The following is a 56,962-nucleotide window of genomic DNA, read 5'->3' as shown; positions in this document are numbered from 1 at the left end:
AACTCGACAACGTGCCGAACCTGAAGGACGTGCGCACCACGCTGAAGGTGCTGAACCAGATGGGCGTGAAGAGCGAGACCGACGGCGCCCGCGTGCAGCTCGACGCGTCGCGCGTCGACAACCTCGTCGCGCCGTACGAGCTCGTGAAGACGATGCGCGCGTCGATCCTCGTGCTCGGCCCGCTGCTCGCGCGCTTCGGCGAGGCGAAGGTGTCGCTGCCGGGCGGCTGCGCGATCGGCGCGCGGCCGGTCGACCAGCACATCAAGGGCCTGCAGGCGATGGGCGCCGAGATCAGCATCGAGCACGGCTTCATCGAAGCGCGCGCGAAGCGCCTGAAGGGCGCGCGCATCGTGACCGACATGATCACGGTGACGGGGACGGAAAACCTGCTGATGGCCGCGACGCTCGCCGACGGCGAGACGGTGATCGAAAACGCCGCGCGCGAGCCGGAAGTGAGCGATCTCGCACACTTGCTGGTCGCGATGGGCGCGAAAATCGACGGCATCGGCACCGATCGCCTCGTGATCCAGGGCGTCGAGCGGCTGCACGGCGCGCGCCATTCGGTGATCCCCGACCGTATCGAGGCCGGCACGTTCCTGTGCGCGGTCGCGGCGGCCGGCGGCGACGTGATGCTGACGGGCGTGCGCCCGCACATCCTCGACGCGGTGATCGACAAGCTGCGCGAAGCCGGCGTGTCGATCGAGGAAGGCGACAGCTGGCTGCGCGTGAAGATGGACCGCCGCCCGTCGGCGGTGACGATCCGCACGTCGGAATACCCGGCGTTTCCGACCGACATGCAGGCGCAGTTCATGGCCCTCAATACGGTCGCGATGGGCACCGCGCAGGTCGTCGAAACCATTTTCGAGAACCGCTTCATGCATGTGCAGGAGCTGAACCGGCTCGGCGCGAACATCACGATCGATGGCAACACGGCGCTCGTGACCGGCGTCGACAAGCTGTCCGGCGCGAACGTGATGGCGACCGACCTGCGTGCGTCGGCGAGCCTCGTGATCGCCGGGCTGCGTGCGGACGGCGAAACGCTCGTCGACCGCATCTATCACCTGGACCGCGGTTACGACCGCATGGAAACCAAACTGACCGCCGTTGGCGCGAACGTGCGCCGCCTCTCCGGGAGCCAAGCATGACCGCGCCGCTGACCCTCGCCCTGTCGAAGGGCCGGATTTTCGAGGAAACCCTGCCGCTGCTGGCGGCGGCCGGCGTGCAGGTGGCCGAGGATCCGGAAACGTCGCGCAAGCTGATCCTGCCGACGACCGACCCGAACCTGCGCGTGATCATCGTGCGCGCGAGCGACGTGCCGACCTACGTCGAATACGGCGCGGCCGATTTCGGCGTGGCCGGCAAGGACGTGCTGGTCGAGCACGGCGGCTCCGGCCTGTACCAGCCGATCGATCTGAACATTGCGCGCTGCCGGATGTCGGTGGCCGTGTCCGCCGGTTTCGACTACGCGAACGCGGTACGTCAGGGCGCGCGCCTGCGGGTCGCGACGAAATACGTCGAAACGGCGCGCGAACACTTCGCCGCGAAGGGCGTGCACGTCGACCTGATCAAGCTGTACGGGTCGATGGAGCTGGCGCCGCTGGTCGGGCTGGCCGACGCGATCGTCGACCTCGTCAGCTCGGGCGGCACGCTGAAGGCGAACAATCTGGTCGAGGTCGAGGAGATCATGGCGATCTCGTCGCGCCTCGTCGTGAACCAGGCCGCGCTCAAGCTGAAGCGCGCGGCGCTCAAGCCGATCCTCGACGCGTTCGAACGCGCGTCGCAGAATGGCGGTTGAGCGCATCACCGTAACGGAACTCCCATGGCCATCACCATCCGCAAGCTCGATTCGACGAACGAAGGCTTCGGCGCCGCGCTGCGCGCCGTGCTCGCATTCGAGGCGAGCGAAGACGAAGCGATCGAGCAGTCGGTCGCGCAGATCCTCGCCGACGTGAAGTCGCGCGGCGACGCCGCGGTGCTCGAGTACACGAACCGCTTCGACCGGCTGAGCGCGAACAGCGTCGCCGCGCTCGAACTGCCGCAGGACGCGCTGCAGACGGCGCTCGACGGCCTCGCGCCGAAGGCGCGCGCGGCGCTGGAAGCGGCGGCGGCGCGGGTGCGCGCGTACCACGAGAAGCAGAAGATCGAGTGCGGCACGCATAGCTGGCAGTACACGGAAAGCGACGGCACGGTGCTCGGCCAGAAGGTCACGCCGCTCGACCGCGTCGGCCTGTACGTGCCGGGTGGCAAGGCCGCGTATCCGTCGTCGGTGCTGATGAACGCGATTCCCGCGCGCGTCGCGGGGGTCGGCGAGATCGTGATGGTCGTGCCGACGCCGGACGGCGTGAAGAACGACCTCGTGCTTGCCGCGGCGCTGCTCGGCGGCGTCGATCGCGTGTTCACGATCGGCGGCGCGCAGGCGGTCGGCGCGCTCGCGTACGGCACGGCGACGGTGCCGGCCGTCGACAAGATCTGCGGCCCCGGCAACGCGTACGTCGCGTCGGCGAAGCGCCGCGTGTTCGGCACGGTCGGTATCGACATGATCGCCGGGCCGTCGGAAATCCTCGTGCTGTGCGACGGCACGACCGATCCGAACTGGGTCGCGATGGACCTGTTCTCGCAGGCCGAGCACGACGAACTCGCGCAGTCGATCCTGCTGTGCCCGGACGGTGCGTTCCTCGATCGCGTCGAGAAGGCGATCGACGAGCTGCTGCCGACGATGCCGCGCCAGGACGTGATCCGCGCGTCGCTCGAAGGCCGCGGCGCGCTGATCAAGGTGCGCGACATGGCCGAGGCGTGCCGGATCGCGAACGACATCGCGCCGGAACACCTCGAAATTTCGGCGCTGGAGCCGCAGCAATGGGGCCAGCAGATCCGCCACGCGGGCGCGATCTTCCTCGGCCGCTACACGAGCGAGAGCCTCGGCGACTACTGCGCGGGCCCGAACCACGTGCTGCCGACGTCGCGCACCGCGCGCTTCTCGTCGCCGCTTGGCGTGTACGACTTCATCAAGCGCTCGAGCCTGATCGAGGTCAGCGCGGAAGGCGCGCAGACGCTTGGCGAGATCGCGTCCGAGCTCGCCTACGGCGAAGGGCTGCAGGCGCACGCAAGGAGCGCCGAGTTCCGGATGAAGGGCTGACCGCGCAGGGTGCGCGGGCCGGGCGGGCGCCGCGGCGCCGGCGCCGGTCGCCCCGGATCGGGGCAGGGGACGAGCGCAGGGCGGCAGCCGCCGCCTTGCCGACCATTTGATGCCGGCGCGATGCACGCCGGCTTGAGACCATGACGACGCCACAAGACATCATCCGCCGCGACGTGCTCGCGATGACGAGCTATCCGGTTCCCGACGCGAGCGGGTTCGTGAAGCTCGACGCGATGGAGAACCCGTATTCGCTGCCGGCGCCGCTCGCCGCGGCGCTCGGCGAGCGGCTCGCGCAGGTCGCGCTGAACCGCTACCCGGCGCCGCGTCCGGCCGCGCTGCTCGACAAGCTGCGCCATGCGATGCGCGTGCCGGCCGGCTGCGACGTGCTGCTCGGCAACGGCTCCGACGAAATCATCAGCATGATCTCGGTCGCGTGCGCGAAGCCGGGCGCCAAGGTGCTCGCACCGGTGCCGGGCTTCGTGATGTACGAGCTGTCGGCGAAGTTCGCGCAGCTCGAATTCGTCGGCGTACCGCTGAAGGCGGACCTGACGCTCGACGCCGACGCGCTGCTTGCGGCGATCGCCGAGCACCGGCCGGCGATCGTCTATCTCGCGTATCCGAACAACCCGACCGGCACGCTGTACGACGACGCCGACGTCGAGCGGATCGTCGCGGCCGCGCGGCACAGCCTGATCGTGATCGACGAGGCGTACCAGCCGTTCGCCGAGCGTTCGTGGCTGCCGCGCGTCGGCGAGTTCGACAACGTCGTCGTGATGCGCACGGTGTCGAAGCTCGGCCTCGCGGGCATCCGGCTCGGCTATCTGGTCGGCTCGCCCGCATGGCTGAACGAGTTCGACAAGGTGCGTCCGCCGTACAACATCAACGTGCTGACCCAGGCGACCGCCGATTTCCTGCTCGACCACCTCGACGTGCTCGACGCGCAGGCGGCCGAATTGCGCGCGGAACGCGCGCGCCTCGCGCAGGCGGTGGCCGCGCTGCCGGGCGCGACGGTGTTCCCGAGCGCCGGCAATTTCCTGCTGGTGCGCGTGCCGGACGCCGCGGCCGTGTTCGATGCGCTGCTCACCGAGCGGGTGCTGGTCAAAAACGTGAGTAAAATGCATCCGTTGCTGGCCGAATGCGTGCGGCTGACCGTCGGTTCTCCCGACGAAAACGCCCGCCTGCTGGCCGCCTTGAAACTCGCGCTGCCCGGTTGAGCCCAGGGCGCGGCGGCGCGCGACGATCAATCCCCATTTACATAGACTCAATCAAGGAATTGCCATGCGTGTGGCGGAAGTCGTTCGCAATACCAGCGAAACGCAGATCCGTGTGAAGCTCGATCTCGACGGCACCGGCCGGCAGAAGCTGGCCACCGGCGTGCCGTTTCTCGACCATATGCTCGACCAGATCGCGCGACACGGTCTGGTCGATCTCGAGGTCGAAGCGCACGGCGACACGCATATCGACGATCACCACACGGTCGAGGATGTCGGCATCACGCTCGGTCAGGCCGTCGCGAAGGCGATCGGCGACCGCAAGGGCATCCGCCGCTACGGCCATTCGTACGTGCCGCTCGACGAGGCGCTGTCGCGCGTCGTGATCGACTTCTCCGGCCGGCCGGGCCTCGAATTCCACGTGCCGTTCACGCGCGCGCGGATCGGCACGTTCGACGTCGACCTGTCGATCGAATTCTTCCGCGGGTTCGTGAACCACGCGGGCGTCACGCTGCATATCGACAACCTGCGCGGGATCAACGCGCACCATCAGCTCGAGACCGTGTTCAAGGCCTTCGGCCGCGCGCTGCGCGCGGCGGTGGAGCTCGACGAGCGCGCGGCGGGGCAGATTCCGTCGACGAAAGGCAGCCTCTAACTTCCGAACGGACGACGCCAAGGACAACCTCACGGCTTCGGCGCGGCGCGCCGGCTTGCGATGGATCTGCTCAAATCGTTCATTTCGCTGCTCGCGCTGATCAATCCGGTCGGCGCGGTGCCGTTCTTCCTGAGCCTGACGGCGCAGCAGACGGACGACGAGCGGCGGCGCACGATCCGGATCGCATCGGTGTCGGTGTTCTGCGTGATGACGGTGACCGCGCTGCTCGGGCAGCAGATCATCAACTTCTTCGGCATTTCGGTCGGGTCGCTCGAAGTGGGCGGCGGGATCATCATGCTGCTGATGGCGATCAACATGCTGAACGCGCAGATCGGCAACACGCGGTCGACGCCGGAGGAGCGCCACGAAGCCGAGCTGAAGGACAACATCGCGGTCGTGCCGCTCGCGATTCCGCTGCTCACGGGCCCCGGCTCGATCAGCACGGTGATCATCTATGCGGCGAACGCGCATCACTGGTATGAGCGGGCCGGGCTGGTCGCGATCGGCGCGGTCCTGGCTTTTCTGTGTTTCGTCGCGATGCGGCTCGCCGAGCCGATCGCGACCTGGATCGGCCGCACCGGCATCAACATCGCCACGCGGCTGATGGGTCTGATGCTGTCGGCGCTGGCGGTGGAATTCATCGTCAATGGACTGAGGGCGCTACTGCCTGCACTGAGATGAAAACTTCGATTGCGATTGTGGATTATGGGATGGGTAACCTGCGCTCGGTCGCGCAGGCGCTCAAGAAGGCCGAACCGGCCGCCGACGTGGCGATCGTCGACACGCCGGCCGCGATTCGCGCGGCCGACCGCGTCGTGCTGCCCGGCCAGGGCGCGATGCCCGACTGCATGCGCTGCCTCGGCGAGTCGGGCCTCCAGGAGGCCGTGATCGACGCGTCGCGCACGAAGCCGTTGCTCGGCGTGTGCGTCGGCGAGCAGATGCTGTTCGACTGGAGCGCGGAAGGCGACACGAAGGGCCTGGGCCTGCTGCCCGGCAAGGTCGTGCGCTTCGATCTCGACGGCCAATTGCAGGACGACGGCTCGCGCTTCAAGGTGCCGCAGATGGGCTGGAACCGCGTGCGCCAGGCGCAGCCGCACCCGCTGTGGGACGGCGTGCCCGACGACGCGTATTTCTACTTCGTGCACAGCTATTACGTGAGCCCGGACAACCCGGCGCACACGGTTGGCGAAACGGCCTACGGCGCGCCGTTTACGTCCGCGGTCGCGCGGGACAACATCTTCGCGACCCAATTCCACCCGGAGAAAAGCGCGGAGGTCGGATTGCGTCTGTATCGCAACTTCGTCCACTGGAAGCGGTAAAACGTGGCGCGCGAGCCACAGTCGACCTGGCCGAACGGCCTGTCGCGCGGGGCGCTCGCGCGTAAGCGCCGAAAGAGTTGTACTAAACTAGCGAGACGGCGCGGCACCGGTTTGGCCGGTACGCGCCTGATTCTTTTCATTTTCCACGACGACACCCGATTGCTATGTTGCTGATTCCGGCCATCGACCTCAAAGACGGTCAGTGTGTGCGCCTCAAACAGGGCGATATGGACCAGGCCACGATTTTCTCCGAGGACCCGGCGGCGATGGCCCGCAAATGGGTCGATCTCGGCGCCCGGCGGCTCCATCTCGTCGACCTGAACGGCGCATTCGCCGGCAAGCCGAAGAACCTCGAGGCGATCGAAGCGATCCTCGACGAAGTCGGCGACGAAATCCCGGTCCAGCTCGGCGGCGGCATCCGCAGCCTCGAGACGATCGAGAAGTATCTCGACGCCGGCCTGTCCTACGTGATCATCGGCACCGCGGCCGTGAAGAACCCGGGCTTCCTGCAGGACGCGTGCACCGCGTTCTCCGGCAGCATCATCGTCGGGCTGGACGCGAAGGACGGCAAGGTCGCGACCGACGGCTGGAGCAAGCTGACCGGCCACGAGGTGATCGACCTCGCGAAGAAGTTCGAGGACTACGGCGTCGAATCGATCGTCTACACGGACATCGGCCGCGACGGGATGCTGCAGGGCATCAACATCGACGCGACCGTCAAGCTCGCGCAGGCGGTCGGCATCCCGGTGATCGCATCGGGCGGCCTGTCGAACCTCACGGACATCGAGAGCCTGTGCGAGGTGGAAGAGCACGGCGTCGAAGGCGTGATCTGCGGCCGGGCGATCTACTCCGGCGATCTCGATTTCGCGGCCGCGCAAAAGCGCGCGGACGAACTGAACGGCGAACTCGACAACGCGTAACCGCGTCCGTCCCGTTCGCCGGGGCCGCCCGCGGGCGGCCCCGACCGGAAGCCTCGCGCGAGGCTTCCGCAACCGGCCGTCCCAGCGCGGCATTTGGCGCAACATCATGGCTCTAGCTAAACGCATCATCCCCTGCCTGGACGTGACCGCCGGGCGTGTCGTCAAGGGCGTCAATTTCGTCGAGCTGCGCGACGCCGGCGACCCCGTCGAAATCGCCCGCCGCTACGACGACCAGGGTGCCGACGAATTGACCTTTCTCGACATCACCGCGACGTCCGACCAGCGCGACCTGATCCTGCCGATCATCGAAGCCGTCGCATCGCAGGTCTTCATTCCGCTGACCGTCGGCGGCGGCGTGCGCGCCGTCGAGGACGTGCGGCGCCTGCTGAACGCGGGCGCGGACAAGGTCAGCATGAATTCGTCGGCGGTCGCGAATCCGCAACTCGTGCGCGACGCGGCCGACAAGTACGGCTCGCAGTGCATCGTCGTCGCGATCGACGCGAAGCGCGTGTCGGCCGACGGCGAGACGCCGCGCTGGGAAGTGTTTACGCACGGCGGCCGCAAGAACACGGGCCTCGACGCGATCGAATGGGCGCGCAAGATGGCCGAGCTCGGCGCGGGCGAGATCCTGCTCACGAGCATGGACCGCGACGGCACGAAATCGGGCTTCGACCTCGCGCTCACGCGCGGCGTGTCGGACGCGGTGCCGGTGCCGGTGATCGCATCGGGCGGCGTCGGCTGCCTGCAGGATCTCGCGGACGGCATCAAGGACGGCCGCGCCGACGCGGTGCTGGCCGCGAGCATCTTCCACTACGGCGAGCACACGGTCGGCGAGGCGAAGCGCTTCATGTCCGACCAGGGCATCGCGGTGAGGCTGTGATGAATACCGAAACGAAATCCTTGCCCGCGTGGCTCGACAAGGTCCGTTGGGACGACAACGGCCTCGTGCCGGTGATCGCGCAGGAAGCGTCGACGAACGACGTGCTGATGTTCGCGTGGATGAACCGCGAGGCGCTCGCGAAGACGATCGAGACGCAGCGCGCGGTCTACTATTCGCGTTCGCGCAAGCGCCTGTGGTTCAAGGGCGAGGAGTCGGGCCACGTGCAGCACGTGCACGAGGTGCGGCTCGACTGCGACGAGGACGTCGTGCTGCTGAAGGTCGAGCAGGTGTCGGGCATCGCGTGCCACACCGGCCGGCATTCGTGCTTCTTCCAGAAATTCGAAGGTACGGTGGACGGCGGCGACTGGGTCGCGGTCGAGCCGGTGCTGAAAGACCCCGAACACATCTACAAATGACGCAATCGACCGAAGACACGCTGCTGCGCCTCGCGGCCGTGATCGACAGCCGCAAGGGCGGCGATCCCGATCAATCGTACGTATCGCGCCTGTTCCACAAGGGCGACGACGCCGTGCTGAAGAAGATCGGCGAAGAGGCGACGGAAGTCGTGCTGGCCGCGAAGGACGTGCGCCAGGGCGGCGCGCCGAGCGCGCTCGTCGGCGAGGTGGCCGACCTGTGGTTCCACTGCCTCGTGATGCTGTCGCATTTCGACCTGAGCCCGGCCGACGTGATCGCCGAGCTCGAGCGCCGCGAAGGCTTGTCGGGCATCGAGGAAAAAGCGCTGCGCAAGCGCCGCGAGCGCGAGGAAAACGGCGGCTGACGAACAGGGCCCGCCGCGGTGGCAACAGTGCGGTAAGCTGTAAGAATTGTCATCTAACGGGGGTAGCATCATGAACGATACGTCGAACCAGTTTCCGACGCCGGCGGTGCCGGGCGCCGCGGATGCCGAGCGCCTGAACGGGCTGCGCACGCTGACCCACGTGCTGTACGGTCTTTATGCGTTTCACTGGCTGACGGGCGGCGTCACGGGCATCATCGCGATCATCATCAACTACGTGAAGCGCGGCGACGTGGCCGGCACGCCGTACGCCGATCACTTCGAGTGGCAGATCCGCACGTTCTGGCGCGCGCTGATCGCCTACGTGATCGGGTTCGCGCTGATGTTCGTCGTGGTCGGATTCGTCGTGATGTTTGTCACGTGGATTTGGACGCTGTACCGTATCATCAAGGGTTGGCTGTACCTGAACGACAACAAGACGCTCGATCCGCAGGCGTGGTTCTGACCGGCCGCACGCGGGCGTTTGCAGGAGCAACATGAGTCACGATCCGAATTGCCTGTTCTGCAAGATCGCGGCAGGCGAGATCCCGAGCACGAAGGTGCACGAGGACGACGAATTCGTCGCGTTCCGCGACATCCGCCCGGCGGCCGACACGCACGTGCTCGTGATTCCGCGCCGGCACCTGCCGACGCTGTCGGCGGCGGTCGACGCCGATGCGCCGATGCTCGGCCGGCTGATGCTGCTCGTCGCGCGTCTGGCCGACCAGCTCGGCGTCGCGTATACGGGCGGCGAAACCGGTTTTCGCACGGTGATCAACACGGGCCCGGGCGGCGGGCAGGAGGTCTACCACCTGCACGCGCATATCCTGGCCGGCCCGCGCCCGTGGCAACGGATGGGTTGACGACGCGGGGCGTTTCCCCGCATCCGATAGTCGAAGCCGGCGCGTCGCCGGCGATTTACGCCGCACCGCGGCGTGGTTGAGGAGAGGTTTCATCATGGGTGGATTGAGCATTTGGCACTGGCTGATCGTGCTGCTGATCGTCGCGCTGGTTTTCGGTACGAAGAAGCTGCGCAACATCGGCAACGATCTGGGCAGCGCCGTGAAGGGTTTCAAGGACGGCATGAAGGAAGGCGAAACGCCGGCCGACGCGCAGCAACTGCCGCGTTCGGGCGCGGTCGACGTCAACGCGAAGGAAACGACGCGTTCCGATTCGAACAAGGCGTAACGCCGGCACGCTGAGGCATTCGCGATGCTGGATCTCGGTCTTTCAAAGATGGCGCTGATCGGCGTCGTCGCGCTCGTCGTGCTCGGCCCCGAGCGCCTGCCGCGCGTCGCGCGTACGGCAGGCGCGCTGTTCGGCCGCGCGCAGCGGTACATCAACGACGTGAAGGCCGAGGTCTCGCGCGAAATCGAACTCGACGCGCTGCGGACGATGAAGACCGATTTCGAATCGGCCGCGCGCAATGTCGAGACGACGATTCACGATAACCTGCGCGAGCACGAGAAGGAACTGAACGATACGTGGCATTCCGCGGTCGGCGGTCTCAACGAAGGCTCGGTCGATGCCGGCCTGCACGGTAGCGACACGCCCGCGGCGCCGTCGTGGCGTGGCGGCAGCACGGCCGCGCTTGCGCCGAAGCGTCGCAACTGGCGCATCAAGCAGGCGGCGACGCCTGTCTGGTACAAGCGCGCGACGACCCGCCGCACGCACGTGCAGTCGGGCGCCGCGCGTGTCGCGCGCCACCAGCCGGCCAGCCTGCGCCGGCCGACGCGCTTCTTCTGAGTCGAGCGCATGCTCGCTCGTCAATCCTACCGAGGGCCGGTGTGAGCGACCCCCAGCAGAACCCGGGCGACGCCCCGGAAGAAACCTTCATTTCCCATCTCGTCGAGCTTCGCGATCGCATCATTCGCGCGGGGCTGGCCGTGATCGTCGTGTTCGTCGGGCTCGTGTACTGGGCGCCGGACATCTTCAAGCTGCTCGCGCGGCCGTTGATGGAGAACCTGCCGAAAGACGGCAAGATGATCGTCACCGACGTCACCGGCTCGTTCTTCGTGCCGATGAAGGTCACGATGCTCGTCGCGCTCGTGATCGCGCTGCCGATCGTGCTGTACCAGATCTGGGCGTTCGTCGCGCCGGGGCTGTACCAGCACGAGAAGAAGCTCGTCACGCCACTCGTCGGCAGCAGCTACGTGCTGTTCCTGTGCGGGATGGCGTTCGCGTACTTCCTCGTGTTCCCGACGATCTTCCGCGTGATGGCGCATTACAACGCGCCGCTCGGCGCCGAGATGACGACCGACATCGACAACTACCTGAGCTTCGTGCTCGGGATGTTCATCGCGTTCGGGGTCACGTTCGAGGTGCCGATCGTCGTCGTGCTGCTCGTCAGGATGGGCGTGCTGTCCCTGAAGAAGCTGAAGGAGATGCGGCCGTACGTGATCGTCGGCGCATTCGTGGTCGCGGCGGTCGTCACCCCGCCGGACGTGTTCTCGCAACTGATGCTCGCGCTGCCGCTGATCGTGCTGTTCGAGATCGGCCTGTTGGCCGCGCGGTTCTTCGTGCCGAAGAAGCCGGTAGAAGAGGGCGAGGCGGGGAACGGCGAAGCCGCGAGTTGACGGCGCGGCGCCGGGGCGGCTTTCCGGCCCGGCCGGAGGCGCCCGGTACCGCGGTGGGCCGCCAGCCAGCGCATCGCAAAGCTACCTTCCGGCACCGGACGTCGTTTGAAGCAAAGCAAAAGGGCAGCCAACCGGCTGCCCTTTTCCGTTTCCGCGTCGCATCATGACCGACAGGCGGCGTGCGGCCCGCCGACCGTCATTCGCTATCGCCGTCCTGCTCGTCGAGCGTCTGCTTCGGCGGCGGCGGGCGCTTGCCGATCACGACGTTCACGTCGAACTGCTTGCCCTTGCGTACGACGTGCACCTTGGTCGGCGTGCCCGGCTTGATCTGCGCGACGACGTTCAGCAGCTTCGTCGTGTCGGTGATGTCCTCGCTATTGACGCTCACCAGGATGTCGCCCGGCTTGATGCCGGCCTTGTCGGCCGGGCCGCCTTGCAGCACGCCCGCGACGATCGCGCCCGATTTCTGCTGGAGCCCGAACGACTCGGCGATTTCCGGCGTGACGTCCTGCGGCTCGACGCCGATCCAGCCGCGCGTGACCGAACCCGTCGTGATGATGCTTTCGAGCACCGTGCGGGCGGTCGAAACCGGAATCGCGAAACCGATGCCGAGCGAGCCGCCCGAGCGCGAGTAGATCGCCGTGTTGATGCCGAGCAGATTGCCGTTCACGTCGACCAGCGCGCCGCCGGAGTTGCCGGGGTTGATCGGTGCGTCGGTCTGGATGAAGTTCTCGAACGTATTGATGCCGAGGTGGTTGCGGCCGAGCGCGCTGATGATCCCCATCGTGACCGTCTGGCCGACGCCGAACGGGTTGCCGATCGCGAGCACGACGTCGCCGACGCGCGACTGGTCGGAGCGGCCGAGCGTGATCGTCGGCAGGTTCGTCATGTTGATCTTCAGCACCGCGAGATCCGTTTCGGGATCGCTGCCGATCACCTTCGCGGTGCCCGTTCGGCCGTCGGCGAGCGCGACTTCGATCTGGTCGGCGCCGTCGACGACGTGCTGGTTCGTTAGAATGTAACCTTCAGGGCTCACGATAACGCCCGAGCCGAGGTTGGCTGCCGGCTCGTCCTGCTGCTTGCGGGCGTTGCGGTCGCCGAAGAAGTAGCGGAACAGCGGATCCTTCGCGCGCGGGTCGGGCGGCAGCGAGCCGTCCTTGCTGGAGAACACGTTGACGACGGCCGGCATCGCCTTCTGCGCGGCTTCGGCATACGACGTGGTCGCCGGAGCGCCGCCGATGCCCGGCGCGACCTCGCGCAGCGCGACGATCGGCGTGGCGAGCTGCTTGCCGAGCTGTCCTTGCCGTTGCAGCCATTGCGGCTTGAGCGTCACGACGATGAACATCAGCGCGAGCAGTACGGTCACCGCCTGCGCGAAGAACAGCCAGAAGCGTCTAAGCATCTGAATGGATTAGAGGTTTATATGGATCGGATCGAACTTGAATTGTACTTGAACAATACCCTTGAAACCGCGCGCTTCAAGGACTATTGCCCGAACGGCCTGCAGGTCGAGGGGCGCCGCAAGATCGAGAAGATCGTCACCGGCGTGACGGCGTCGGTCGCGCTCCTCGAAGCGGCGCTCGAATGGGGGGCGGATGCCGTGCTCGTCCATCATGGCTATTTCTGGCGCAACGAGGCGCCGCAGATCACGGGCCGCAAGTATCAGCGCCTGAAGCTGCTGCTCGCGAACGACCTGAACCTGTTCGCGTTCCACCTGCCGCTCGACGCGCATCCCCAGTTCGGCAACAACGCGCAGCTCGGCGAAAAGCTCGGCCTGATCGGCGACCAGCGTTTCGGTGAAGGCGACCTCGGCTGGATGGCGACGCTGCCGATGCCCGTCACGCTCGAGCACTTCGTCGCGAAGGTCGAACACACGCTCGGCCGCACGCCGCTCGTGCTCGGCGATCCGGACACGCAGCTGCGCCGCATCGCGTGGTGCACGGGCGCCGCGCAAAGCTACTTCGACGCGGCGATCGACGCCGGCGCGGACGTGTTCCTGACCGGCGAAGTGTCCGAATCGATCACGCATGCGGCGGCGGAAAGCGGCGTCGCGTTCGTTGCGGCGGGGCACCATGCGACCGAGCGCTACGGAATCCAGGCACTTGGGCGCCACTTGTCCGAAGAATTCGATCTCGAACACCTTTTTATCGATATTCATAATCCGGTCTGAACGCCGGATTTGCGGCAGCGCATCGAAATTCCACAATGTAGCAATTGCTTAAAAGTGAAATGATTTAATTGCTCCGATAGTGGGGGATAACCCTTAACTATCAATCACTTCGAAGGGATTTTCATCTCCGGGCCTTGTAAATGGCGACTCCATTCGAGCAAACTAGCGGCGGAATGGAAAGTCGTGACGGAAAATCCAACTCAGAAGTGGGGCGTGTGATGCGAGACAAGGAAGAGAAACGCGTCGACAGCGGCCGCCGTACCTGGCTGATTGCGACATCCGTAGCAGGTGGCGTAGGAGGCGTAGCCACCGTCATACCTTTCGCGGCGTCGCTTGCGCCGTCCGCGAAAGCGAAAGCGGCCGGGGCCCCGGTCGAAATCGACATCAGCGGCCTGAAGCCCGGCGAGATGGTCACCGTGCCGTGGCGCGGCAAGCCCGTCTGGATCCTGAATCGCACCGATTCGATGCTGGCCGACGTGGTCAAGGCCGACAAGGAAGTGGCCGATCCGACCACGAAGTCGCCGTATTCGATGCCGTTGCCAGCCTATTGCGCGAACGAATATCGGGCACGGGCCGATCGCAAGAACATTCTCGTCGTGATGGCCGTGTGTACGCATCTCGGCTGCACGCCCAGCCAACGCTTCACGCCGGGTCCGCAGCCGAACCTGCCGGACGACTGGCCGGGTGGTTTCCTGTGCCCGTGTCACGGTTCGACCTACGACCTCGCCGGTCGCGTGTTCAAGAACAAGCCGGCGCCTCAGAATCTCGACATCCCGCCCTACATGTTCACGTCGGCGACGACCCTCGTGATCGGCAAGGACGAGAAAGGAGAAGCGTGATGGCCGCCGACAACAAGGAAGTCTCCACGACAGGTTTCACCGGCTGGATCGACCAGCGCTTCCCGCTCACGTCCACCTGGAAGAAGCACGTATCCGAGTACTACGCGCCGAAGAACTTCAACTTCTGGTACTTCTTCGGCTCCCTCGCGCTGCTGGTGCTCGTGAACCAGATCGTCACGGGCATCTTCCTGACGATGAACTACAAGCCCGACTCGACGCTCGCGTTCGCGTCGGTCGAGTACATCATGCGCGAGGTGCCGTGGGGCTGGCTGATCCGCTACATGCACTCGACCGGTGCGTCGATGTTCTTCGTGGTCGTCTACCTGCACATGTTCCGCGGGCTGCTGTACGGGTCGTACCGCAAGCCGCGCGAGCTCGTGTGGATCTTCGGCTGCGCGATCTTCCTGTGCCTGATGGCCGAGGCGTTCTTCGGCTACCTGCTGCCGTGGGGCCAGATGTCGTTCTGGGGCGCGCAGGTGATCGTGAACCTGTTCTCGGCGATCCCGTTCGTCGGCCCGGACCTGTCGCTGTGGATTCGCGGCGACTATGTCGTGTCCGACGTCACGCTGAACCGCTTCTTCGCGTTCCACGTGATCGCGATCCCGCTCGTGCTGGTCGGCCTCGTCGTCGCGCACCTGGTCGCGCTGCACGAAGTCGGGTCGAACAACCCGGACGGCATCGAGATCAAGGCGAAAAAGGACGAAAACGGCATTCCGCTCGACGGCATCCCGTTCCACCCGTACTACTCGGTGCACGATTTCCTCGGCGTGTGCGTGTTCCTGATGGTGTTCGCGCTGATCGTGTTCTTCTCGCCGGAGATGGGCGGCTACTTCCTCGAGGCGAACAACTTCGTCCCGGCGAACCCGCTGCAGACGCCGCCCGAGATCGCGCCGGTCTGGTACTTCACCGCGTTCTACGCGATGCTGCGCGCGACCACCGACCCGTTCAAGATCGTGCTGATGATCGTGATCGCGCTGCTCGGCGTGCTCGCGCTGATCCGCGCGCGCGGCAAGTGGAAGATCGGGCTGCCGGTGCTGGCCGCCGCGATCGTCGTGTTCATGTATCTGACCGAGTCGAAGTTCTGGGGCGTCGTCGTGATGGGCTCGGCGGTGATCTCGCTGTTCTTCCTGCCGTGGCTCGACCGCAGCCCGGTGAAGTCGATCCGCTACCGGCCGCTGTTCCACAAGGTGTTCCTCGGGATTTTCGTCGCGGCGTTCCTGACCCTCGCGTTCCTCGGCACGCGGCCGCCGTCGCCGGCGGCGACGCTGATCGCGCAGTTCTGCGCGTTGGTCTACTTCGCGTTCTTCCTCGGCATGCCCGTCTGGACGCCGCTTGGCACGTTCAAGCAGCCGCCGGAACGGGTGCGCTTCAAGCCCCATTAACGTGAGCGAGGAGAGAACGACATGAAGAAACTGCTTTCGACACTCGCGCTGATCGGGGCCACCGCCTGTGCGCTGCTGGCGGCGCCGGCCGTGCGGGCGGAAGGTAATTTTCCGCTCGACCGGGCGCCCGATAACACGGAAAATCTCGTTTCGCTTCAGCACGGCGCGCAATTGTTTGTAAACTATTGCCTGAACTGCCACAGCGCGAACCTGATGCGCTACAACCGTCTGACGGATCTGGGCATATCCCAGAAGGAGATCGAAACGAATCTCCTGTTCACGACCGACAAGGTCGGGAACACGATGTCCGTGGCGATGCGGTCCGACGACGCGAAGAACTGGCTCGGCACCACGCCGCCCGACCTGTCGGTCGAGGAGCGTGCGCGCGGCCGCGACTGGCTGTACACGTATCTGCGGAGCTTCTACCGCGACGATACGCGGCCGACCGGCTGGAACAACGCGGTGTTCGAGAACGTCGGCATGCCCCATGTGTTGTGGCAGCTGCAGGGGCAGCGCGTTGCCAAATTCGAAGACAAGACGGACGAGGAGACGGGCGAGAAGGCCCACGTGCTCGTCGGCTTCCAGCAGGTCACGCCGGGCACGCTGTCGTCGCCCGACTACGATGCTGCGGTGGCCGACCTGGTGGCCTATATGACATGGATGTCCGAGCCGGCCCAGCAGACCCGCAAGCGCCTCGGCGTGTGGGTGCTGATCTTTCTCGGTGTCCTGACTTTCCTGGCCTGGCGGCTCAATGCCGCGTACTGGAAAGATATCAAGTAAACACGCCTGACCGGCGTGGGGCCGGCGCAAGGCGGAACCCGTGAAAGGGGTTTCGTCGCGTGCCGGCCCTCGGCTTTTTTGAGGAAACGCAAATATGATGGTTCTGTATTCCGGCACAACTTGCCCGTTCTCCCAGCGTTGCCGGCTGGTGCTGTTCGAGAAGGGCATGGACTTCGAAATCCGCGACGTCGACCTGTTCAACAAGCCGGAAGACATTTCGGTGATGAACCCGTACGGTCAGGTGCCGATCCTGGTCGAGCGCGACCTGATCCTGTACGAATCGAACATCATCAACGAGTACATCGACGAGCGCTTCCCGCATCCGCAACTGATGCCGGCCGACCCGGTGCAGCGCGCCCGCGCGCGCCTGTTCCTGCTCAACTTCGAGAAGGAACTGTTCGTCCACGTCAGCACGCTCGAGAACGAGAAGGGCAAGGCGGCGGAGAAGAATCACGAGAAGGCACGCCTCGCGATCCGTGATCGCCTGACGCAGCTCGCGCCGATCTTCGTGAAGAACAAGTACATGCTCGGCGAAGAGTTCTCGATGCTCGACGTCGCGATCGCACCGCTGCTGTGGCGCCTGGATCACTACGGCATCGAGCTGTCGAAGAACGCCGCGCCGCTGATGAAGTACGCCGAACGGATCTTCAGCCGTCCGGCCTACATCGAAGCACTGACGCCGTCCGAAAAGGTCATGCGTCGTTAATGTTGCAATGAAGGCATGACGGAGCGGGCGGCGGCGTGCCGCGCGCCCGCTCCGGGTTCGAGGATTGTGATGCAAGAGATTTCAACGAAGCCTTATCTGCTGCGCGCGTTGTACGAGTGGTGCACCGATAACGGTTACACGCCGCATATCGCGGTGAGGGTCGACAACTCGACGCGCGTGCCGCGTCAGTTCGTGCGTGACGGCGAGATCGTGCTCAACATCAGCTTCGAGGCGACGAGCCAGTTGCAGATGGGCAACGAGTGGATCGAGTTCACGGCCCGGTTCTCCGGGAAGGCGCACAAGATCGAGATTCCGGTGGCCAACGTGCTCGCGATCTACGCGCGCGAGAACGGGCAGGGCATGGCGTTCCAGGTCGATGCGGTTGCAGGCGAGGGTGCGGATTCGGGTGCGTTCGACGATGACGCCGCGCCGGCCGATGACGCGCAGCGCGACGAGTCCGTATCGCCGTTGGCGCCCGTCGCCGACAGCGGGGCGAACGAGGAGCCGTCCGAAGGCGCCGACGAACCGCCGAAAACCGACGGCGACGGCTCGAAAGGCGGCAGCAGACCTCGCCTCAAGATCGTGAAATGAGGTAGAATCTCGCGCTACGCCGGCTTAGCTCATCTGGTAGAGCAGTTGATTTGTAATCATCAGGTGGCGGGTTCGAGTCCTGCAGCCGGCACCAAATCCGAAAAGGGGTTACGGAGTTTTCCGTAACCCCTTTTTCGTTCATGGGGCTGCGCGCCGTGATGTCGCGAGCACTGTCGTTACCCCCTTTTTCTTGTCACGCCCGCGTCACGCCGCATCTCTAATGTTGCACGTTCCCGCCGCGGCAGCATTGTCGCGATCGGGGTGTGCGTGATCGCATCCGACGCCGTGCCCGCGTCGCGCAGGATCACCCGGGATCTCGCTCCCGGCAGCGCATCGGCTTCGGCCTCCCATCCATTCCATTCGAAAACGTGATCGACGCCGATCGAATGCATCGCGGACGATCAGGAGACATGGACCATGTTGAGTCCGCATGAATTCTCTATGCTGCTGCGCATTGCGCGCGCGCCCGACAGTGTCGACCTCGCGAACCCGGCGTTCGCCGTGCTCGTCGAAAAGCAGCTGGTCGACGACACGCAGGTACGCGTAGACGAGATAGCGGCGCGCCCGGCGCTGACGCCGATTGGCCAGATGCTGCTTGCCCGCTTCGACGAGGCGGCCTGACGGAAAACGGAAAAGAGGAAGGAGGCAAGACGCTTGCATCTGCGCGTCACGCCTTCGCCGCAGCGAAAAGCGTGACGCATTGAGCGCGCGCCGAACCGCTTACTGCGCGACCGGCACCGTCACGTCGCTGCCGAACCAGTGCGTCGAGATCTTCTTCAGCGTGCCGTCCTTGCGCAGCGACTCGAGCGCATCGTTGATCGCCTTCTCGAACTTCGGGTTGCCCTTGCGGAACGGGATCGCCATCTCCTGCTTGCCGCCGTTCAGCACCGCCCCCGAGCGCAGCGGCAGGTTCGACGTCTTGATCATGTACGGCAGCATCAGCCGATCGTCGAGCGTCGCTTCGATCCGACCTGCGGCGAGGTCGCGCAGCTTCTCCGGCGCGCCCGGATACGTCTGCACCTCGATGCCCGGCACGCTGCGCGCCATCTGGTCGTAGTTGGTGCCGAGCGTCACGCCGAGCTTCTTGCCCTTGAAGTCCTCGAGCGACTTGAAGTTGCGCGTGTCGTCCTTGCGCTGGATCAGTTGCGCGGCCGAGTACGTGTACGGCTCGCTGAAGTCGAGCGCTTCCTTGCGTTGCGGCGTGATCGTGACCTGGTTGACGATCACGTCGAACTTGCCGGCCTGCAGCCCCGCGATGATGCCGCTCCATTCCGTCGGGACGAACTGCGTCTTCACGCCGAGCTTGCCGGCGACCGCGTTCGCGACGTCGACGTCGAAGCCCTCGAGCTGGCCGGACGTGCCGCGCGAGTTGAACGGCGGATACGTGCCTTCGAGGCCGACCCGCAGCACGCCGGCTTTCTTCACGGAATCGAGCAGGTCGTCCGCGTGCGCGGCGACGGCCGTGAAGCCGAGGGCCGACGCGAGCAGCAGGCCTGACAGCAGGAACTTCGAACGTTTCATCGCAGATCTCCAGTGGTCAGCAGGGTGTTGTGGTGAGCGCCGGGCACCGGGCGCTGACCGGCCTCGGTGGGCCGCAATACGGGCACGTAGACACTACTCGCAACCGCGCCGCACCGGAAGTCGAATTGGCCCTGATTGCACTCGATTTCAGCGGATTGAAGGCGGCAATGCAGTGTGACGGCAACCGCTGTGCACGGCGCCTGCCTGTTCGAGCGTTCGCCGCGGGCATTCGGAATCCGCTTAAAAATAGTCTTTTAAATCAGGTCATTTTTCCGATTCGGGCCGTAATTTGTCTGTAAAATCGCGCGAGCGAAATCGCTCAGCGCGCCATCCGAGGGCGCGTCAAAAGAAGAAAAGGCCGTTGCCATGAACATGCAGAACACTGTCGCCGCATTGCGCGGCGGGTTGCTTCAGCAGGACCGGCTGCTGAAGCTCGACACCCCGTTGGGGGCGAACGTGCTGACCGTGCAGCGGGCGGTCGGCCGCTCACGCATCGGGCGCGCGTACGAATTCACGCTGGACGTGCTGTCGACCGACAGCGATGTGGAGCTTAAAAAGCTGATCGCGCAGCCGGTCACGTTGTGGATCCAGCAGGGCGATCGCAGCTACCGGCCGGTGAATGGCTATGTGCACACCGCGCGTCGTCTGGGCGCCGACGGTGGGCTCACGACCTATCAGCTCACGTTCGCCGATTTCACCCATTTCCTGAAGTTCCGTCGCGACCAGCGGATCTGGAACGATACGACCGTCGACCAGATCATCAGCGACGTGCTGGACCAGCATCCGCAGGCGAAGGGCCATTTCCGCTTTGCGCTGTCGAAGCCGTTGCCGAACCGTTCGTACACGCGCCAGCACGACACCGACTGGCATTTCGTACATCGGCTGATGGAGAGCGAAGGCCTTTACACCATCTGGCAGCAGGCCGACGACGGCAAGTCGCATACGCTCGTGATCACCGACAACCTGCAGGCGTTTGCGCCGCTGTCGCCGCAGGCCGTGCGCTTCTATCACGGCGGCGCGGCGAGCGAAGCCGACGCGCTTACGCAATGGTCGGGCACGCGCACGCTGCAGAGCGTCACGCGATCGACACGCACGTTCGACTACAAGAATCCGTCGCAACCGTCGAACCCGAAGGGCACGACGCTGCCGACGATGGCCGGCCAGGGTGAATTGCCCGACCAGCTCGAAGTCTACGAGTACACCGGTGCGTACACGTATCTGGACCAGACGCGCGGCGACCATCTGACGAAGATCCGGATGGAGCAGTGGGAGTCGGAGGCGAAGCGCTTCCACGGCGCGGGCGGCGTGCGTGCGATCGATGCCGGCCGGCGCTTCACGCTGGCGGACCATCCCGAACACGATCGCGATCCGGCCGATCAGCGCGAATTCGCGACGATCGGCGTCGAATGGTGGATCGAGAACAACCTGCCTGTTGCCAACAGCAGTGCGGACTTCCCGTACAGCCTGCGCGATGCGCTGACGCAGGCGCAGGACGGCTATGGCGCCGACCCCGCGTTTCGCGTGCCGCACGACGACGGCTCGGTCGGCTTCTATCTCGTCGAGGTCGAAGCGCAGCGCGTCAGCGTGCCGTATCGCAGCCCGTTCGAACACGAGAAGCCGAAGATGCATCTCGAGACGGCGATCGTCGTCGGGCCGCAGGGCGAGGAAGTCTATACCGACGAGTTGAACCGGATCCGCGTGCAGTTCGTGTGGGATCGCCTGAACCCGGGTAACGAAAACGCGTCGTGCTGGGTGCGCGTCGTGCAGTCGGACACGGGTGGCGGCTACGGCGGCGTGCACGTGCCGCGCATCGGCGAGGAAGTGCTGATCGACTATGTCGGCGGCGATTGCGACCGACCGCTGGCCGTCGGGCGCGTGTACAACGGCGCGAACCAGCCGCAGTGGCATAGCGACGGGATTCTGTCAGGGTATCGGTCGAAGGAGTATTCGGGCGGCGGCTACAACCAGCTCGTGATGGACGACGCGACGGGGCAGAACCGCGTGCAGCTGATGAGCAGCAGCGCGAACAGCCTGCTGCATCTCGGCTACATCATCGACCAGAGCGGCAATTCGCGCGGGTCGTATCTCGGCAGCGGGTTCGACTTGCGCTCGGATGCGTATGGCGCGGTGCGGGCGAGCCAGGGCCTGTACGTCACGACCCATCCGAGGGCGGCGAACAGCCAGCCGCTCGACGTGAAGGAAGCGCAGCAGCAGCTCGTGGCGGGCGAGAGCCTGATCGAAGCGATGTCGGGCGTGAGCGAGCAGCATCAGGCGGAAAGCCTGAAGGAAGCGCACGACACGATGCGTGCGTTCACCGACGCGACGCAGGACAGTGCATCGGGTAACGCGTCCGGCGGACGTACGGCGGGCGGCGGCACCGGCAGCGCGAACGCATTCAAGGAACCGGTGATGCTGTTCGGCAGCCCGTCGGGGATCGGGATGTCGACGCAGCAGTCGGTGCACGTGGTCGCGAACGATCACGTGAACGTCGCGAGCGGGCAAAGCGTGCATGTCGCGGCGGGCAAGTCGCTGATCGGCAGCATCGGGCAGAAGCTGAGCCTGTTCGTGCAGAACGCGGGGATGAAGCTGTTCGCGGGCAAGGGCAAGGTCGAGATCCAGGCGCAGTCGGACAACGTCGAGGTGACCGCGCAGAAGGCGGTAAAGGTTGTGTCCGCAACCGACCGGATCGAGATCGCGGCCGATCAGGGCATTTTGCTGACGAGCGGCGGCGGGTATATCCGCATCAAGGACGGCAACATCGAGATTCATGCGCCGGGCGCCATCGATGTGAAGGGGGCGTCGCATACGTTCGCGGGTCCGGCGAGCATGGGGTATCCGTTGCCGAGCCCGCGGCCGGATCAGCCGGGGCAGCTCGAACTGTTTCACAAGTACGTGAACGGCGAGGCGGTGAAAGGCGGACTGTTCACGGTGAAGGACGTGAACGGCGCCGTGCTGAAGAAAGGCGCACTCGACAACAGCGGTCATACGGTCGTGAGCGGGTTGCCGCCCGGCGCGGTGCGCGTCGAATTCGGGAAGGACCCACGCGAGTCGGATCAGCCGGCGAACTATTTCAAGCAGGCGAAGTGGCCGGCGGAGCCCGTGCAACCGTCAGCGGAAGCCGCGCAGGCCGCGGCGAGCGGACAGCTCGCGAGCCAGTTGCAGGGGATGGCGCCGGCCGCGACGACGGCGGCGATGGGGCTGGTGAGCGGCGGCAGCGCGGGCGCGGCCCTCGGCGGGCTCGCGAGCTCGGCATTGCCGACTGCGGCGACGGCGTTGGGCGGAGCCGGCGTTGCGTCGGCGTTGCAGACGGCCTCGACCCTGAGCGGTGCGGCGAAGCAGGTGGCCGGGATGGTTCAGGCCGCCCGTCAGGGCGGGCTTGCCGCGCTTGCCGCGCCGGCTGCGAATGCCGCGTCGGGCGCGTTGCAGAGCGCATTGCCGGGCGTCGCCGGCATCGCGGGCAAGGGCGCCACGACCGTGGCGTCGGCCGCGGGCGCGACAGGTATGAAGCTGCCGACGAGCGGGTTTGGCGGACCGCTGAAATCCTGAGAGGGCGGCTTGTCGGCCGTCTTTAAAAAATACGAATTGAACGAAGAACGACATGGCACAACAACTTCCACCGGGCGCGGAGAAGGAACAGGCTGTTACGTGGCTCAGCGATGTTTCCGCCAAGGACGTCGCGGCGGTCGGCAACCGCTTCGACGCATGGTTGCGCCGTATCAGCGGCAATCACATCACGTTCGAGGACGTGAAGACGTTTGCCGGCGCCGTACCGATCGTCGGCAACATCATGGCGATGGTCGACGCGCTGGGTGATATTGCCGAAATCGTCGAGAAGCGCGGTGGCCAGGTGCTCGACTACATGAGCCTTGCGATCAACCTGCTCGGCATCATTCCGATTCCGCCGACACTCGCGCCGTTCCGGATGTCCGCGCGCCCGCTGCTCGCGCTCGTCCGTCACGAATTGCTGGCGACCCGCAACAATCTCGGCGCGGCGATCATCTCCGTGCTGGTCACGCATATCAATGCGACCTGCGCGACCGAGATCGAGGATTTTCTGAACAAGCTGAAGGCTGGCCTCGTCGAACTGCTCGACGGATGCGCGTCGAAAGCCGAGGAGCTCATGATCGCGCTGGCGACCGGCATGGACAAAGCGCTGCACGGACAGCTCTTCGATGCCAACGCCAATCTGAAACGCCAGCAACAGCTTGCGCAGAAGATGGCGGACAACCGGCCGTGGTACAGCCCGAGCCGGGTCGGTGACGGCATCCAGTTCGCGTACGAGGGGACCAAGGCGCTGGGGAAGAAGGTTGTCAACAAGGCGGCGGGCACGGCGGCGAAACTTGCGCCGGATGCGTGGCTCGAGCCGTTTCGCAGCACGGTGACCTTCCTTCGGACCGAGGCGCCGAAGATCGCGAAGTCGATCCGTTCGCTCGCCGGCAGCGAAGAAGGCAAGATGATGTGGCTGGTCGTGCAGCTGATCGAGGCGGTCGGGCGGGTGAAGGCACGTGCGAAGCTTCATGAGCAGACTGCGGACGTCAAGGCGAGCGGGAAAAGCCAGGCGAAGAAGACGCGCGGGCAGGAGGGGCTCGAGAAAACGGAGGGGCAGGCGCCGGCCGAAGGGCCGGGGAAGAGCACGTGCAAGGCGTGTGGGGTCGGGGCATCGCCGGCATCGATCGACTTCGCTTTCGGTGACGAAACGTTCTCCCACGTGGATTTCGACCTGCCGGGCGCCATGCCGCTCGTTTGGGAGCGTACGTATCGCTCCCGGCTGTCGGCCTATGACAACGGAGAGCTGGGCGCGCGGTGGATTACGCCGTACACGACGCGAATCGACATCAAGAACGGTCAGTGGATCTATCGCGATGTGGAAGGGCGCAGCATCGAGTATCCGGCACTGGCGGCCGGCGCGGCGCACGATGATCTGTCCGAGAATCTGACGCTGTCGCGGCTCGACGATACGTGGGTGACGATCGCATACGGCCATGACGCGCTGCATGTATACGAGCGCCGTGGCGACGCGTTCCGGCTCGCGATGCAGAAGGACCGTGCCGGCAACACGATCACGCTCGACTACGATGCGCTTGATCGCGTTGCACGCGTGATCGATGCGAGCGGCAATGTGCTCGCGTTCGAGCACGACCGGCATGGCCGGATCGTACAGATCGAGCATGTGCTCAAGGACGGTGCGCGTCGCACGCTGGCTCGCTACGAATACGATGCGAACGGCGATCTCGTGCGCGCGGTCGATCGTCATGGCAACGCGCGGACGTATCAATATCACCGCCACCTGGTGACGCGCTATACCGATCGCACGGGCCGCGGGATGACGCTCGAATGGGATGGCGCGGATGCTGAAGACAACGCAGACGCGAAATGTATTCGCGAATACGCCGACGACGGGAGTCTCGATCTTCGGCTCGCATGGAATCCGAACATCCGCCTGACCTACGTGACCGATGCCCTCGGTCAGACGACGCGGTACTACTTCAACATCCACGGCTACGTGTACCGGATCGTGTATCCGGACGGTAACCAGGAGTGGTTCCGGCGCGATGCCCACCACAATCTGGTATTGCATATCCGGCAGGATGGCAGCATCGAGCGGCGCGAATACGACGCGCGCGGCAATCTGGTTCAGCACGAACGGGCGGACGGCAGCGTTGTCGAGATGGCGTATGACGACAAGGATCAGATGATCCGGCTCGTCGATCCGAACGGGCATGTGTGGCAGCGCAAGTATGACGATGCCGGAAACCTCGTCGAGGAAATCGATCCGCTCGAGCATTCGACGAAGTACGAATACAACGACAAGGGTTTGCCGACGCAGATCATCGACGCAAAGGGCGGCTCGAAGACGATCGAGTACAACAATGCCGGGCAGATGACGAGCTATACGGACTGCTCCGGAAAGAAGACGGAGTGGCGCTACGACGACATCGGGCGTGTGATCGAGACAAAGGACGCGGCCGGCGGTGTGGCTGCCTATCGGTACGGACCGAACGGGCAGCCGACTGAAGTTCGCTCGCCTGCCGGCGTCGAGCAGCTCCAATACGATGCTGAAGGCCGCTTGCTCCGGCATACGGACCAGCTCAATCGTTCGACGCGATATGGCTACGATGCGGTCGGTCGCATTGCGAGTCGCGCCGATGCGCTCGGGCAGACGGTCGCGTATCGCTATGACCGTCTCGGGCGCTTGACCGCGTTGACCGATGCGAACTTTTCGACGTATCAGTTTCACTACGATCCTGCGGGGCGGTTGATCGAGGAAATCGGCTTTGACGGCAAGTCGACGCGCTATCAGTACGATCCGGACAGCGGCAGTCTTATTTCGATCGATGAAGCGGGTTGCGTGACGTCGGTCGACATCGATGTAAGCGGCCGACTGCTGAAGCGCGTCGCGGGGGAAAGCGAGGAACGGTTTGCCTACGATCCGAGCGGCAGGTTGATCGACGCGGTGAATCGGTACAGCCGCGTGCAGTTCTTCTTCGATCCAGTTGGTAATCTCGTGCGTGAACATCACGCCTACGATCTGTTCGGCGACCGGCGCAGCTACGTGTGGCATCACGAATACGACGAACTCGGCAATCGGCGGCGGACCGTTCGGCCGGACGGGCATGTGGTCGACTGGTTGATGTATGGCTCGGGACATGTGCACGGAATGTTGCTCGATGGCGAGGAGCGCGTGCAGTTCGAGCGTGACGATCTTCATCGCGAGACGGTGCGCGTGCTGTCGAGCAAGGTCGGGCAGCGCACGCACTACGATCCGGCCGGACGCGTGCTGCAGCAGACGATCCAGCGGTCGACGTCACCCGCGCCGCTTGCCGAGCGGCGGTATCGCTATGACGCGATGGGGCAGTTGTCGCGAATCGAGGACAGCCGCAAGGGCGGGACCGACTATCGATACGATCCGGTCGGACGGTTGATCGAAGCGATCAGTCCCATCGCGAAGGAACGGTTTGCATTCGATCCGGCGAGCAACATCATCGATCCGGTGCGGACCGCGGAGACGCCGGCATCGCGTCCGAGCCCGGTGCGGCCGGAAAGTACGTTGCCGGTCGAGGTGCCGAAGGTGCTCGGTAACCTGCTGAAGGCGTATGCAGGGATGCACTTCGAGTACGACGCACGTGGGAATCTGGTGCGCAAGCGTACGCCGGCGGGTGAGCAGGAATACGAGTGGGATGAGTTCAATCGCATGCTGTCTGCGCGCGTTGCCGAGACGTCGCGGCAGAGTCAGGTGCGGTATTTCTATGACGCATTCGGTCGGCGTATTGCGAAGGAGGTGAACGGCGAGCGGACGGTGTTCGGGTGGGATGGTGACACGCTGGCGTACGAGAGTGATGGCGAGCGCGGCACGCACTATCTCTACGAGCCGGGGACGTTCGTGCCGCTGGCGCAGTATGTGGCGGAGCGGGTCGAGGGGATCGCGACGCCGGTATGGACGAGTACCGACCGCTATGTGCCGGAGGAGGATCCGCTGCAGAAGGTGCCGGAGCGGCGGGGCGATGCGGCGGTGTTCTATTACCACTGCGATCAGATTGGTACGCCGCAGCTTCTAACGGACGATGATGGCGATGTGGTTTGGGAAGCGTCGTACAAGGCTTGGGGCGAAGCGCGGGAGGTGATTGAGCGGGCGTCGAAGGCGGCGGGGATTGTGGCGAGGAATCCGCTGCGGTTTCAGGGGCAACAGTTCGATGATGAGACAGGGCTCGCGTACAACCGGCATCGGTACTACGATCCGAGTTCGGGGCGTTTCGTATCGAACGATCCAATCGGTCTAGCCGGTGGCATCAACGTCTTCCAGTACGCGCCGAATCCAATCACTTGGATTGATCCACTTGGGTTGACTGGCACGTTCCCCTCGAATCCAGATGATATGACCAAAGTCCTGGGTGTCGATCCTAAGATTGGCGCGACGCCGGATGGAACGCCTCGATATACGTGGTTCCCGAACAGCAACACACGTATTCGCTATGAAAGCCATCCAGAAGGGTTGTGTCCATGTTCGCGGGGCTTCAATCCACGTCATCATGGCGCGCATTACCATGTTGAAACGAAGCCAGATGGTCTAAGCTGGGGCCAAGCCGCGCGTCGCGGGGCTATAAGCAAATCAAAACCGGATGGTTATACGCCAGGAAGTGGCACTGGCTTTACTCCGGGAGAAAATTTTCCGGGAGGGTAAAAGTGAAAGGTAGCGAAATTCTTGTCGCGGATGGTCAGATCGAAGCATTCTCTTACCAGGGGAACAGCCTGGCCGTCTCAGTTAAAACTGACCACGGAGCCTTTGATGTGATCTTCCATAGGGTCCTTGGGATGAAGGCATTTTCGCCGGAGGAGCAGGATTTGTCTCATTTGGCGGAAAGTTCCGCGAGTTCATTTCTCTCGGAAGTATGCATCGCGGTGGAGGAGCCGGTTGGTGGGTTCAGGGAGTTCAGCTTTATTTCCGCCTGGACCGACGAACCATTATTAACGGTCATTGCCGACGACGTTCAGGTTCGCAAAATGATGCTGTAGTAAGGGATTGTCTATGCTGCAACCGTCCTCTGCCGCCGCCGTGCGGAGTGGATTATAGCGAGAATGCGGGCGGAGGCGAAATTCAGCATCCGGTAGCCCAAGATATTTACGGCGCTGTTCCTAAGGATCCGCGTTCTCCATTTGCTCATGGTTGTTGTGGGGAACTCGATTCGCTTAGTTAAATTGCTGCAGGCAATAATGTCAAGTCAATTGATGCGTTGAAAGATATTGCTCAAGACGCAACATCAACAACTATTTGAAAGGATGGGATCATTTGAAGTTCTGTCCCTTTTGTGCTCAAGTGATGCGGAAATTGGGAGTGTGTGACGAAGTGAAGGAATGAGTGATCATTGGGGGTGAATGAGATTGAGTCGCTTGAGGCGAATGGACTAGAAAATAATGTTTCATTCGATAAAATCAAGAATCATTACGCAAAGTTTATGCTTGATCTCATTCGCTGCTCTTGCGATCTGTGTGGTAAGCCTCGTCGGTAAAGTCGGAGAGATATTCGTCGAGGCACTGCATCCGTATGGCAATCAAAAGAATCCGGATTTTCCCATTGATCGTGATGCCTTTGATATTGATCGAAAACAATACTGGCAAGATCGAGTGGCAGAGGCGAACGTCTCAAAAAATGGGGGGATGCGATCTGTGATTCCATCAACAGTCGAGCGGTATCTGGCTGGATCTACTGGCGACATCGCTAGGAGTGATCCGAGAACAGCCATGAGGACACTTCAGGACCTCGGCGTTGCTTCAGATACTGATTTTGGACAGTTCTATCTCAAGTATCAGGGGAGCTTTATAAGCCCGCGACCTGTTGCGGAGTTGCTTGATGTCGAGGGGCCATCTATTCCCGCAATCCCGGATCAAACGGAATATGTTAGGAATCTGTACGGTATTCCAGAAGAGTATTTGGCTTTAACGTCGGATGAAGGCGAGGGAATGTACCTGTACGGCAAGGACGATGGTGCCGTCTACGACCTTGATATTTCCGTGCTAAATGATTTTATAAAAGGGAAGATCCCGGCCCGCTGGGCTACATTTAACGATTTCTTGATTTGGTATTTTGAATTGTCGGTGTAGGAAAAAGGGTCGCGCGAGCGGCCCTTGGCGTTATTTAGGGGCGAAATTGTTGCCACACGGCTGGTCTCACTTTGATTGATAAGGTCAGCTGAAGCGCATCGCCAGGAACGGTTTGCCTACGATCCGGTCGGCAATCTCGTGCGTGAACATCACGCCTACGATCTGTTCGGCGACCGGCGCAGCCACGTGTGGCATCACGAATACGACGAACTCGGCAATCGGCGGCGCACGGTTCGGCCGGATGGGCACGTGGTCGACTGGTTGATGTATGGGTCGGGGCATGTGCACGGAATGTTGCTCGATGGCGAGGAGCGCGTGCAGTTCGAGCGTGACGATCTTCATCGCGAGACGGTGCGCGTGCTGTCGAGCAAGGTCGGGCAGCGCACGCACTACGATCCGGCCGGACGCGTGCTGCAGCAGACGATCCAGCGGTCGACGTCACCCGCGCCGCTTGCCGAGCGGCGGTATCGCTATGACGCGATGGGGCAGTTGTCGCGAATCGAGGACAGCCGCAAGGGCGGGACCGACTATCGATACGATCCGGTCGGACGGTTGATCGAAGCGATCAGTCCCATCGCGAAGGAACGGTTTGCATTCGATCCGGCGAGCAACATCATCGATCCGGTGCGGACCGCGGAGACGCCGGCATCGCGTCCGAGCCCGGTGCGGCCGGAAAGTACGTTGCCGGTCGAGGTGCCGAAGGTGCTCGGTAACCTGCTGAAGGCGTATGCAGGGATGCACTTCGAGTACGACGCACGTGGGAATCTGGTGCGCAAGCGTACGCCGGCGGGTGAGCAGGAATACGAGTGGGATGAGTTCAATCGCATGCTGTCTGCGCGCGTTGCCGAGACGTCGCGGCAGAGTCAGGTGCGGTATTTCTATGACGCATTCGGTCGGCGTATTGCGAAGGAGGTGAACGGCGAGCGGACGGTGTTCGGGTGGGATGGTGACACGCTGGCGTACGAGAGTGATGGCGAGCGCGGCACGCACTATCTCTACGAGCCGGGGACGTTCGTGCCGCTGGCGCAGTATGTGGCGGAGCGGGTCGAGGGGATCGCGACGCCGGTATGGACGAGTACCGACCGCTATGTGCCGGAGGAGGATCCGCTGCAGAAGGTGCCGGAGCGGCGGGGCGATGCGGCGGTGTTCTATTACCACTGCGATCAGATTGGTACGCCGCAGCTTCTAACGGACGATGATGGCGATGTGGTTTGGGAAGCGTCGTACAAGGCTTGGGGCGAAGCGCGGGAGGTGATTGAGCGGGCGTCGAAGGCGGCGGGGATTGTGGCGAAGAACTCGCTACGGTTTCAGGGGCAGCAGGTTGATGCGGAAACGGGGCTGCATTACAACCGGCATCGGTACTATGATCCTGCGTTCGGACGGTTTACGTCGGCGGATCCAATTGGGCTAACGGGTGGCTCAAACGGATATGAATATTCAGCCAATCCGGTCGACAGCATAGACCCTCGCGGTCTAACAGCAGACCGACTTGGGCGAAACCTCGCTCGAGCAGGTAGACCTCTTCAACCAGGCCAAACGCCACACCACATCGTTCAGGAGAATTGCCGCAAGAGCTTGCCAAATAGCCACGTGCAAAAGTCACGCGAAATTTTGGAGCGGAGTGATATTGATATCGACTCAGCTTCGAATGGCGCTCGTTTGTGGGGTACTGGTAACGCTCAAGTACAGGTGCCGGGGCACCCAGGACGAGTTGCTGCGCGGGCTGACGGTACTTACCACGCTGGCGCTCACGTCCACGGCACCGATAATGATAAGTTGATATATCAAGTGCTTAAGGGTGTGGAGAAGAGGGGGGCAATGTTGAAAATGCTCTCCGTGATATTGGACAACGAATGGAAAACGGCAGTTGGAAAGGCACGTTCAGTTGCTGTTGTGATTAGGAGGGTGACGAAATGCTATTGGAAGAGCCAATTGTCGAGAATATGCTGGCTACGCTTCGGCAGGAGTTTGAGTCGTTCGACTCGACGAACCTCTACAATCGATATCGTGAGATCAGAGATTCGGTAGACGATTGGAGGTTTTCGTCGGGCGATTATTTTTCGTGTCTTCCATATGAAGAGCAGCGACAGGGCTTCTCCGCGCCGAAGTTGCTTAAGAAACGCTATGAAAGCGTTGACGAAGCACGCTGGCTTGGGAAATACAGTGCGGGCTTCCGGGCTGGAAAGCATGTTGTGACAGTCATGCCAGGTCAAAAGACCGTGCGAGCGCTTAGTGCAGATTTGTACCGCGAAGACGATGGTGTAATCGATGTATGTAGCATCACGTACAAGGGAATTGACCATCCCGAGAAGGTGACGTCTCGTGTGATCGGTATTGCGCGGATGAAACCGCTCGATGAGTCGAACAAGGTGTACGTTGCTGTCGGCGAGAGCGGGGCATTCGCGGTTTATCGTTACACATACTCTGCTGACGGAAAGCCGCTGACTGCGCTGGCGTTTTCGAAAGGATGGACGCGCGAATCTCAGTGGGACTTCCATTACGACTCGTCCGGCGAGTTGGATCAAATTACAGCAGGGCCGGCGACACTTTGGACACGCGCGTAGCGGCGCTTGTCGAGAGCGCAATTTGCATCTTTCTTTCCTCGTGTGCGTCTTTCGCGATCCACCTCCCTCCGCATGGCGGGAGGGCTGGCATCGCTCACGCTCGTCGTACCCATGACCGCCAGGCTGGATCGCCTCGGATAACGGTAACGGGGATCATTGCGCGGGAGGCAACCGTCGAGCCCTTAGCGATGCGCATCGAAGATGCTCGACCGACAGCGACCACCGACCCGGCTTCGCGTATCCGAAATGGGCATAATGGCGGCTCCCCTGACGCGAGCGCTACGACGACGCAGGCACCTTCGGAGCCTGTGACATCACAGCTCCTGTATTGACTTCAGTCCAGTTATAACCGCAATACCCATGTCGACAACCTCCGCGACGACCGCGTCGCTGAAACACATTCTCGAACACCCCGGTGACTTTTCCGGGTGGCTCTGTCTGCCGCCGATGCCATGGACGCTCGCTACAGAAGGCGTGTTCATCGAAGACGCGGAACATGCCGAAACCGCCACACCACCCACTACCGTAGCGCAGCCCGACTGGTGCGTCACACTACCGAGCGCGACGATCGAAGACATCGTGATCAACGCACATGACCAGGTCGACGAACCCAGCGTCGCGCAATTGCTCGACGCATTCGTGTTCTACGTCGACAACGAAGAATTCATTCTGCTCTGACGACGCACACCACGCGTCACAGTAAAAAAGGACTGCCAAGCGGCAATGCCGTTCAGTTCTTAACTGAACGGCATTGCCGCACGCGATCCTTTTTCCATGAAGCGGCGTCGAAAAACACGCGCTTGTTACGGCAACGAAATCGTCAAATTAGCCGACTCCGGCCCCACCTTGATCACCTGCGAATAAGGCGCCAACGCCTGCAGCGTCTTGTCCTTGAGATAAGTATTGAGCCCGAGATACCCAAGCAGCGCCACAAGCGCGAACACCGCCCCAATCGCCCAAACCGGCACCTCCCGCTTCAACCGATGCGCGATCTGATCCGGCAGCGGCCAATGCGGAGCAAACGCAGCGCGCTTGCCCTTCATATGCGCGATCTCGTCGCCTAGCCGTGCGGTGAGATAAGCGAGCTTTTCCGGCCCCTCGAGCAGATACTTGCCTTGGAACCCGAGCAGCAGGCACATGTGAAACACCTCGAGCGACTGCAACCGCGCCGCGCCCTGCGCACGACATTCCTCGAGATACTGGAAGAACTTTTCCCCCGCGAGCTGCTCGCCGAACAGCACGAGCTGCAGCGGCCGGCGTTCCCAGTCCGCGCGGATCTTGAACTGCGACGACAGCACCATCTCGTCGATCGCCGCGCAGAACGCGAACTTCGCGCCGTACACGTCCTCGGCGGCGATATTCAGCTTCTTCGCGCCGCGCTCGAAATCCGACAGGAATTCCTGGATTCGCGTGCTGAACTCGCTGGCGCTGTCCGGCTCCCGCTTGTTCTTGAGCAGGAACAGCATGAAGAACCCGTCGTACAGCAAATCGAGCAGCGAACGGGCCTGGAACGCGGAGTCCGTCGACGCCGGGCTATGCAGGGGCGGCGGCACGTTGTCGCCGAACAGGGAGGGCGCGTAGCTCATGATGTGACCGCGATCAGTTCGAATTTCAGGTCATTGATGCCAGTCGGCGCATAGATCATCGCGGACTGGGCCTGCAGCATGCGCTCGTACAGCGGGCTGCGCGAATCGAGCGCGAAGTAGCACGCGCCGGGGCGCACCGGAATCGCGGGCGGCACCTGCGGCGTGTACGACAGCCGCACGCCCGGCATCGCCGACAGCACGAGCTTGTCGACGTCGTCGGGCGCGCCGACCTTGAAGCGGGCCGGCACCGCGTCGACGAGCTCGACGCTCGGCATGTCCGCGGACACCGCGAGGTAGAACTCTGTCTTGTCGTCGATCTTGCCGGAATCGAGGCGGCCGAGGTGGAACGACGGGCGCACCTCGTCGAGCGTGATCGCGAAATAGCGCGTCGAGATCACGGTGTCGAGCAGTTCGCGCAGCATCAGGTCGAGACGCGCGAAGCTCGGGCCCGGATCGTCATGGCGATACACGGGCAGGTCGGCGAGCGTATAGCCCTTCGAGAACGTCATCAGCTGGCCCGCGAGGCGCAGCAGTTCCTGGAACAGCCGTTCCGGATGCAGCGCCGCGTGCTGGTGCAGGTGCGCGAGCGTCGCGAATGCGGCGTTCGCCGTGTGCAGCAGCCAGAACGACGCGATGTCGCCCGAGCGGAATTCGATGATGTTCTTCGACGGCTCGCGGTGGAAGCCGTACAGCGCGTTCACCTTCGCCTGCAGCGCGTCGACCAGCTGGCGCAGCCGCTGATGCAGGATCGGCGACGCTTCGATCGCGAGGCACGGCGGCACGAAGCTGTCGTCGATCTCGAAGCCGGACGTCGCGGTGCGGCGCACGCGCACGAGCGGCACCGACAGCAACTGGTCGCGCGGCTCGCTGTGCGCGATCAGCTTGACCTGCGTCTTCAGGAACGTGATGTCGGCTTCCGCGGCGTCGGTGAAGTTGTCGGCGACGCTCGTCTGCTCGCTGACGAACCGCGTCATGAAGCCAGCGGCCGGATCGTCGCTGTAGTTGGTGCCGTTCTCGCGCAGCGGATGCAACGCGAGATAGAACACGAATTCGTTGATGCCGTCGGGCAACGTGTCCAGCGCGATCGGCGGCGGCAGGTCGTCGGCCTGCGGCGCGGCATACAGCGCGCCGTCCGGGAACACGAGCGCGAGTTCGGCTACCCGCAGCACGTTGCTGCCGAGCGCGTCGCGATCGATGCGCACCGAGCGCACGCCCCAGTTGTACGGCTGGATCGCCTGGATGGACTCGAACAGGCGCGCCTCGTGGTACGCGTCCTGCCGTTGAAAGTGTTGAGGCCGGAGGAACAGTCCTTCCCCCCACAGCACCTTGGCCGAATAACTCATGTCAAATCCGGTTAATGTGGCGTTGCGACGTAATCGATTTGTTCGTGCCCGAATTAAATCGCCAATTGTTAACTCTTGTTAATTGACATTCGTGCGTCATGTTTAACCGCAGGACACCGAAGACAGCATATTCAGCGGTTGCGAAGGCGCACCCTGTTGCGGTGCGATGACCGTGCCGTCGGTGACCGTCATCGCGCAATTATGCAGGCCGATGATTATGCCGGATTTCTCCGACTTCGCCGGATCGAACGTCAGTTTCCATCGTTGCAGTGCGGGATCGCGGAACAGCGCGACGATACCGAATGCCTGCGCCTCGCGCGATACCTTCTCGGTCGCCGTATAGCGCTGGCCCGGAATCAGCGTGATTTCGCGCACGTTCAGCAGATCGGCGCCGAGTGCGGCTTTTTCCTTGGTCGGATCGGTAAAGGCGTCGAACGGCGCCTGCTGGAACGAGGTCGGGTCCTTCAGCGCATAGAGCCGGACGACGAGCGCGAGCGGCTTGCGGTCGGTCGCGGCATTCAGGTTCGGCGCGGCGGCCAGCGTGAGCCCGATGTTGCGCGGCGGCTTCTGCGCGTCGGGCACCTCGGGCTTGCCGATGCCGGCCGCGGACATCACGGCGCTCGCGGCCGAGCCGAGCAGCGGGGCGGCCGCGCATCCGGCCAGGAGGGCGCACGCAAGCAGCGGCAGCGCGTAGCGAATCATGGACGATCTCATCGTTTTTCCGGCGTGCCGCCTTTATCCCTGTCAAAACTGCCGGGCATTGCCGCGTGCGCTGCGTATCCCCGACGTTGCATCGTTCAACTATTAAGCACGCCCGCGTCGTGGCAAGCGCCCGGAAATTTTTTCCGCCGCCCCGGCGGCGCGTCGTGCGATCAGTAAAACTTGCGCGCTCCAGCCCGAGGAAAAACCGCTGCGAGCCCGCAGCGAGAGGCCATTCGAGGGGGTAGCGCCCGGTTTTAAAAGGAATTACTCTTCACACGACGATTGAATTATGAAAAATTGATCGGTACTATACCCGCGCGCTTCTTGCAAAGCAAAAGAACCAGATTCTCAACGATTTAAAACTCACGCGCCGGTGGATATAACGATGAAAGACCGTCTGTTCGCAAAACTGTCTGGGGTGGTGGTGGCTTGCGGCGTGATCGCCGGCTGTGCGAGCCAGCCGTCCGCGCCGCCGACTGCGGAAGTATTCAACAAGTCGCTGGCCGATGCAGACGCCGTCGCGAAGGCGGGGGATCAGGACAAGGCGCTGGGCCTGTACCAGCAGCTCGCGAAGTCGGATCCGACGCGCGAGGAGCCGTGGTCGCGCATCGCGCAAATCCAGTTCGCACAAAACCATTACGGGCAGGCGATCGTCGCCGCCCAGGAAGCGCTGCAGCGCGACGCGACCGATCGTCAGGCGAAGAGCGTGCTGGCCGTCGCCGGCCTGCGGATCGCGACGCAGTCGCTCGGCGAGCTGCGCCAGGATGCGTCGCTCGCGGGCGACGCGAAGTCCGACGCGCAGGCGCTCGCGAAGCAGCTGCGCGACACGCTCGGCGAGTCGGCGCTGTTCCCGCCGGAGCAGCGGGCGCAGTCGAAGAAGTACGGCGGCCGCCGTGCGGTTCATCGTGCGAAGGCGGGGGCCGCACCGGCCACGGACACGGCCGCGAGCGCCGCCCCGACGCCGACCCCGACGCCGCCCGCCGCGCAAAAGGGCAGCGCGGATCCGTTCGGCGCACTGCGCAACTGAAACCGCAACTGACGCGATAACCACAACTAACCTGGGAGCCGTCGAGATGGCCAAGAAAGAAAGCATTCAGAAAAGCTTGCAGAAAATACGGCCGCCGCGCGTCCAGCTGACCTACGAGGTCGAGAAGGGCGATGCGATCGAGGTGAAGGAACTGCCGTTCGTCGTCGGGGTCGTCGGCGATCTGGCGGGCCAGTCCGAAATCGAGCAGCCGAAGCTGCGCGACCGCAAGTTCGTCAACATCGACCGCGACAATTTCGACGACGTGATGAAGGCGATCGAGCCGCGTGCCGCGTTCCAGGTGGAAAACCGCCTGAGCCCGGAAGGCGGCAAGTTCGCGGTCGACCTGAAGTTCCGCTCGCTGTCGGATTTCAGCCCGGACGAAGTCGTCGAACAGGTCGAGCCGTTGCGCCGCCTGCTCGAGGCGCGTTCGAAGCTCGCCGACCTGCGCAACAAGCTCGCCGGCAACGACAAGCTCGAGGATCTGCTGTCCGAGGTGCTGAAGAACACGCAGCAGCTGCAGGAGCTCGCGAAGGGCACCGGCGGCGACAAAGACGGCGAATGACGACGGAGTGTTGAGATGAACCAGCAAACGGCTGCGGCCCAAGCGAGCGGCGCGGAATACGCCGCCGGGACTTCGCTGCTCGACGACATCGTCGAGAAGAGCAAGGTCGCGAAATCCGATTCCGAGCATGCGCGTGCGAAGGACCTGATCGGCGAACTCGTGCACCAGGTGCTCGACGGCACGGTGATCGTGTCGGACAACCTGTCGGCCACGATCGACGCGCGCGTCGCGGAACTCGACCGCCTGATTTCCACGCAGCTTTCCGCCGTGATGCACGCGCCGGAATTCCAGCGCCTCGAAAGCACGTGGCGCGGAATGGATTATCTGGTCAAGGAAAGCAACACGGGCCAGACGATCAAGATCAAGGCGCTGCACGCGCCGAAGCGCGACCTCGTGCGCGACTTCAAGGGCGCGAGCGAGTTCGACCAGAGCGCGCTGTTCAAGAAAGTCTACGAAGAGGAATTCGGCACGTTCGGCGGCTCGCCGTTCGGTGCGCTGATCGGCGATTACGAGATCTCGCGTCAGCCCGAAGACATGTACTTCATCGAGCAGATGTCGCACGTCGCCGCGGCCGCGCATGCGCCGTTCATCGCGTCGGCGTCGCCGGAGCTGCTCGGCCTCGAGTCGTTCTCCGACCTCGGCAAGCCGCGCGACCTCGGCAAGGTGTTCGACACCGTCGAATACGCGAAGTGGAAGTCGTTCCGCGACGCGGAGGATTCGCGCTACGTCGGCCTGACGCTGCCGCGCTTCCTCGGCCGCCTGCCGTTCAATCCGAAGGACGGCCAGACCGCGGAGAACTTCAACTTCGTCGAGGACGTCGACGGCACCGATCACGACAAGTACCTGTGGTGCAACGCGGCATGGGCCTTCGCGGCCCGCCTGACGGCCGCGTTCGACGACTTCGGCTGGTGCGCGGCGATCCGCGGCGTCGAAGGCGGCGGCCTCGTCGAGGACCTGCCGACCCACACGTTCAAGACCGACGACGGCGAAGTCGCGCTGAAGTGCCCGACCGAAATCGCGATCACCGATCGCCGCGAGAAGGAGCTGAGCGACCTCGGCTTCATCCCGCTCGTCCATTGCAAGAACTCAGATTACGCCGCGTTCTTCGCTGCGCAGTCGGTGCAGAAGCCGAAGAAATACAGCACCGACAGCGCGAATGCGAACGCCGTCCTGTCCGCCCAGCTTCAGTACATCTTCTCGGTATCGCGCGTCGCGCACTACCTGAAGGCGATGATGCGGGACAAGATCGGCAGCTTCGCATCGGCGCAGAACGTGGAGACTTTCCTCAACCGGTGGATTTCGCAATACGTCCTGCTCGACGACAACGCCTCGCAGGAACAGAAAGCGCAATTTCCGCTGCGCGAGGCATCCATACAAGTGTCGGAGATTCCGGGCAAGCCGGGCTCGTATCGTTCGGTCGCGTTCCTGCGCCCGCACTTTCAGCTCGACGAACTCTCGATTTCTCTGCGACTTGTCGCTGATCTGCCCAAACCGGCAAATTCATAAGCGAGTAGATCGCCCGGGCGGGCCGCCTGGGTAGGACGTTAAAACCACCTCTTTGGGGAGTCGAAGGGCCATGTTACATATGCACTTGCAGTTTGGTAGTCCCGCGGTGAAGGGCGAATCCGCGGACAAGGACCACCAGGGCTGGATCGAACTGAAATCGTGGGATCACTCGATCGTTCAGCCGCGTTCGGCAACCGCATCGACCGCTGGCGGTCACACGATGACGCGTTGCGAGCACGGCGACATGATCTTCACGAAGGAAATCGATTCGTCGAGCCCGCTGCTGTACCAGCACGCTTCGGGCGGTACCACGTTCGACGAAGTGACGGTCCATTTCTCGCGCGCGGACGGTGAAGGCAAGCGCGTGCAGTATCTGGAAGTCAAGCTCAAGTACGTGATCATCTCGAGCATCGCCCCGAGCGTTCGCGAGGAAGGTCTGCCCCTCGAGACGTTCTCGCTGAAGTACGCAGCCGTGCAGTGGAAGCAAACCCAGCAGAAGATCGGCGGCAACCAGGGCGGCAACACGCAAGGCGCCTGGAGCCTGACGAAGAACGACAAGACCTACGCGGTCTAAGGTCGGTTGCGGCAACGGGGCGCTTCGCGTCCCGTTGCCGTTTTCGCTGTCCACCCCGGCCGATGAAACGATTCGAACCCAGTTTTCTCGACAAGCTGTTCGACGACGAACCGCACCTGCCGGCCTCGGCAGCGATGCGGCAATTGTCGCTGGAAGAGCTGAAGAACACGGTCGCCCGCGACGTCGAGGCGATCCTCAACACCCGTATCGCCCACACCGAGAACGAGCTGGCCACGCTGCCGGAATGCCAGAAATCGGTGCTGACCTACGGGCTGAACGATTTCGCGGGGCTGAGCCTCGCGAGCCACTACGATCGCGCATTCATCTGCAAGTCGATCCAGCAGGCGATCGCGCGCCATGAGCCGCGCCTGCAGCAGGTGCAGGTGACGTTCGAGCTGAACGAGCAGGCCACCAACGCGCTCTACTTCGCGATCCAGGCGCTGCTCGTCGTACACCCGGCCGAGGAGCCGGTGAGTTTCGACGCGATGCTGCAACCGTCGACGCTGCAATACTCGGTCACGCGCGCACGCGCGGCGCGAATGCAGTAAATCAAGCCGCCGAGCGGGCCGGACCGCCCGGTGGTCAATCAGGTCCGGCAGAAATATTGAGGTTCGGGGTCGTCGATGGAAGAATTGCTGCCGTATTACGAACGCGAATTATCGTTTTTGCGGCGCTATTCGCGCGATTTCGCCGAACGCTATCCGAAGATCGCCGCGCGTCTCGCGGTGTCGGGCGAGCACTGCGAGGATCCGCACGTCGAGCGGATGATCGAGTCGTTCGCGCTGCTCGGCGCGCGCATCAACAAGAAGCTCGACGACGACTACCCGGAATTCACCGAAGCGCTGCTGGAAGTGCTGTATCCGCACTACCTGCGGCCCTTCCCGTCGTGCTCGATCGCGCAGTTCACGCCGGCTTCGCCCGGCCAGCAGACCGAGCCGGTCGTGATCGATCGCGGCACCGAGCTGAAGAGCCGTCCGATCCGCGGCGTGCAATGCCGGTTCCGCACCGCCTACGACGTGACGCTCGCGCCGATCCGCATCTCGGAGGCGCGCTATACGCCGGTCGCGCTCGCGCCGAGCGCGACGGTGCTGCCGTCGAACGCGACGGGCGTGATCTCGATCACGTTCGAATCGCTCGCCGCGCAGCTCGATCTCGGCGCGCTGAAGCTGTCGACGCTGCGCGCGCATCTGCACGGCGAGCAGTCGTTCGTCGCCGCGCTGACCGACTGCCTGTTCGTCAACGTGCTCGGCGCGTATGTCGAGCCGGAACGCAACGGCCGCTGGACCGCGCTGCGCAAGCTGCCGATCGCGCAGGCCGGCTTCGACGAGGACGACGCGCTGATCGACTATCCGGCGAAATCGCATCCCGCGTACCGGCTGCTCACCGAATACTTCGCGTTTCCCGACAAGTTCGATTTCGTCGACTTCGACCTCGCGGCGATCGCACGTGCATCGGGCCGCTGCCAGCGCGCGACGCTGCATCTCGTGCTGCAAGACGTGCGCAGCGATTCGCATGTCGCGCGCCTGCTGGAGTTGCTGACCGCAAGCCATTTCCGGCTGTTCTGCACGCCGATCGTCAACCTGTTCCGCCAGCACGGCGAGCCGATCCGCATCACGCACCGCGCGGTGTCGTATCCGGTGATCGCCGAGGCGCGGCGCGCATTCGCGTACGAGGTGTACTCGATCGATTCGGTGAAGCTCGTCCGGCAGCAGGCGCACGAGGAATCGGTGATCGAGTTCCGCCCGTTCTATTCGCTGCATCACGGCGAATCGGCGCGGATCGGCCATTACTGGTTCGCGCGTCGCAACGACTGGGTCGCGCAGAAGAGCCCCGGTTACGAAACCGAGATCTCGATCGTCGACATCGACTTCGAGCCGACGTCGCCGCAAACCGACACGCTGAGCCTCGACCTCACCTGCACGAACCGCGACCTGCCGGCGATGCTGGCGTTCGGCCTCGAGGGCGGCGACCTGTTCCAGGAAGGCGGCGCGCAGACGAGCGGCATCTCGATGCTGCGCCGCCCGACGCAGAGCGTGCGCTTCGAGCGCGGCCGCGCCGCGCACTGGCGGCTCGTGTCGCACCTCGCGCTCAATCACGTGTCGCTCGTCGCGCACGGCCTCGCGCCGCTGAAGGAAATGCTGACGCTGTACGACCTGCGACGCACGGCCGTGTCGATGCGCCAGATCGACGGCCTGGCCGGCGTCGAGCAGCGCGGCGCCGTGCAGTGGCTGCCCGGCAAGCCGTTCGCGACCTTCGTGCGCGGCATCGAGATCCGGCTGACGATCGACGAGGAACACTTCGTCGGCGCGAGCCTCGCGTCGTTCGTGCGCGTGCTCGACAGCTTCTTCGGGCTGTACGTCCACCTCAACAGTTTCGTTCAATTGGTCGTCGTGTCGAAGCGCACCGGCGAGGAGATCATCCGATGCAAGCCCCGAACCGGCGAATCGATCCTGGCGTAGTCGACGCGCTGCTCGACGAGCCGCATCGCTTCGAGTTCTTCCAGGCGGTGCGCGTGCTCGAAGGGCTGTTCGCGCGGCAGGCGTCGGATGCGCCCGGCGCGTGGCGGCAGGGCGACGTGGTCGCGCAGCGCATCGCATTCCGCAACACGCTGTCGCTCGGTTTCCCGCCGAGCGAGATCGAAGGCGCGCGCTCGTTCGACGGCGACGGCGCGCCGCTGAATTCGGACGAGCAGCGCGGCGCCGCGCTGGCCGCCGGCGAGCTCGGTCGCGTCGAGCTGACGCCCGCGTTCTTCGGGCTGCTCGGCGGGCAGGGCGCGCTGCCGCTGCACTACACCGAACAGATCGTCGCGCGCGAGCACCTGCGGCGCGACCACGCGGCGCGCGCGTTCTTCGACGTGTTCTCGAACCGCGCGACCGCGCTGTTCTATGCGGCGTGGAAGAAATACCGACTGCCGTTCCATTACGAACTCGACCGCGACGAGCGCTACCTGCCGCTGTTGCTCGCGATCGCGGGCGTGCCGAGCGACGAGGTGCGCGACAGTCTCGCGGCCGGCCCGGGCGGCGTGCTCGACGAAGCCGTGGCCGGCTACGCGCTCGCCGCGCGGCACCGGCCGATGTCGGCCGCCTACCTGCAGCGCACGCTGTCCGATTACTTCCGCGTGCCGGTGAAAATCGACCAGTTCGTCGGCAAGTGGTACGACGTGCCGCCCGACCAGCTGAGCGTGCTCGGCGAAGTCAACGCGGTGCTCGGTGCGACGGCGCTCGTCGGCGAGCGCGTGTGGCAGCGCGACATGCGCGCGCGGATCGTCGTCGGCCCGCTGTCCAAGCGCGACTACGAGGCGTTCCTGCCCGGCGGCGCGCACGCCATCGCGCTCGAACGGATGCTGACGCTGCTCGCCGGCGTCACGCTCGAGTACGAGGTGAAGCTCGTGCTCAAGCGCACGGAAGTCGGCGCGAGCGTGCTCGGCGCGGGTTCGCGGCTCGGGTGGGACGCGTTCCTGTGCACGCGCGACGCGCTCGAGGACCGCTCGGACGCCCGCTACGAACTGCACGTGATTCACTGACCTAACAACAACACGCAATCGAACCTGAGATCGACGCCATGAGCACGCCTCTGAAGACCCTGATCACGAAACTGAACCCGCTGTGCCGCCACGCGACCGAGCGGGCGGCGAGCGCGTGCCTGGCGCGCGGCCATTACGAGGTCGATCTGGAACACCTGTTCCTCGCGTTGCTCGACGAAGCGACGGGCGACCTGCCGCTCGCCTTGCGCGCGAGCCGCGTCGATCCACATGCGCTGCATGCCGATCTCGAACGCGAGCTCACGCGCCTGAAGACGGGCAACACGCGCACGCCGGTGTTCTCCGTGCACCTGATCGCGCTGTTCGAGCAGGCGTGGCTGATCGCGTCGCTCGATTCGCAGCTCGGCCGCATCCGGTCGGGGCATCTGCTGCTCGCGCTGCTGACCGCGCCGGATCTCGCGCAGTTCGCGCAGCGGATGTCGTCGCGGTTCGCGGAAATGAACGTGACGGACCTGAAGCACAAGTTCGACGAAATCATGGCCGGCTCGAGCGAAGCCGAGCCGCGCCAGGCGGACGACGAGGGCAGCGACGCCGCGCCGGCCGCCGACGGCTTTGCACCGGCGGCCGGCCCGTCGAAGACGCCCGCGCTCGACACGTACACGACCAACCTCACGCAGCGCGCGCGCGACGGCAAGATCGATCCGGTGATCGGCCGCGAAGCGGAGATCCGCCAGGCGATCGACATCCTGATGCGCCGCCGCCAGAACAACCCGATCATGACCGGCGAGGCCGGCGTCGGCAAAACGGCGGTCGTCGAAGGGCTCGCGCTGCGGATCGCGGCCGACGACGTGCCGCCGCCGTTGCGCGGCGTCGCGTTGCACGTGCTCGACATGGGGCTGCTGCAGGCCGGCGCGAGCGTGAAGGGCGAGTTCGAGAACCGGCTGAAGAGCGTGATCGACGAGGTGAAGAAGAGTGCGCACCCGATCATCCTGTTCATCGACGAGGCGCACACGATCATCGGCGCGGGCGGCCAGGCCGGCCAGAACGACGCCGCGAACCTGCTGAAGCCGGCGCTCGCGCGCGGCGAGCTGCGCACGATCGCCGCGACGACGTGGAGCGAATACAAGAAGTACTTCGAGAAGGATGCGGCGCTCGCGCGGCGCTTCCAGGTCGTGAAGGTCGAGGAGCCGAGCGAGCCGCTGGCCGCCGCGATGCTGCGCGGGATGTCGGGCCTGATGGAGAAGCACTTCAACGTGCGGATTCTCGACGATGCGATCACCGAGGCCGTGCGCCTGTCGCACCGCTACATCAGCGGCCGCCAGCTGCCGGACAAGGCGATCAGCGTGCTCGACACCGCGTGCGCGAAGGTCGCGCTCGCGCACAGCGCGACGCCGGCCGCGATCGACGATACGAAGAAGCGCATCGAGCGCATCGACGCGGAAATCGCGTCGCTGGAGCGCGAGGCGGCGGGCGGCGCGGCACACGACGAGCGGCTCGGCGAGTTGCGCGGCGCGCGCGAAACGGCGCTCGAACACCTGGCGAAGGATGAAGCACGCTATGAGGCCGAGCGCGTGATCGTCGCCGAGATCACCGAACTGCGCGACGCGCTCGACAAGGCGCGCGGACCGTCGGAAGACGGCGAACCCGTCGATGTGCCGGCCACGCGCGAGAAGCTGACCGAGCGCGTCGCGGCGCTGCATGCGCTGCAAGGCGGCGAGCCGATGGTGCCGCTGCAGGTCGACGGCCACGTCGTCGCCGAGATCGTCGCCGCGTGGACGGGCATTCCGCTCGGCCGGATGGTGAAGGACGAGATCGACACCGTGCTGAACCTGCAGCCGCTGTTGACCGCGCGCGTGATCGGGCAGGACCATGCGCTGGAGGCGATCGCGCAGCGCGTGCGCACCGCGACCGCGAACCTCGAGGATCCGAACAAGCCGCGCGGCGTGTTCATGTTCGTCGGGCCGTCGGGCGTCGGCAAGACCGAGACGGCGCTGGCGCTGGCCGACATCCTGTACGGCGGCGAGCGCAAGATGGTCACGATCAACATGAGCGAGTACCAGGAGGCGCACAGCGTGTCGGGCCTGAAGGGGTCGCCGCCCGGCTACGTCGGTTACGGCGAGGGCGGCGTGCTGACCGAGGCCGTGCGCCGCAACCCGTATTCCGTCGTGTTGCTCGACGAGGTCGAGAAGGCGCACCCGGACGTGCTCGAGATGTTCTTCCAGGTGTTCGACAAGGGCACGATGGACGATGCGGAAGGGCGCGAGATCGACTTCCGCAACACGCTGATCATCCTGACGTCGAACGTCGGCTCGGCCGCGGTGATGCAGGCCTGCCTGAACAAGCCGGCCGAGGAATTGCCCGATCCGGACGCGCTCGCCGAGACGCTGCGTCCGCAGCTGTACAAGACCTTCAAGCCGGCGTTCCTTGGCCGGATGAAGGTCGTGCCGTACTACCCGATTTCCGACGACGTGCTGGCCGAGATCATCGAGCTGAAGCTCGAACGCATCCGCCGCCGGATCGAGGCGAACCACAAGGCCGCGTTCGAATGGGACGAATCGCTCGTCGACGCGGTGCTCGCGCGCTGCACCGAGGTCGATTCGGGCGCCCGCAACGTCGACCACATCCTGAACGGCACGCTGCTGCCGGAGATCGCGGGCCACGTGCTCGGCCGGATCGCCGACGGCGCGGCCATCGCGCGCATCGCGGTGCGTGCGGACGAGGCCGGCGAATTCGCGTACACCGTCGAATGAGCCCCGCACGCGACATCTGATGCATCAACGGATTCACTGAACCATGCCGATCAATCTCCCCGAGCTGCTGACGCCGATCAGCGACGCGTTGCCCAGCGGCGACGACCTGCTGTTTTCGAACGAATTCGACGCGATCCAGGACGCGCGGCGCTACGACGACCCGACGCTCGACCAGGGCGAATGGGTGACCGAGATCAAGGAGGCCGACTGGGGCTTCGTCGTCGATCATGCGGGCGAGCTGCTGCGCACGCGCACGAAGGACCTGCGGCTCGCCGTATGGCTGACCGAGGCACTCGCGCTTGAGGACGGCATCACCGGCCTCACCGAAGGCTATGCGCTGCTCGAGGGCCTGTGCCGCGACTTCTGGGACACCTTTCACCCGCTGCCCGAGGACGACGACATCGAGCACCGGCTCGGCAACGTCGCATGGTTGTCCGGCCGCACGGCCGAGCTGCTGCGCGCGGTGCCGCTGACGGACGGCGCATCGAATGCGTTCAGCACGCTCGACTGGGAAGTCGCGCAGCACGTCGCGCAGTCGATCAAGCGCGACCCCGAACACGCGGACGACATCGCGCGCGGCAAGCCGTCGATCGAGCAGATCGATGCGTCGCGGCGCGTGACGTCGATCGCGTTCTACACGGCGCTGCTGGCGAACCTGAAGGCGTTCGAATTCGCGCTCGATGCGTTCGAGGAGCGGCTCGTCGAGCGAGCGGGCGATTCGGCGCCGAGCTTCCGGCAGGCGCGCGACGCGTTCGAGACCGTGTACCGGCTCGCCGAGCGCTTTGCGCGCGAACAGGGCTATACGGGCAGCGCGCCGCACACGCAGGCGGCGCCGCAGGCCCAGTCAGAACGCATCGAGCCGGTGTTCGGCCAGCCGATCCAGACCGAGGAGACTCACGTGCAGCAGCAGACCGCTTCGCGTCCTCCGGTGACGCAGATGATCGCCGGCATCCAGAACCGTGCGCAGGCCGTCGACCAGTTGCGTGCGGTGGCGCGCTATTTCCGTCAGACCGAGCCGCACAGCCCGGTCGCGTATCTCGCCGACAAGGCGGCCGAATGGGCCGACATGCCGCTGCACAAGTGGCTCGAGAGCGTCGTGAAGGACGACGGCTCGCTGTCGCACATTCGCGAGCTGCTGGGGGTGAGGCCCGACGAGCAGGCGTGAACGCACGACGGGCGGCGCATCGCTGCCACCGCCCGTCGTGTGCCGCGCCGCGCCGCTTCGCCGTTGAGCCAGCGGTCGGCCGAATCCCCGTTACTGCCCCACCCGGAACTCGATCCGCCGATTCCTCGCCCTGCCATCCGCCGTATCATTCGGCGCGATCGGCTGATCCGGCCCGACCCCCGTCGTCGTCATCTGCTGCGGCGGAATGCTCTTCGTGATCAGATAACCCTTCACCGCATCCGCGCGCGCCTGGCTCAGCGCGATGTTCGACGTCCGGTTCCCCGAATTGTCGGTGTGGCCGATGATGTCGACCGTGCGGTTCTGCATCTTCGCGAGCGCGGCCGCCATCTGGTCGAGGATCAGCTTGCCTTGCGGCGTCAGCGTCGCGCTGCCGGTCTCGAACTCGATCGTCCGGTTCGCGAGCGTCTGGTCGAGCACGCCCTGTTCGGACGCCGACACGCGCAGCCCGTTCTTGATCGTGTACGTCGGGTTCAGCGTGTTCGCCATGTCGCTCGCGAGCTGCTGGCGCTGCGCCTCGTTGTGCACCTCGCCCTTCATCTCGATCTGCGTGCCATTGATTTTCAACTGGCCCTTGCTGATCTGCTTGAGCTGCGCGCCGAGCAGCTTCTGCACGTTCGCGCTCCAGTTCGGCGGCGTCGCGACGTCGCCCACCTCGACCTGGTCGACGACGTTCGTCGCGCCGTAGGTGTCGCGCAGCTTCTGCAGCACGGCGGCCTTGGTCGCTTCGTCGGGCACCTTGCCGCCGACAACCACCTGGCCGGGCGTTGCATTCGCGGGCGGCGGCGCGATCGTGCCGGCGGTGGTGCCGTGCACCACCGTGCCCGACGCGCCGCCGGCGTTCGGGTTCGCCTGCGGCAGCGCGGTCGTCGCGACCGTGCCGTTGCCGACCGGCGTGGCGGTCGCGCCCGTGTTCTGCGCGAAGGCCGCGCCGCTCGCGACGAGGCCGGCCGCGAACAGCGCGGCGAGGGCGGGCGAGACGGCGGACGACAGGCGCGCGCGCCGGACCTGAATCGTGCGATGCATGCCGTCAGCCTCCGATGAACGCTTCGCGGAACGCGTCGATGGCGACACGCAGCGAGAGTTGCGGTTGGTCGAGGTAGCTGACGAGCTTGCTGATCTGGTGATCGTTTTGCGCATGGGCGTCGATCCACTCGGGATCGTCGATGTCGATGTTGTGGGCGGCGTAGGTCTGCGGGTCGACGACGCTCAGCAGCGTCTTCGCCGACGCGCCGTTGAAGCCGATGATGAGCCGTTCGCGTTCGGCGATCGTGCCGATGAAGATCGCCAGCTCGAAGTCGGCCTGCGCGACGAACGGCGCGATCAGCTCGAGCCAGAACGCGGCGACGAGGCTGCGGTAGAACGGATCGACCGGCAGCGGCAGCGTGAGGCCGCGTTCGATGTGCGACGAGCCGCTCTGCATCACCGGCCGCAGCAGCGAGCCGAGCGCGAGCATCGCGCCGCGCAGCCGCACCGGATGACCGCTTTCGAGCAGCATCTCCTGCAGGCCGTGCAGCGACTGGTGTTCGACGAAATCGTTGAAGGTGCCGTCATGCGACGTGCCGGGGCCGCCGACGTCGATCGGCACCTGCGTGTCGCCGAGCGCCTGCAGCGCGCCGGGCGGCTCGTCCTTGCCGAGCAGCGGCGGGATCTGCGCGGCGACGCGCGACCACAGCCGCGCGAACGCGAGCGGGCTGCGCGCGAGGAACGCCAGCGGCCGGTCGACCTCCAGCGCGGTGGCGCCGAGGAACGGGAAGCGGCGCATCGACACGTCGTGGCTCGCGACCATGTGGCCCGCGATCGCGAGCTTGCTGCGCGAACCGAGGAACGCGAAATGCATCGGCTTCGCGTCCTCGTAGACGATCTTCCAGCGCGGATCTTCCGCGAGCAGCTCGAGCGCCTGCGCGATCCAGCGATCGAGCGTCTGCAGCAGCTGCGGATTGTGCGCGCTCTTCACGAAGTCGCCGCGCGACGGAATCTTGCCGAAGTAGGCGATTTGCGCCTGTACGGTTTGCGTCATTGCGCCCTCTGTGCATTCGTTGCGTTGGCGGCCGCGACGGCCGGCGCGGCACCCGGCGTGCCGGTGCCGGCTTGCGTCGCGTTCTGCGCGGCGCCCGCGCTCGCGTCGGCGACCGACGACGGCAGCTGCAGGCCGCGCAGGCTCTGCTGCTGCGGCTGGTCGCCGCCACCGGCCGACGGTTGCGACGTACTGATGATGCGCATCGTCACCGACACGTTCACGCTGCCCTGTGCCCACGTCAGGTCGAAGGTGCCGTCCGGACGGCGCTTGCGCTGCGCCGAGTTGATCAGCTTCTCGAGACCGTAGCGGCCCGGCTCGTTGACGAGCTGCACCGTGCGGCCGTCGAAGGTCGTCGCGGACAGCGTCGCGCCCGGCGCGCCCTGCGGGTTCGGCCACACGAAGTTGGTCCACTGCGGCGGCGTGTTGCGGTAGCGCAGTTGCTGGCCGTCGATCGCGATCGTGTATTCCGTCGTGCCCGTGCTCGGTTGCGGCAGGATCTGGAACACGGTCTGCGGCTCGGACGACGCGGCCGCGCTGCCGGCGGCGCCGCCCGCGAGCGGCGCGACCCAGCGTGCGAAGCCGTTCGTGAAGTCCGGCGTGAGCCCGATGCCCATGTCGCCCCACGTGCGGGCGGCGAGCGTGTCGCCGCGGCGCACCGCGAGCGGCCCGAGCGTCGTGCCGACGAACTTCGCGATCGAGCCGTCCGGGCCGAACACCTGCGCGATCTCGCCGGCGCCGGCCTCGACCTTCGCGTTCGCCGCGAACGGGTACTTGGTCGCGAGCGAGCTCTGGAACGGCTGGTAGACCTGCGCGTTCCACACCTTGTTGACTTCGGCGCTGGCCGGCTGGATCACGACCGCGAACGCCTGCATCAGCGGCCGCACCAGCAGCGGGCGCAGCGACTTGCGTTGCGAATCGGTCAGGCCCGTCAGCATCTGCTCGTCGACGAGCTTCAGCGAATCGGCGAGTTCTGAACCGCTGCCGTCGAGCGTCTGCTGCATCAGCTGGCGCGCGCCCGGCCCCGGGTCGCCCTGGTTCTTGATCACGTTGAAGCGGGTGCGGACCTTCGACAGCGACTCCATGTAGCCCTTCAGCATCGACGTGCCATCATGCGTCGCGACGATCCGCGCGAGCCCGACGAACTCCTGGCCGATCGGACCCATCGGCACCTCGGCCGGATTGCCGTTGATGTCGATGTTGGCTGCCGCCATCTGGCCGGCCTGCGAGCGCGTGAACAGTTGCTTGACCCAGTTCACGACGCCCGTCTGCGCCTTCTTGATCGTCACGTTCGCGAGCGACGGGTTGTCCCACGACGTCTGGTCGTACGCGGTCTCGAGGATCTTGCGGATCGGCGAATCCTGCGGGTCGCCGAGGCGGTTCATCCCGTCGACGGCCTGGCCGAAGCTGGTGAAGCCCTGCACCGCGATGCCCTGCATGAATTTCTGCCAGTGCTGCGCGTACTCGGTCTTGTACATGCCGACGAGCGTCTTCTGGATCTGCTCGGGGCTGCCCTCGAGCGTCAGGTCGTCCTGCGTCGACGTGTTGAGCACCCAGTCCTTCGCCTGCAGTTCCTTGGTCGCCGCATCGCGGATCGCCGGCTGCACGTAGTCGAACCACGCTTCACGCGTGAACGTGCCCGGAATCGCGTAGCTGCCTGCCACGAGCCCCTGGTTGCCGTCGCCGACGATGCGCGCGATGGTCATCGGCGCGAAGCGGGTCGACGCACGGGCCTTGATTTCCTCGTACACGCGCTGGCGGGCCGGCATGCCGCGCACGACGCGGCGCAGGTTCTCGCGGGTCTGGTCGACGAGCGCGAGGTTCGCGTCGATCATCGGCCAGTCGTTGTCGTTCACGCGCGACAGGTAGAACGAGATCATGCGCTCGGCGCTCCGGATCATCTCGTCGCGCGGCATGTTGCCGCGATTCGTCTCGAGCCAGCCGCGCCAGAAGCGGGCGAGCTGGTCGGTCAGGTGCGCCTGTTCGACGTGACGCTTGTCGGACAGCATCAGGTAGGTCTTCAGCGCGTTGTACGCGTCCTGCACGTTGGTCGGCGACGCGTCGCTGTAGAGGCCGCCCTGCGGCGCGGCGGGCTGCTGCGGGGCGGCGGCCGGCGCGGCGCCCGACGCGGCCAGCACGGCGCCGGCCTGCGGCGCGGCGCCTGCCGCGTTCGTCGACACCGGCATCGTGCCGCCCTGCACGGCGCCCGATTCCGGCGGGCGCGTCATCGGCACGAGCTGCTCGGGGTGCGCGTTCACGTCCTTCATGAACGACGCGAGGTTCTGCGATACGGGAGCCAGCAGGATCTGGCGCACGCCGTTGTAGTACTCGGTCAGCAGGTGCTGCTCGAGACGGTCGCCCTGGTACAGGCCGAGCGACACCGACAGCGGCTTGTCGCGGCGGAACTGTTCGAGCTGCTCGATCCGGTCCTCGATGATGTCCATCGCCTGCAGGCGCGACTGCAGGTCGTTGCGGCCCTGTTGCAGGCGCGTGACGTTGTCGAGGTCGGCCTGCACGTTCGACACGAGCTGCTGGTTGCCGATCGTCGACCAGGTCCAGCCGCCGAGCGCGAGCGCGAGCGCCGCGACGAAGCCGAAGAAGGTCGCGTAGCGCAGCCGCGTCTTGGTCGGGCTCGCGAACTGGCGCACCGTCTGGCGGTCGGCGAAGATCACCTTCGAGAACAGGTCGCGCAGGAAGAAGCCGTTCTTCGAGAACGCGCTGTGCGGTTTCGGCAGCGCGCTCCCGTCGAGGCCGAAGCGGTGCGCGATGCGCTGCGCGGCCGCGCTGTTGGTTTCGCCTTCCTGCAGCGCGCTGGTGAAGTAGAAACCGCGAAAGATCGGCTTGTACTGGAACGGGTTGTTCTCGAACAGCGTCGCGAGGAACGCGCGCAGCGACGGCTTGATCGTCGAGAATTCGAGCGGGAAGCTCAGCTGGCCCGGCGACAGCTGGTTGCCGCGCGACAGCGACAGCTGCGCGACGCTGATTTCCTTCAGCCCTTCGTAGAGTTCCTCGAAGTGCGTGTCGAACTGCGCGACGACGTCGCGCTTGTCGTCGGGTTCGTAGGGCAGGGTGGCGCCCCATACGCGGTCGTACTCGTGCTTGTCGCTGCTGCTGAAGAATTCGGTGAAGCCGGTGATCAGATCGGCCTTCGTGAACATCACGTAGACCGGCGCGAACACTTCCAGCTTTTCGGTCAGCTCCTGAACGCGCTGGCGGAGGTTCTTCGCGAGGTTGATCGCGAATTCGGGGCGATTGCCAGTGAGCTCGGCGATGCTGGCGGTGACGATGATGCCGTTGATCGGCGCCTTCGGACGGTAGCGCTTGAGCAGCCCGAGGAAGCCGAGCCACTCGCTGCGGTCTTCCTCGTGCACCGAATAGCGGCCGGCCGTGTCGAGCAGGATCCCTTCGGTCGTGAAGAACCAGTCGCAGTTACGCGTGCCGCCGATGCCGTGGATCACGGCGCTGTTCTTGTCCGCGAACGGGAACTGCAGGCCGGAATTGAGCACGGCGCTGCTCTTGCCCGCGGCCGGGTTGCCGATCACGATGTACCACGGCAGTTCATACAGCGCGGAGCCGCCCGACACCTGGCCGATCTTCGACGTCTTGATCGTCTTCACCGCGTCCGACAGGCGCGTGCGCAGCACGTCGAGGTCGGCCGTCTTCGCGTCCGGCGCGAGCGCGGCGGCGGCCGGTGCGGCGATCTTGCCGGTTTCCGCCTGCTCTTCCAGCACCTGGCCGAGCTGCTGGTTCGCGCGCTTCACGCGCCAGCGGCGCCACAGCGCGACGACGAGCCACAGCGCGAGGACCGCCGCGAACGCGATCGCCGCCCACAGGAGCGGCAGCTGCAACATGTCGGCGACGATGAACAGGATGGCCGCTAGCGCGACGATCCCGACGATCGAGAGCGTACGCGGATGAGTCAGCACGTTGAGGATGCGTTGCATAGGACGTTCAGGTTCCGGTGCGATTCGATGAGGCGACGCAGGCGCGCCGAGCGGCAAGGGTGGCGCCGCGATGTGTCGCCATGCTGTCAAACAGGATGAAGGAGGCTGGCATCAATGCGCTCGCGGCATCGGAGCAGGCGCGCGCATTAACGAAAGGACGCTGTGAGATTTAAAACGGAAGCGGCGGCCGGAAAAAATCGCGCACCGGAATGCCCGATTGTTTGCGCCGCCCAAATCGTTTCCTGCCGGGTGATTAAAAAGCCCCATGCCGCCCTCATTATTTCTTGTCCGGCAGCGCTGACTAGCTGCCGCGTCCCAGTTTAAAACCGGGTTTATGGTATTCCACATGCCCGAGATCCATCATTTTCCATCGGCCGCCCCAGGTCAGGCCGACTTGCTCGGCGACCTGGCCGTACAACTGGTAGCCGCGCATCGCCCACGGATCTTTCTCGGAAATGACCAGCTTGCCGTCGCGCAGGAACGCGTTGTCGGCCGCCAGCCCGAACTGGTGATAACTCTGGAAGGCCGCCGCATTGGTCACGTTCGTGCCCATCTGCGCGAGCCGGTTCTGTCGTTCCGGGCTCCGGTAGCCTTCCAGCAGCGCCATTTCGTAACCATGTTGTTCGTGCATGATCTTGTAGACCAGCAGCAAACGCGTCCGGAAATCCGGGTCCAGCAGGTTCCAGTCGCGGCTTGCGTCCTTCAGCGCCGGGCGGACCTGTTCGACTTCCTTCGTGGCAAAGACTTCCGGCGGCAACGGCGGCGGCGGCACGAGTTGTTCGCCCTGCAACAGCGCGGCGATCTTCTCGTCGGGCACGCGCGCGGTGTCGTCGTACTGAAATAATTGCCGACCGCGTAACGCAATGGCCACCAATGGCGGCGTCGCAAGAATACCTGCCGACACCATAATCATCAAGCGCCGCCGAACCAGTAAATTTTGCACGTCACTAAATGCACCGCGCGTCACGCTTGCCGATTTAACAATCTGACTCCGCGCGCGGGCGGCGCGAGCGTTCGCACGGCGCGTGAGACGGCCGTGAAACTGGGCCACGGATTCGAAAACGGTCGCGCGGATACCCGGTAAAAGCAACAGTGCCGCGATGGCGACGGCAAGGGCGAAATAGGCGACGAGTGCGACGGCAATCAACGAAATCCCCGGAAATTGGAATTGATTGTGTTTTGCAATGCTTGCTCTTAGAATCAGGCTGCTTCGAGAGGCCGGGCTATATTATCGCGGTGAATTAAACCAGGATTCAATGAGACGCTGAATGAGTGCGCCGGAAAATTCAAATTCGAAAACTCCGCCCAGCCTGCTGTCCGATACTAAACCGGCAGGCGAGGGAGGACCTCGGCAGTCGCGCATTCTCGCGGATCTGGAAGGGCGTGTCACGCCGCCCGCCGAGCCGCCGCGCCGTTCGCTGAAGGCGCCGATCGCCGCCGTCGTGGCGTTGGTCGTGGCCGTCGGCGGCTGGGGCGCGTGGCGCATGCAGCAGTCGCCGGGCGAGCAGCCTGCCGCGATCGCGGCCGCGCCGGCACCGGCGGCGGCTGCGCCGGCCAAGGCCGCACCGGCCAGCGGCGCCGCCGTGCAGGTCGCGCAGAATGGCGCATCCGCTGCACCGGCCGCGCAACCGGCCACGATCGTCAACGACGATTCGGCGTCCCAGACCGTTGCATCCGCATCCGCTTCCGCCGCGGACAACAGCCGCCTGTCGCGTGCGCTCGCCAACGGCACCGACGAGGGTTCGGGCGCGGCGGCCACGGCCGGCGTCGCCGCAACGGCGGCGGCCGCGGCAGCGGCGACGACCAAGACGGCGAAGGCCGACGCGTCGAAGAGCACGAAGGCCGCGGCCCACGGCAAGACCGATGCGAAGGCCGACACGAAGGCCGAAGCCCGCAAGCATCGCAAGGAACAGCAGGCCGAGCTCGCGCAGGCGAAGAAGCGCCGCGAAGCGGCGCCGGCCCGAACCGCGAAGGCGGGCGCGAAGGACGATCCGGATGCCGATCTGCTCGCCGCGCTCGTCGCGCGCACGAAGCCGGCCGACAAGAAACTCGCCGCCCAGAAGGCGCAGGCCGTGCCGACCAAGACGGCCGCGACCGGCGGCTCGCTGGGGACGCGCGTGAAGGAGTGTTCGGAGCGCGGTTTCTTCGAGGATCAGCTGTGCCGCTGGCGCGTGTGCGACGGCCACTGGGGCAAGGATCCCGCGTGCCCGAGCGCCGCGCAGTCGGAGACGCGGCAGTAACGCGCGTCGCGCACGCCACGATGCTTCCCTGTCAGCGCCGCCCATCGGGCGGCGCGTTGATTTCGGAGGCGCGGAGAAGCTGCCGGTATGATGCCGCGTGACGCCGTCACGAACGCGTCACGCCCGTCGGGCATACGTTTCCTTTCTTTTCCCGGCGCGGGCCCGCGACCCGCGATGTGCGGCGCGCCGCGCGCCGCACCCCCTTCGACACGATGGACCTGATCGTACAGACTTACGGCGCCGATACGTCCGGCATGGTGTGCGGATTCCGCTTCGTTCCGGGCGGCGCCGGCGCGCTGCTCGATGCCGACGCGGCCGCCGCGTGGCTGCGCACGTGCCGCGAGCACGGCGCGGCCGCATCGGGCGATTTCGTCTGGCTGCATTTCAATCTCGCGCACGGCGCGAGCGAGCGCTGGATGCGCACGCATCTCGGGCTGCCCGACAGCTTCTTCGAATTCCTGCACGAAGGCTCGCGCTCGACGCGCATCGAGCAGGAGGACGGCGCGTTGCGCGCGATCGTCAACGACGTGATGTTCAATCTCGAGCTCACGCCGTCGGAGATCGCGACGCTGTTCGTCCACGTCGAGCGGCGCATCATGGTGACCGCGCGGCTCAAGCCGCTGCGCTCGGTCGACACGCTGCGCGCGTCCGTGCGCGACGGCGAGCTGTTCCGCTCGCCCGCGGAGCTGCTCGTGCATCTGCTGCGCGATCAGGCCGACCTGCTGATCCAGATCATGCGGCGCACGAGCATCGACGTCGACCGCATCGAGGATCGCTTCCTGTCGCAGCGGCTCACGTCGAGCCGCAGCGAGCTCGGCGCGATGCGCCGCACGCTGACGCGCCTGCAGCGCATGCTCGCGCCGGAGCCCGGCTCGGTCTTCCGGCTGCTCGCGAAGCCGCCCGCGTGGCTGCACACGGAAGACGTGCAGGAGCTGCGCGAGTCGACCGAGGAATTCTCGCTGGTGCTCGCCGATCTGGCGGGGCTCAACGAGCGGATCAAGCTGCTGCAGGAAGAGATCGGTTCGCGCCTCGACGAGCAGAACAACCGGACGCTGTTCACGCTGACGCTCGTCACCGTGATCGCGCTGCCGATCAACATCGTCGCGGGCTTCTTCGGGATGAACGTCGGCGGCGTGCCGTTCTCGGAGAACAAGCACGGCTTCTGGCTGATGGTGCTGCTCGTTGCCGGCTTCACCGCGCTGGCCGCGTGGTGGGCGTTCCGACGCCGCGACGATCGCTAGCGCGGCATCGGGCGTCGCGTCAACGCAGCAGCGCGATCGCGCGTTCGCCGATCACCATCCCGAGCAGGCCGACGAGCGCAACGAGCGGCGGGGCCGGCGAGCGCACGTGCAGCAGCGCGTACAACACGCCGACACCGATGCCCACCGCGAGCGAGGTCACGTAATCCATCATGGCGGTCTCCTGTAGGTCCGGCGTCAGGGCTTGAGGATGACGCGCTCGCGCGCGCCGGCCAGCACCGCGCGATACGCGTCGTGCGCACGCTCGAGCGGGTACACGTAGTCGTCGCCGATCGGGAACGGGCGCAGCGTGCCGTTGCCGAAGCCGGGCGCGAGCGTGTCGAGGATCTGCGCGACCGCGGCCGCGCCGAGCTGCAGCGAATCGATGCCCACGAACGTGTGCTGGCCGCGATAGAACGAGAAGATGTCGAACGGCACGCTGCGCTCGATCGTCGAGATGAAGATCTGCCGCGCGCCGATCGCCATCGACGCGTTCGCCGCGTCGAAATACGGGCTGCCGACCGTGTTGTAGACGACGTCCGCGCCGTGGCCGCCGGTCAACTCGCGCACCGCGTCGGCCACCGCGCGGCTCGACGCGTCGATCATGTGGACGTCGCCCGACGCGTGACCGCGATAGTCGCCGGGCCCGCGCTCGACGCCGATCACGGTCGCGCCGCGCGCGGTGGCGAGCTGGATCGCGGCCTGACCGACCTTGCCGTTCGCGCCGAACACGAGCACGACGTCGTCGGCCGTCGGCATCCCGGCGCGACGGAGGCCTTCGTACGCGGTGACGAACGGCACGCCGACGCCGGCCGCCTCGTCGAGCGTCAGCACGCCCGGCTTGCGACGCACGTGCGCGGCGTCCAGCACGAGCCATTCCGCATGCGAACCGTCGCGCCCGACGCCGAGATCGCCGCCCGAGCCCCACACCGGCGCGCCGATCCAGTCGTCGGGGCCGCTGCGCACGATCCCGGCCCAGTCGCGCCCGGGTGTGCGCGGCCACACCGCATGCGGCATGCGGCCGAGCGCGGCCTTCACGTCGCTCGGATTCACGCCGGCCGCGCGCACCTCGATCAGCACCTGGCCGTCGGCCGGTACGGGCGGGGCGATGTCCCGGACCCGCGCGTCGAGCGACTCGATGTCGGTGGCGGGGGTGTCGAAGCGGATGCTGCGCATGATGATCTCCG

General features: G+C 65.0%; 53 protein-coding genes and 1 tRNA gene (1 of these 54 only partly in view). 42 read left to right on the top strand and 12 right to left on the bottom strand.

The annotated features are described in order from the left end of the window. The 16 genes from murA to tatC all read left to right on the top strand — a co-directional run. Window positions 1-1,145, top strand: partial view of a UDP-N-acetylglucosamine 1-carboxyvinyltransferase gene (gene murA, locus J8I35_RS20675; protein WP_209926779.1) — the 3' portion only. The gene continues 205 nt to the left of window position 1, outside the view; the window shows 1,145 of its 1,350 coding nt (coding positions 206-1,350); its start codon lies beyond the left edge, outside the window; the stop codon is at window positions 1,143-1,145. After that, entirely contained in the window at window positions 1,142-1,795 is a 654-nt protein-coding gene (hisG, locus tag J8I35_RS20670) for an ATP phosphoribosyltransferase (RefSeq protein ID WP_050013128.1), read from the top strand. Before murA ends, hisG begins: the two co-directional genes overlap by 4 nt. Window positions 1,796-1,819: 24 nt before the next feature. Next, window positions 1,820-3,136 carry a histidinol dehydrogenase gene (gene hisD, locus J8I35_RS20665; protein ID WP_209926778.1) on the top strand — a complete coding sequence of 439 codons (1,317 nt, stop codon included), beginning with the start codon at window positions 1,820-1,822 and terminating at the stop codon, window positions 3,134-3,136. Window positions 3,137-3,276: 140 nt separating this feature from the next. Next, window positions 3,277-4,350 carry a histidinol-phosphate transaminase gene (gene hisC / locus J8I35_RS20660; protein ID WP_209926776.1) on the top strand — a complete coding sequence of 358 codons (1,074 nt, stop codon included), beginning with the start codon at window positions 3,277-3,279 and terminating at the stop codon, window positions 4,348-4,350. 64 nt (window positions 4,351-4,414) lie between these two features. Further along, window positions 4,415-5,002: an imidazoleglycerol-phosphate dehydratase HisB gene (hisB, locus tag J8I35_RS20655; RefSeq protein ID WP_011546606.1), complete on the top strand. Its 588-nt coding sequence runs from the start codon at window positions 4,415-4,417 to the stop codon at window positions 5,000-5,002. A gap of 60 nt (window positions 5,003-5,062) precedes the next feature. Next, window positions 5,063-5,683 carry a YchE family NAAT transporter gene (locus tag J8I35_RS20650; protein WP_050013125.1) on the top strand — a complete coding sequence of 207 codons (621 nt, stop codon included), beginning with the start codon at window positions 5,063-5,065 and terminating at the stop codon, window positions 5,681-5,683. Then, window positions 5,680-6,321: an imidazole glycerol phosphate synthase subunit HisH gene (hisH, locus tag J8I35_RS20645; protein WP_209926774.1), complete on the top strand. Its 642-nt coding sequence runs from the start codon at window positions 5,680-5,682 to the stop codon at window positions 6,319-6,321. The genes J8I35_RS20650 and hisH overlap by 4 nt, the downstream gene beginning before the upstream one ends. A 164-nt stretch (window positions 6,322-6,485) precedes the next feature. Continuing rightward, window positions 6,486-7,241: a 1-(5-phosphoribosyl)-5-[(5-phosphoribosylamino)methylideneamino]imidazole-4-carboxamide isomerase gene (gene hisA, locus J8I35_RS20640; RefSeq protein WP_006477123.1), complete on the top strand. Its 756-nt coding sequence runs from the start codon at window positions 6,486-6,488 to the stop codon at window positions 7,239-7,241. A gap of 106 nt (window positions 7,242-7,347) precedes the next feature. Beyond that, entirely contained in the window at window positions 7,348-8,121 is a 774-nt protein-coding gene (gene hisF / locus J8I35_RS20635) for an imidazole glycerol phosphate synthase subunit HisF (RefSeq protein ID WP_027783356.1), read from the top strand. Further along, window positions 8,121-8,537: a phosphoribosyl-AMP cyclohydrolase gene (gene hisI, locus J8I35_RS20630; protein ID WP_011546604.1), complete on the top strand. Its 417-nt coding sequence runs from the start codon at window positions 8,121-8,123 to the stop codon at window positions 8,535-8,537. Before hisF ends, hisI begins: the two co-directional genes overlap by 1 nt. Continuing rightward, entirely contained in the window at window positions 8,534-8,899 is a 366-nt protein-coding gene (locus J8I35_RS20625) for a phosphoribosyl-ATP diphosphatase (RefSeq protein ID WP_011546603.1), read from the top strand. The genes hisI and J8I35_RS20625 overlap by 4 nt, the downstream gene beginning before the upstream one ends. A gap of 70 nt (window positions 8,900-8,969) precedes the next feature. Then, window positions 8,970-9,362 (top strand): hypothetical protein, encoded by a 393-nt coding sequence (locus tag J8I35_RS20620; protein ID WP_050013122.1) that lies wholly within the window; start codon window positions 8,970-8,972, stop codon window positions 9,360-9,362. Between the two features lie 31 nt (window positions 9,363-9,393). Then, window positions 9,394-9,759 carry a histidine triad nucleotide-binding protein gene (locus J8I35_RS20615; RefSeq protein ID WP_050013121.1) on the top strand — a complete coding sequence of 122 codons (366 nt, stop codon included), beginning with the start codon at window positions 9,394-9,396 and terminating at the stop codon, window positions 9,757-9,759. 94 nt (window positions 9,760-9,853) lie between these two features. Next, window positions 9,854-10,084, top strand: a complete 231-nt coding sequence (gene tatA / locus J8I35_RS20610) for a Sec-independent protein translocase subunit TatA (protein WP_006477115.1) — start codon at window positions 9,854-9,856, stop codon at window positions 10,082-10,084. 24 nt (window positions 10,085-10,108) lie between these two features. Further along, entirely contained in the window at window positions 10,109-10,642 is a 534-nt protein-coding gene (gene tatB, locus J8I35_RS20605) for a Sec-independent protein translocase protein TatB (protein WP_089488091.1), read from the top strand. 41 nt (window positions 10,643-10,683) lie between these two features. After that, window positions 10,684-11,472, top strand: coding sequence for a twin-arginine translocase subunit TatC (gene tatC / locus J8I35_RS20600; RefSeq protein ID WP_050013119.1), 789 nt, complete (start codon window positions 10,684-10,686; stop codon window positions 11,470-11,472). A gap of 196 nt (window positions 11,473-11,668) precedes the next feature. On the opposite strand, the gene J8I35_RS20595 is transcribed toward tatC, so the two are convergent. Beyond that, complete coding sequence (locus J8I35_RS20595; protein ID WP_175977923.1) at window positions 11,669-12,874, bottom strand: Do family serine endopeptidase; 1,206 nt, start codon at window positions 12,872-12,874, stop codon at window positions 11,669-11,671. Window positions 12,875-12,895: 21 nt separating this feature from the next. Between J8I35_RS20595 and J8I35_RS20590 the strand changes: the two genes are divergently transcribed. The 7 genes from J8I35_RS20590 (at window position 12,896) to J8I35_RS20560 (ending at window position 18,034) form a co-directional block, all read left to right on the top strand. Continuing rightward, complete coding sequence (locus tag J8I35_RS20590; protein WP_209926772.1) at window positions 12,896-13,642, top strand: Nif3-like dinuclear metal center hexameric protein; 747 nt, start codon at window positions 12,896-12,898, stop codon at window positions 13,640-13,642. A gap of 218 nt (window positions 13,643-13,860) precedes the next feature. After that, window positions 13,861-14,481: a ubiquinol-cytochrome c reductase iron-sulfur subunit gene (gene petA / locus J8I35_RS20585; RefSeq protein ID WP_050013116.1), complete on the top strand. Its 621-nt coding sequence runs from the start codon at window positions 13,861-13,863 to the stop codon at window positions 14,479-14,481. Continuing rightward, window positions 14,481-15,863 carry a cytochrome bc complex cytochrome b subunit gene (locus tag J8I35_RS20580; RefSeq protein WP_050013115.1) on the top strand — a complete coding sequence of 461 codons (1,383 nt, stop codon included), beginning with the start codon at window positions 14,481-14,483 and terminating at the stop codon, window positions 15,861-15,863. Before petA ends, J8I35_RS20580 begins: the two co-directional genes overlap by 1 nt. Window positions 15,864-15,884: 21 nt before the next feature. After that, a complete protein-coding gene (locus J8I35_RS20575) occupies window positions 15,885-16,643 on the top strand; it encodes a cytochrome c1 (RefSeq protein WP_050013114.1) in 759 nt (252 codons plus the stop codon). A 94-nt stretch (window positions 16,644-16,737) separates the two neighbouring features. After that, on the top strand, window positions 16,738-17,349 hold the full coding sequence (locus J8I35_RS20570) for a glutathione S-transferase N-terminal domain-containing protein (RefSeq protein ID WP_006400565.1): 612 nt from the start codon (window positions 16,738-16,740) through the stop codon (window positions 17,347-17,349). A 69-nt stretch (window positions 17,350-17,418) separates the two neighbouring features. Beyond that, the gene (locus J8I35_RS20565) at window positions 17,419-17,940 is read left to right on the top strand and encodes a ClpXP protease specificity-enhancing factor (protein ID WP_124557212.1); all 522 of its coding nucleotides are present in this window, start codon (window positions 17,419-17,421) and stop codon (window positions 17,938-17,940) included. 18 nt (window positions 17,941-17,958) lie between these two features. Then, window positions 17,959-18,034: transfer RNA gene (locus tag J8I35_RS20560), tRNA-Thr, on the top strand. 82 nt (window positions 18,035-18,116) lie between these two features. Here the strand turns inward: J8I35_RS20560 and J8I35_RS20555 are convergent. Beyond that, complete coding sequence (locus J8I35_RS20555; RefSeq protein WP_143328865.1) at window positions 18,117-18,332, bottom strand: hypothetical protein; 216 nt, start codon at window positions 18,330-18,332, stop codon at window positions 18,117-18,119. A 25-nt stretch (window positions 18,333-18,357) separates the two neighbouring features. Between J8I35_RS20555 and J8I35_RS20550 the strand changes: the two genes are divergently transcribed. After that, complete coding sequence (locus J8I35_RS20550) at window positions 18,358-18,561, top strand: hypothetical protein (RefSeq protein ID WP_050013112.1); 204 nt, start codon at window positions 18,358-18,360, stop codon at window positions 18,559-18,561. Window positions 18,562-18,660: 99 nt separating this feature from the next. Here J8I35_RS20550 and J8I35_RS20545 read toward each other — a convergent pair whose 3' ends face one another. Next, the gene (locus J8I35_RS20545; RefSeq protein WP_050013111.1) at window positions 18,661-19,461 is read right to left on the bottom strand and encodes a cystine ABC transporter substrate-binding protein; all 801 of its coding nucleotides are present in this window, start codon (window positions 19,459-19,461) and stop codon (window positions 18,661-18,663) included. A 366-nt stretch (window positions 19,462-19,827) separates the two neighbouring features. Here J8I35_RS20545 and J8I35_RS20540 point away from each other — a divergent pair, with 366 nt between their 5' ends. The 7 genes from J8I35_RS20540 to J8I35_RS20510 all read left to right on the top strand — a co-directional run bounded on the left by J8I35_RS20540 (window position 19,828) and on the right by J8I35_RS20510 (window position 32,300). Then, window positions 19,828-23,007 carry a type VI secretion system Vgr family protein gene (locus J8I35_RS20540; protein ID WP_209926770.1) on the top strand — a complete coding sequence of 1,060 codons (3,180 nt, stop codon included), beginning with the start codon at window positions 19,828-19,830 and terminating at the stop codon, window positions 23,005-23,007. A gap of 52 nt (window positions 23,008-23,059) precedes the next feature. Beyond that, window positions 23,060-27,640 (top strand): RHS repeat-associated core domain-containing protein, encoded by a 4,581-nt coding sequence (locus J8I35_RS20535; RefSeq protein ID WP_209926769.1) that lies wholly within the window; start codon window positions 23,060-23,062, stop codon window positions 27,638-27,640. 2 nt (window positions 27,641-27,642) lie between these two features. Beyond that, entirely contained in the window at window positions 27,643-27,972 is a 330-nt protein-coding gene (locus J8I35_RS20530; RefSeq protein WP_050013109.1) for a hypothetical protein, read from the top strand. A gap of 444 nt (window positions 27,973-28,416) precedes the next feature. Then, window positions 28,417-29,058, top strand: coding sequence for an SMI1/KNR4 family protein (locus J8I35_RS20525; RefSeq protein WP_143328866.1), 642 nt, complete (start codon window positions 28,417-28,419; stop codon window positions 29,056-29,058). A gap of 75 nt (window positions 29,059-29,133) precedes the next feature. Beyond that, complete coding sequence (locus J8I35_RS20520; RefSeq protein WP_245170346.1) at window positions 29,134-31,086, top strand: RHS repeat-associated core domain-containing protein; 1,953 nt, start codon at window positions 29,134-29,136, stop codon at window positions 31,084-31,086. An 80-nt stretch (window positions 31,087-31,166) separates the two neighbouring features. Continuing rightward, window positions 31,167-31,622, top strand: coding sequence for a hypothetical protein (locus tag J8I35_RS20515; protein ID WP_124557586.1), 456 nt, complete (start codon window positions 31,167-31,169; stop codon window positions 31,620-31,622). 360 nt (window positions 31,623-31,982) lie between these two features. Beyond that, the gene (locus tag J8I35_RS20510) at window positions 31,983-32,300 is read left to right on the top strand and encodes a hypothetical protein (RefSeq protein ID WP_050013106.1); all 318 of its coding nucleotides are present in this window, start codon (window positions 31,983-31,985) and stop codon (window positions 32,298-32,300) included. 125 nt (window positions 32,301-32,425) lie between these two features. Here J8I35_RS20510 and icmH read toward each other — a convergent pair whose 3' ends face one another. From icmH to tssJ, 3 genes are all read right to left on the bottom strand, one after another. Further along, a complete protein-coding gene (icmH, locus tag J8I35_RS20505) occupies window positions 32,426-33,208 on the bottom strand; it encodes a type IVB secretion system protein IcmH/DotU (RefSeq protein ID WP_050013105.1) in 783 nt (260 codons plus the stop codon). Then, complete coding sequence (gene tssK / locus J8I35_RS20500) at window positions 33,205-34,551, bottom strand: type VI secretion system baseplate subunit TssK (RefSeq protein WP_006477098.1); 1,347 nt, start codon at window positions 34,549-34,551, stop codon at window positions 33,205-33,207. The genes icmH and tssK overlap by 4 nt, the downstream gene beginning before the upstream one ends. Window positions 34,552-34,653: 102 nt before the next feature. After that, complete coding sequence (tssJ, locus tag J8I35_RS20495) at window positions 34,654-35,265, bottom strand: type VI secretion system lipoprotein TssJ (RefSeq protein ID WP_050013104.1); 612 nt, start codon at window positions 35,263-35,265, stop codon at window positions 34,654-34,656. 373 nt (window positions 35,266-35,638) lie between these two features. Here tssJ and J8I35_RS20490 point away from each other — a divergent pair, with 373 nt between their 5' ends. The 9 genes from J8I35_RS20490 to tssA all read left to right on the top strand — a co-directional run bounded on the left by J8I35_RS20490 (window position 35,639) and on the right by tssA (window position 46,318). Beyond that, window positions 35,639-36,280: a tetratricopeptide repeat protein gene (locus J8I35_RS20490; RefSeq protein ID WP_050013103.1), complete on the top strand. Its 642-nt coding sequence runs from the start codon at window positions 35,639-35,641 to the stop codon at window positions 36,278-36,280. Window positions 36,281-36,326: 46 nt separating this feature from the next. Then, window positions 36,327-36,842 (top strand): type VI secretion system contractile sheath small subunit, encoded by a 516-nt coding sequence (tssB, locus tag J8I35_RS20485; protein WP_006484395.1) that lies wholly within the window; start codon window positions 36,327-36,329, stop codon window positions 36,840-36,842. Between the two features lie 15 nt (window positions 36,843-36,857). Further along, window positions 36,858-38,348, top strand: coding sequence for a type VI secretion system contractile sheath large subunit (gene tssC / locus J8I35_RS20480; RefSeq protein WP_006477094.1), 1,491 nt, complete (start codon window positions 36,858-36,860; stop codon window positions 38,346-38,348). 70 nt (window positions 38,349-38,418) lie between these two features. Further along, the gene (locus tag J8I35_RS20475) at window positions 38,419-38,922 is read left to right on the top strand and encodes a type VI secretion system tube protein Hcp (RefSeq protein ID WP_006477093.1); all 504 of its coding nucleotides are present in this window, start codon (window positions 38,419-38,421) and stop codon (window positions 38,920-38,922) included. A gap of 62 nt (window positions 38,923-38,984) precedes the next feature. Continuing rightward, window positions 38,985-39,470: a type VI secretion system baseplate subunit TssE gene (gene tssE, locus J8I35_RS20470; protein ID WP_089488119.1), complete on the top strand. Its 486-nt coding sequence runs from the start codon at window positions 38,985-38,987 to the stop codon at window positions 39,468-39,470. Window positions 39,471-39,545: 75 nt separating this feature from the next. Further along, complete coding sequence (tssF, locus tag J8I35_RS20465; RefSeq protein ID WP_050013101.1) at window positions 39,546-41,381, top strand: type VI secretion system baseplate subunit TssF; 1,836 nt, start codon at window positions 39,546-39,548, stop codon at window positions 41,379-41,381. Beyond that, on the top strand, window positions 41,345-42,445 hold the full coding sequence (gene tssG, locus J8I35_RS20460; RefSeq protein WP_089488120.1) for a type VI secretion system baseplate subunit TssG: 1,101 nt from the start codon (window positions 41,345-41,347) through the stop codon (window positions 42,443-42,445). Before tssF ends, tssG begins: the two co-directional genes overlap by 37 nt. A 38-nt stretch (window positions 42,446-42,483) precedes the next feature. Next, entirely contained in the window at window positions 42,484-45,153 is a 2,670-nt protein-coding gene (gene tssH, locus J8I35_RS20455) for a type VI secretion system ATPase TssH (RefSeq protein ID WP_176015600.1), read from the top strand. A gap of 43 nt (window positions 45,154-45,196) precedes the next feature. Continuing rightward, window positions 45,197-46,318: a type VI secretion system protein TssA gene (gene tssA, locus J8I35_RS20450; RefSeq protein WP_209926767.1), complete on the top strand. Its 1,122-nt coding sequence runs from the start codon at window positions 45,197-45,199 to the stop codon at window positions 46,316-46,318. 90 nt (window positions 46,319-46,408) lie between these two features. On the opposite strand, the gene J8I35_RS20445 is transcribed toward tssA, so the two are convergent. The 4 genes from J8I35_RS20445 to J8I35_RS20430 all read right to left on the bottom strand — a co-directional run bounded on the left by J8I35_RS20445 (window position 46,409) and on the right by J8I35_RS20430 (window position 53,444). Then, window positions 46,409-47,362: an OmpA family protein gene (locus J8I35_RS20445; RefSeq protein ID WP_209926764.1), complete on the bottom strand. Its 954-nt coding sequence runs from the start codon at window positions 47,360-47,362 to the stop codon at window positions 46,409-46,411. A gap of 4 nt (window positions 47,363-47,366) precedes the next feature. Then, window positions 47,367-48,356 carry a type VI secretion system-associated protein TagF gene (gene tagF / locus J8I35_RS20440; RefSeq protein WP_050013096.1) on the bottom strand — a complete coding sequence of 330 codons (990 nt, stop codon included), beginning with the start codon at window positions 48,354-48,356 and terminating at the stop codon, window positions 47,367-47,369. Continuing rightward, window positions 48,353-52,297 (bottom strand): type VI secretion system membrane subunit TssM, encoded by a 3,945-nt coding sequence (gene tssM / locus J8I35_RS20435; RefSeq protein WP_209926762.1) that lies wholly within the window; start codon window positions 52,295-52,297, stop codon window positions 48,353-48,355. The genes tagF and tssM overlap by 4 nt, the downstream gene beginning before the upstream one ends. 301 nt (window positions 52,298-52,598) lie before the next feature. Further along, window positions 52,599-53,444: a M15 family metallopeptidase gene (locus J8I35_RS20430; protein WP_050013094.1), complete on the bottom strand. Its 846-nt coding sequence runs from the start codon at window positions 53,442-53,444 to the stop codon at window positions 52,599-52,601. A 121-nt stretch (window positions 53,445-53,565) separates the two neighbouring features. Between J8I35_RS20430 and J8I35_RS20425 the strand changes: the two genes are divergently transcribed. Next, the gene (locus tag J8I35_RS20425) at window positions 53,566-54,537 is read left to right on the top strand and encodes a phage tail protein (protein WP_209926760.1); all 972 of its coding nucleotides are present in this window, start codon (window positions 53,566-53,568) and stop codon (window positions 54,535-54,537) included. Between the two features lie 212 nt (window positions 54,538-54,749). Continuing rightward, window positions 54,750-55,778, top strand: a complete 1,029-nt coding sequence (locus tag J8I35_RS20420; RefSeq protein ID WP_050013092.1) for a transporter — start codon at window positions 54,750-54,752, stop codon at window positions 55,776-55,778. Between the two features lie 19 nt (window positions 55,779-55,797). On the opposite strand, the gene J8I35_RS20415 is transcribed toward J8I35_RS20420, so the two are convergent. Together J8I35_RS20415 and J8I35_RS20410 are read right to left on the bottom strand one after the other, a co-directional pair. Beyond that, window positions 55,798-55,950, bottom strand: coding sequence for a DUF1427 family protein (locus J8I35_RS20415; protein WP_080334215.1), 153 nt, complete (start codon window positions 55,948-55,950; stop codon window positions 55,798-55,800). A 23-nt stretch (window positions 55,951-55,973) separates the two neighbouring features. Further along, the gene (locus J8I35_RS20410) at window positions 55,974-56,951 is read right to left on the bottom strand and encodes a zinc-binding alcohol dehydrogenase family protein (protein ID WP_209926759.1); all 978 of its coding nucleotides are present in this window, start codon (window positions 56,949-56,951) and stop codon (window positions 55,974-55,976) included. Window positions 56,952-56,962: the final 11 nt, after the last annotated feature.

This window comes from Burkholderia sp. CpTa8-5, from assembly GCF_017815045.1.
Lineage (GTDB): Bacteria > Pseudomonadota > Gammaproteobacteria > Burkholderiales > Burkholderiaceae > Burkholderia > Burkholderia sola.
Note: the sequence above shows the minus strand (reverse complement) of the source record. Positions and strands in the feature narration are given on the sequence as shown.

Bases quoted from the DNA above. Each gene is read 5' to 3' on its own strand.
- J8I35_RS20615 (WP_050013121.1), top strand. From the start codon at position 9,394: ATGAGTCACGATCCGAATTGCCTGTTCTGCAAGATCGCGGCAGGCGAG.
- J8I35_RS20650 (WP_050013125.1), top strand. From the start codon at position 5,063: ATGGATCTGCTCAAATCGTTCATTTCGCTGCTCGCGCTGATCAATCCG.
- J8I35_RS20475 (WP_006477093.1), top strand. From the start codon at position 38,419: ATGTTACATATGCACTTGCAGTTTGGTAGTCCCGCGGTGAAGGGCGAA.
- J8I35_RS20570 (WP_006400565.1), top strand. From the start codon at position 16,738: ATGATGGTTCTGTATTCCGGCACAACTTGCCCGTTCTCCCAGCGTTGC.
- tssC (WP_006477094.1), top strand. From the start codon at position 36,858: ATGAACCAGCAAACGGCTGCGGCCCAAGCGAGCGGCGCGGAATACGCC.
- J8I35_RS20490 (WP_050013103.1), top strand. From the start codon at position 35,639: ATGAAAGACCGTCTGTTCGCAAAACTGTCTGGGGTGGTGGTGGCTTGC.
- hisH (WP_209926774.1), top strand. From the start codon at position 5,680: ATGAAAACTTCGATTGCGATTGTGGATTATGGGATGGGTAACCTGCGC.
- J8I35_RS20575 (WP_050013114.1), top strand. From the start codon at position 15,885: ATGAAGAAACTGCTTTCGACACTCGCGCTGATCGGGGCCACCGCCTGT.
- hisB (WP_011546606.1), top strand. From the start codon at position 4,415: ATGCGTGTGGCGGAAGTCGTTCGCAATACCAGCGAAACGCAGATCCGT.
- tssJ (WP_050013104.1), bottom strand. From the start codon at position 35,265: ATGAGATCGTCCATGATTCGCTACGCGCTGCCGCTGCTTGCGTGCGCC.
- tatB (WP_089488091.1), top strand. From the start codon at position 10,109: ATGCTGGATCTCGGTCTTTCAAAGATGGCGCTGATCGGCGTCGTCGCG.
- hisA (WP_006477123.1), top strand. From the start codon at position 6,486: ATGTTGCTGATTCCGGCCATCGACCTCAAAGACGGTCAGTGTGTGCGC.
- J8I35_RS20580 (WP_050013115.1), top strand. From the start codon at position 14,481: ATGGCCGCCGACAACAAGGAAGTCTCCACGACAGGTTTCACCGGCTGG.
- J8I35_RS20540 (WP_209926770.1), top strand. From the start codon at position 19,828: ATGAACATGCAGAACACTGTCGCCGCATTGCGCGGCGGGTTGCTTCAG.
- icmH (WP_050013105.1), bottom strand. From the start codon at position 33,208: ATGAGCTACGCGCCCTCCCTGTTCGGCGACAACGTGCCGCCGCCCCTG.
- J8I35_RS20510 (WP_050013106.1), top strand. From the start codon at position 31,983: ATGTCGACAACCTCCGCGACGACCGCGTCGCTGAAACACATTCTCGAA.
- J8I35_RS20595 (WP_175977923.1), bottom strand. From the start codon at position 12,874: ATGCTTAGACGCTTCTGGCTGTTCTTCGCGCAGGCGGTGACCGTACTG.
- J8I35_RS20445 (WP_209926764.1), bottom strand. From the start codon at position 47,362: ATGCATCGCACGATTCAGGTCCGGCGCGCGCGCCTGTCGTCCGCCGTC.
- hisC (WP_209926776.1), top strand. From the start codon at position 3,277: ATGACGACGCCACAAGACATCATCCGCCGCGACGTGCTCGCGATGACG.
- J8I35_RS20415 (WP_080334215.1), bottom strand. From the start codon at position 55,950: ATGATGGATTACGTGACCTCGCTCGCGGTGGGCATCGGTGTCGGCGTG.
- tssM (WP_209926762.1), bottom strand. From the start codon at position 52,297: ATGCAACGCATCCTCAACGTGCTGACTCATCCGCGTACGCTCTCGATC.
- tssK (WP_006477098.1), bottom strand. From the start codon at position 34,551: ATGAGTTATTCGGCCAAGGTGCTGTGGGGGGAAGGACTGTTCCTCCGG.
- J8I35_RS20420 (WP_050013092.1), top strand. From the start codon at position 54,750: ATGGACCTGATCGTACAGACTTACGGCGCCGATACGTCCGGCATGGTG.
- hisG (WP_050013128.1), top strand. From the start codon at position 1,142: ATGACCGCGCCGCTGACCCTCGCCCTGTCGAAGGGCCGGATTTTCGAG.
- tssG (WP_089488120.1), top strand. From the start codon at position 41,345: ATGCAAGCCCCGAACCGGCGAATCGATCCTGGCGTAGTCGACGCGCTG.
- tssB (WP_006484395.1), top strand. From the start codon at position 36,327: ATGGCCAAGAAAGAAAGCATTCAGAAAAGCTTGCAGAAAATACGGCCG.
- J8I35_RS20565 (WP_124557212.1), top strand. From the start codon at position 17,419: ATGCAAGAGATTTCAACGAAGCCTTATCTGCTGCGCGCGTTGTACGAG.
- J8I35_RS20550 (WP_050013112.1), top strand. From the start codon at position 18,358: ATGTTGAGTCCGCATGAATTCTCTATGCTGCTGCGCATTGCGCGCGCG.
- tssA (WP_209926767.1), top strand. From the start codon at position 45,197: ATGCCGATCAATCTCCCCGAGCTGCTGACGCCGATCAGCGACGCGTTG.
- tagF (WP_050013096.1), bottom strand. From the start codon at position 48,356: ATGACGCAAACCGTACAGGCGCAAATCGCCTACTTCGGCAAGATTCCG.
- petA (WP_050013116.1), top strand. From the start codon at position 13,861: ATGCGAGACAAGGAAGAGAAACGCGTCGACAGCGGCCGCCGTACCTGG.
- J8I35_RS20535 (WP_209926769.1), top strand. From the start codon at position 23,060: ATGGCACAACAACTTCCACCGGGCGCGGAGAAGGAACAGGCTGTTACG.
- tatA (WP_006477115.1), top strand. From the start codon at position 9,854: ATGGGTGGATTGAGCATTTGGCACTGGCTGATCGTGCTGCTGATCGTC.
- hisF (WP_027783356.1), top strand. From the start codon at position 7,348: ATGGCTCTAGCTAAACGCATCATCCCCTGCCTGGACGTGACCGCCGGG.
- J8I35_RS20545 (WP_050013111.1), bottom strand. From the start codon at position 19,461: ATGAAACGTTCGAAGTTCCTGCTGTCAGGCCTGCTGCTCGCGTCGGCC.
- tssF (WP_050013101.1), top strand. From the start codon at position 39,546: ATGGAAGAATTGCTGCCGTATTACGAACGCGAATTATCGTTTTTGCGG.
- hisI (WP_011546604.1), top strand. From the start codon at position 8,121: ATGAATACCGAAACGAAATCCTTGCCCGCGTGGCTCGACAAGGTCCGT.
- hisD (WP_209926778.1), top strand. From the start codon at position 1,820: ATGGCCATCACCATCCGCAAGCTCGATTCGACGAACGAAGGCTTCGGC.
- tssH (WP_176015600.1), top strand. From the start codon at position 42,484: ATGAGCACGCCTCTGAAGACCCTGATCACGAAACTGAACCCGCTGTGC.
- J8I35_RS20590 (WP_209926772.1), top strand. From the start codon at position 12,896: ATGGATCGGATCGAACTTGAATTGTACTTGAACAATACCCTTGAAACC.
- J8I35_RS20620 (WP_050013122.1), top strand. From the start codon at position 8,970: ATGAACGATACGTCGAACCAGTTTCCGACGCCGGCGGTGCCGGGCGCC.
- J8I35_RS20425 (WP_209926760.1), top strand. From the start codon at position 53,566: ATGAGTGCGCCGGAAAATTCAAATTCGAAAACTCCGCCCAGCCTGCTG.
- J8I35_RS20410 (WP_209926759.1), bottom strand. From the start codon at position 56,951: ATGCGCAGCATCCGCTTCGACACCCCCGCCACCGACATCGAGTCGCTC.
- J8I35_RS20555 (WP_143328865.1), bottom strand. From the start codon at position 18,332: ATGCATTCGATCGGCGTCGATCACGTTTTCGAATGGAATGGATGGGAG.
- J8I35_RS20625 (WP_011546603.1), top strand. From the start codon at position 8,534: ATGACGCAATCGACCGAAGACACGCTGCTGCGCCTCGCGGCCGTGATC.
- tssE (WP_089488119.1), top strand. From the start codon at position 38,985: ATGAAACGATTCGAACCCAGTTTTCTCGACAAGCTGTTCGACGACGAA.